Origin of the sequence: Methylobacterium aquaticum (assembly GCF_001043915.1) — a bacterium.
Taxonomy (GTDB): domain Bacteria; phylum Pseudomonadota; class Alphaproteobacteria; order Rhizobiales; family Beijerinckiaceae; genus Methylobacterium; species Methylobacterium aquaticum.
The window spans coordinates 1-42,039 of the sequence record NZ_LABX01000033.1 but is presented as its reverse complement, the minus strand read 5'-3'; the positions used below and the strand labels follow the sequence as shown (position 1 = coordinate 42,039).

Annotated in this window: 39 protein-coding genes; 18 read left to right on the top strand and 21 right to left on the bottom strand. The window is 71.4% G+C overall.

Annotated elements, in window-relative coordinates; genetic code table 11:
• Positions 1 to 1,173 precede the first annotated feature (1,173 nt).
• Complete coding sequence (locus VP06_RS04780) at positions 1,174 to 2,568, bottom strand: TAXI family TRAP transporter solute-binding subunit (protein ID WP_048462696.1); 1,395 nt, start codon at positions 2,566 to 2,568, stop codon at positions 1,174 to 1,176.
• 48 nt (positions 2,569 to 2,616) lie between these two features.
• On the opposite strand from VP06_RS04780, the gene VP06_RS04775 reads away from it, so the two are divergent.
• Both VP06_RS04775 and VP06_RS04770 read left to right on the top strand, forming a co-directional pair.
• Entirely contained in the window at positions 2,617 to 3,186 is a 570-nt protein-coding gene (locus tag VP06_RS04775) for a regulatory protein RecX (protein ID WP_048462701.1), read from the top strand.
• A gap of 65 nt (positions 3,187 to 3,251) precedes the next feature.
• Positions 3,252 to 3,677, top strand: a complete 426-nt coding sequence (locus VP06_RS04770) for an OsmC family protein (RefSeq protein WP_048462695.1) — start codon at positions 3,252 to 3,254, stop codon at positions 3,675 to 3,677.
• A 231-nt stretch (positions 3,678 to 3,908) separates the two neighbouring features.
• Here the strand turns inward: VP06_RS04770 and VP06_RS04765 are convergent, their stop codons facing one another.
• Positions 3,909 to 4,913, bottom strand: coding sequence for a 2-hydroxyacid dehydrogenase (locus tag VP06_RS04765; RefSeq protein ID WP_048462694.1), 1,005 nt, complete (start codon positions 4,911 to 4,913; stop codon positions 3,909 to 3,911).
• A 276-nt stretch (positions 4,914 to 5,189) separates the two neighbouring features.
• On the opposite strand from VP06_RS04765, the gene VP06_RS04760 reads away from it, so the two are divergent.
• From VP06_RS04760 to VP06_RS04745, 4 genes are all read left to right on the top strand, one after another.
• Positions 5,190 to 5,765, top strand: a complete 576-nt coding sequence (locus tag VP06_RS04760) for an SH3 domain-containing protein (RefSeq protein ID WP_048462693.1) — start codon at positions 5,190 to 5,192, stop codon at positions 5,763 to 5,765.
• A gap of 391 nt (positions 5,766 to 6,156) precedes the next feature.
• Positions 6,157 to 6,915: an SDR family NAD(P)-dependent oxidoreductase gene (locus VP06_RS04755; protein WP_048462692.1), complete on the top strand. Its 759-nt coding sequence runs from the start codon at positions 6,157 to 6,159 to the stop codon at positions 6,913 to 6,915.
• A 10-nt stretch (positions 6,916 to 6,925) separates the two neighbouring features.
• Positions 6,926 to 7,804: a beta-keto acid cleavage family enzyme gene (locus VP06_RS04750; protein WP_048462691.1), complete on the top strand. Its 879-nt coding sequence runs from the start codon at positions 6,926 to 6,928 to the stop codon at positions 7,802 to 7,804.
• A gap of 264 nt (positions 7,805 to 8,068) precedes the next feature.
• On the top strand, positions 8,069 to 8,857 hold the full coding sequence (locus tag VP06_RS04745; RefSeq protein WP_048462690.1) for a lytic murein transglycosylase: 789 nt from the start codon (positions 8,069 to 8,071) through the stop codon (positions 8,855 to 8,857).
• Between the two features lie 252 nt (positions 8,858 to 9,109).
• Here the strand turns inward: VP06_RS04745 and VP06_RS04740 are convergent, their stop codons facing one another.
• The 6 genes from VP06_RS04740 to glmU form a co-directional block, all read right to left on the bottom strand.
• Positions 9,110 to 10,246: a DUF2778 domain-containing protein gene (locus VP06_RS04740; RefSeq protein ID WP_048462689.1), complete on the bottom strand. Its 1,137-nt coding sequence runs from the start codon at positions 10,244 to 10,246 to the stop codon at positions 9,110 to 9,112.
• Positions 10,247 to 10,627: 381 nt separating this feature from the next.
• The gene (gene glmS / locus VP06_RS04735) at positions 10,628 to 12,454 is read right to left on the bottom strand and encodes a glutamine--fructose-6-phosphate transaminase (isomerizing) (protein ID WP_048462688.1); all 1,827 of its coding nucleotides are present in this window, start codon (positions 12,452 to 12,454) and stop codon (positions 10,628 to 10,630) included.
• Between the two features lie 263 nt (positions 12,455 to 12,717).
• The gene (locus VP06_RS04730; RefSeq protein WP_048462687.1) at positions 12,718 to 13,272 is read right to left on the bottom strand and encodes a fasciclin domain-containing protein; all 555 of its coding nucleotides are present in this window, start codon (positions 13,270 to 13,272) and stop codon (positions 12,718 to 12,720) included.
• Between the two features lie 103 nt (positions 13,273 to 13,375).
• Positions 13,376 to 14,092: an anti-sigma factor gene (locus tag VP06_RS04725; protein WP_048462686.1), complete on the bottom strand. Its 717-nt coding sequence runs from the start codon at positions 14,090 to 14,092 to the stop codon at positions 13,376 to 13,378.
• Positions 14,089 to 14,700 (bottom strand): sigma-70 family RNA polymerase sigma factor, encoded by a 612-nt coding sequence (locus VP06_RS04720; protein WP_082167170.1) that lies wholly within the window; start codon positions 14,698 to 14,700, stop codon positions 14,089 to 14,091. The genes VP06_RS04725 and VP06_RS04720 overlap by 4 nt, the downstream gene beginning before the upstream one ends.
• Before the next feature lie 212 nt (positions 14,701 to 14,912).
• Positions 14,913 to 16,244, bottom strand: coding sequence for a bifunctional UDP-N-acetylglucosamine diphosphorylase/glucosamine-1-phosphate N-acetyltransferase GlmU (glmU, locus tag VP06_RS04715; protein ID WP_048462685.1), 1,332 nt, complete (start codon positions 16,242 to 16,244; stop codon positions 14,913 to 14,915).
• A gap of 189 nt (positions 16,245 to 16,433) precedes the next feature.
• Between glmU and VP06_RS04710 the strand changes: the two genes are divergently transcribed.
• Positions 16,434 to 18,017 carry an OpgD/OpgG family glucan biosynthesis protein gene (locus tag VP06_RS04710; protein ID WP_048462684.1) on the top strand — a complete coding sequence of 528 codons (1,584 nt, stop codon included), beginning with the start codon at positions 16,434 to 16,436 and terminating at the stop codon, positions 18,015 to 18,017.
• A 101-nt stretch (positions 18,018 to 18,118) separates the two neighbouring features.
• Complete coding sequence (gene mdoH / locus VP06_RS04705; protein ID WP_245291056.1) at positions 18,119 to 20,179, top strand: glucans biosynthesis glucosyltransferase MdoH; 2,061 nt, start codon at positions 18,119 to 18,121, stop codon at positions 20,177 to 20,179.
• A gap of 249 nt (positions 20,180 to 20,428) precedes the next feature.
• Here the strand turns inward: mdoH and VP06_RS04700 are convergent, their stop codons facing one another.
• From VP06_RS04700 to VP06_RS04685, 4 genes are all read right to left on the bottom strand, one after another.
• Positions 20,429 to 21,718, bottom strand: coding sequence for an amidase (locus tag VP06_RS04700; protein ID WP_048462683.1), 1,290 nt, complete (start codon positions 21,716 to 21,718; stop codon positions 20,429 to 20,431).
• Positions 21,676 to 22,548 carry a hypothetical protein gene (locus VP06_RS04695; RefSeq protein ID WP_048462682.1) on the bottom strand — a complete coding sequence of 291 codons (873 nt, stop codon included), beginning with the start codon at positions 22,546 to 22,548 and terminating at the stop codon, positions 21,676 to 21,678. Before VP06_RS04695 ends, VP06_RS04700 begins: the two co-directional genes overlap by 43 nt.
• Positions 22,549 to 22,556: 8 nt before the next feature.
• Positions 22,557 to 23,237: a DUF2848 domain-containing protein gene (locus tag VP06_RS04690; protein WP_048462681.1), complete on the bottom strand. Its 681-nt coding sequence runs from the start codon at positions 23,235 to 23,237 to the stop codon at positions 22,557 to 22,559.
• 110 nt (positions 23,238 to 23,347) lie between these two features.
• Entirely contained in the window at positions 23,348 to 24,679 is a 1,332-nt protein-coding gene (locus VP06_RS04685) for an MFS transporter (RefSeq protein ID WP_048462680.1), read from the bottom strand.
• A 170-nt stretch (positions 24,680 to 24,849) separates the two neighbouring features.
• Between VP06_RS04685 and VP06_RS04680 the strand changes: the two genes are divergently transcribed.
• From VP06_RS04680 to VP06_RS04660, 5 genes are all read left to right on the top strand, one after another.
• On the top strand, positions 24,850 to 25,464 hold the full coding sequence (locus VP06_RS04680) for a GntR family transcriptional regulator (protein WP_245291054.1): 615 nt from the start codon (positions 24,850 to 24,852) through the stop codon (positions 25,462 to 25,464).
• A gap of 55 nt (positions 25,465 to 25,519) precedes the next feature.
• Positions 25,520 to 26,389, top strand: coding sequence for an HpcH/HpaI aldolase/citrate lyase family protein (locus tag VP06_RS04675; protein WP_048462679.1), 870 nt, complete (start codon positions 25,520 to 25,522; stop codon positions 26,387 to 26,389).
• Complete coding sequence (gene dut, locus VP06_RS04670) at positions 26,386 to 26,865, top strand: dUTP diphosphatase (protein ID WP_048462678.1); 480 nt, start codon at positions 26,386 to 26,388, stop codon at positions 26,863 to 26,865. The genes VP06_RS04675 and dut overlap by 4 nt, the downstream gene beginning before the upstream one ends.
• Before the next feature lie 88 nt (positions 26,866 to 26,953).
• A complete protein-coding gene (locus tag VP06_RS04665; protein ID WP_048462697.1) occupies positions 26,954 to 27,397 on the top strand; it encodes an RrF2 family transcriptional regulator in 444 nt (147 codons plus the stop codon).
• 173 nt (positions 27,398 to 27,570) lie between these two features.
• The gene (locus tag VP06_RS04660) at positions 27,571 to 28,620 is read left to right on the top strand and encodes an HD-GYP domain-containing protein (protein ID WP_048462677.1); all 1,050 of its coding nucleotides are present in this window, start codon (positions 27,571 to 27,573) and stop codon (positions 28,618 to 28,620) included.
• Between the two features lie 15 nt (positions 28,621 to 28,635).
• Here the strand turns inward: VP06_RS04660 and VP06_RS04655 are convergent, their stop codons facing one another.
• The 6 genes from VP06_RS04655 to fabA form a co-directional block, all read right to left on the bottom strand.
• Positions 28,636 to 29,139 carry a DUF427 domain-containing protein gene (locus tag VP06_RS04655; RefSeq protein ID WP_048462676.1) on the bottom strand — a complete coding sequence of 168 codons (504 nt, stop codon included), beginning with the start codon at positions 29,137 to 29,139 and terminating at the stop codon, positions 28,636 to 28,638.
• A 295-nt stretch (positions 29,140 to 29,434) separates the two neighbouring features.
• A complete protein-coding gene (locus VP06_RS04650; RefSeq protein WP_156295453.1) occupies positions 29,435 to 30,022 on the bottom strand; it encodes a hypothetical protein in 588 nt (195 codons plus the stop codon).
• A gap of 109 nt (positions 30,023 to 30,131) precedes the next feature.
• Positions 30,132 to 30,794: a hypothetical protein gene (locus VP06_RS04645; RefSeq protein WP_048462674.1), complete on the bottom strand. Its 663-nt coding sequence runs from the start codon at positions 30,792 to 30,794 to the stop codon at positions 30,132 to 30,134.
• Positions 30,795 to 31,387: 593 nt separating this feature from the next.
• On the bottom strand, positions 31,388 to 32,215 hold the full coding sequence (fabI, locus tag VP06_RS04640; protein WP_048462673.1) for an enoyl-ACP reductase FabI: 828 nt from the start codon (positions 32,213 to 32,215) through the stop codon (positions 31,388 to 31,390).
• Between the two features lie 75 nt (positions 32,216 to 32,290).
• The gene (fabB, locus tag VP06_RS04635; protein ID WP_048462672.1) at positions 32,291 to 33,517 is read right to left on the bottom strand and encodes a beta-ketoacyl-ACP synthase I; all 1,227 of its coding nucleotides are present in this window, start codon (positions 33,515 to 33,517) and stop codon (positions 32,291 to 32,293) included.
• Between the two features lie 185 nt (positions 33,518 to 33,702).
• Complete coding sequence (gene fabA, locus VP06_RS04630) at positions 33,703 to 34,260, bottom strand: 3-hydroxyacyl-[acyl-carrier-protein] dehydratase FabA (RefSeq protein ID WP_048462671.1); 558 nt, start codon at positions 34,258 to 34,260, stop codon at positions 33,703 to 33,705.
• 234 nt (positions 34,261 to 34,494) lie between these two features.
• Between fabA and irrA the strand changes: the two genes are divergently transcribed.
• A complete protein-coding gene (gene irrA / locus VP06_RS04625; RefSeq protein ID WP_048462670.1) occupies positions 34,495 to 34,995 on the top strand; it encodes an iron response transcriptional regulator IrrA in 501 nt (166 codons plus the stop codon).
• Positions 34,996 to 35,160: 165 nt separating this feature from the next.
• Here irrA and VP06_RS04620 read toward each other — a convergent pair whose 3' ends face one another.
• Complete coding sequence (locus VP06_RS04620; protein WP_156295452.1) at positions 35,161 to 36,264, bottom strand: asparaginase; 1,104 nt, start codon at positions 36,262 to 36,264, stop codon at positions 35,161 to 35,163.
• A 217-nt stretch (positions 36,265 to 36,481) separates the two neighbouring features.
• Here VP06_RS04620 and VP06_RS04615 point away from each other — a divergent pair, with 217 nt between their 5' ends.
• Positions 36,482 to 36,667 carry a DUF3606 domain-containing protein gene (locus VP06_RS04615; protein ID WP_048462668.1) on the top strand — a complete coding sequence of 62 codons (186 nt, stop codon included), beginning with the start codon at positions 36,482 to 36,484 and terminating at the stop codon, positions 36,665 to 36,667.
• A gap of 191 nt (positions 36,668 to 36,858) precedes the next feature.
• Here VP06_RS04615 and VP06_RS04610 read toward each other — a convergent pair whose 3' ends face one another.
• A complete protein-coding gene (locus tag VP06_RS04610) occupies positions 36,859 to 37,578 on the bottom strand; it encodes a class I SAM-dependent methyltransferase (RefSeq protein WP_048462667.1) in 720 nt (239 codons plus the stop codon).
• A gap of 130 nt (positions 37,579 to 37,708) precedes the next feature.
• Here VP06_RS04610 and VP06_RS04605 point away from each other — a divergent pair, with 130 nt between their 5' ends.
• The 3 genes from VP06_RS04605 to bioB all read left to right on the top strand — a co-directional run bounded on the left by VP06_RS04605 (position 37,709) and on the right by bioB (position 40,013).
• Complete coding sequence (locus VP06_RS04605; RefSeq protein ID WP_048462666.1) at positions 37,709 to 38,359, top strand: GntR family transcriptional regulator; 651 nt, start codon at positions 37,709 to 37,711, stop codon at positions 38,357 to 38,359.
• A 104-nt stretch (positions 38,360 to 38,463) separates the two neighbouring features.
• Positions 38,464 to 39,021, top strand: coding sequence for a biotin transporter BioY (locus VP06_RS04600; RefSeq protein WP_048462665.1), 558 nt, complete (start codon positions 38,464 to 38,466; stop codon positions 39,019 to 39,021).
• Positions 39,018 to 40,013 carry a biotin synthase BioB gene (bioB, locus tag VP06_RS04595; RefSeq protein WP_048462664.1) on the top strand — a complete coding sequence of 332 codons (996 nt, stop codon included), beginning with the start codon at positions 39,018 to 39,020 and terminating at the stop codon, positions 40,011 to 40,013. Before VP06_RS04600 ends, bioB begins: the two co-directional genes overlap by 4 nt.
• Positions 40,014 to 40,532: 519 nt before the next feature.
• On the opposite strand, the gene VP06_RS04590 is transcribed toward bioB, so the two are convergent.
• Positions 40,533 to 41,762, bottom strand: coding sequence for a DUF2336 domain-containing protein (locus VP06_RS04590; RefSeq protein WP_048462663.1), 1,230 nt, complete (start codon positions 41,760 to 41,762; stop codon positions 40,533 to 40,535).
• Positions 41,763 to 42,039 lie beyond the last annotated feature (277 nt).

Here is a 42,039-nt window from a genome sequence, read left to right as displayed (position 1 = left end):
TCGTCGGGGCGGTGCCGGCGGTGGTGGTGGGCGGCGTCGCGACGCTCGCGGTGGCGGCCCTGTGGGGACGGCTGTTCCCGGCCCTGCGGCGGCGGGACCATCTGATCACGTGAGAGGCGGCTCCAGGATCAGGGTCGCAATCCAGGCATCTCGACTAGGTCAACGGACTGTTTTCAACGCAGTGCTGACCCGAAGAACCTGAACTGCGTCACGCTCAGGCGCCAATATCGATCGCAGATTGCGGGCCTATCGATTGCTCCGGAGAACGGATGAACAGGCGTGATGTTCTCGCTGCGGCGGTCACGGGAGCCGCGACAGGCCCAAGCCATGCTGCCCCTGGCGCAGCTCCGACACCATATCTTGTCGAGACGCAGACCGGACCGCGCCATAGCCTGATATACGTGCCGTTCGGTCGCGGTCCCGCGCCCTGCGTGCTGCTGCTGCACGGGGCCGAGGGACCGAACCGGCGCTGGACCGAGACCATGGCGATGTTTCTCGCCAGCCAGGGTTTTGTCGCCGCCCCCTTCCCATACAGCCGGGGCGGCAACGAGCAGCATTCCGGCGACATCGTCGAGGTCGAACTCGCCGAGACTGTCGAGGCGTTCAGCCTGATGCGGGCTGACCCGAGAGTGTCGGGCCCGATGGGTCTGTGGGGCATTTCGCGTGGTGCTGAACACGCGCTCCTGCTGGTCAGCACGATGGCACGCGACGGTACTCCCAACCTGCCGCGCGCTGTCGCGGTACTTGCGGCTACGGATGTGATCTGGGCCGCGTTCCGGGCAGCCTACACAGACCCCCGTCATCCCGAGCCGATCGATTGGACGAAACGGGCGTGTTTATGGCACGGCTCATCCGATGGATTGGAGCCCCGCACACCGATCGCCATCGAGCACTACGACGGTCCCCTCCACATCAGCCATGGAGAGGCCGACAAGACAGGGTCGGTCGAGGGGACGCGGCGGATCGAGGCGCGGCTCCTCGCGCATGGGCGGACCCCGGAGATGCGCTACTATCCCGGGCCAGGGACACGGGCTCGGCCCGGAGGCGGCGAGCCTCGATCGGATGCGCGTGGCGGATTTCTTCCGGCGCACGCTCGTTGGTTAGGAGCATGTCCACGTCCCGTCCTCAGCAGCCCTTCGCGCGATCGACCTGACGGGCGTCGAACCCTCGGCATCAAGCCCCACTCGCCGGATGCAGCGACAACACCCGCCCCGCCCGCTCACGCACCGGCGCCCCGTCCCGCCGGCACTCGGCCACCGCCGCCCGGGCGGCGTCGACCGCCAGGATCAGCGCGCTCATCGTGCGGACATCGGTGTCGTGGGCGCGGGCATGGCGCACCACGTCGATGACGAGGCCGTCGATCTCGACCGCCAGGGCGTCGAGGGCGGCCGGGTCCTGGGTCGCCCGCGCCTCGATCAGGATGGCGAGCAGCCGGTCGAGCACCGCGTCGATCCGGGCGCGCTGCTCCCGGGCGAGGCGCTGACCGAGCCAGGCCACCGCCGAGCCGAGGCCGCCGCCGAAGAACGCCACCAGGTAGACCCAATCCTCGTAGCGTTGCAGGAAGGTCTGCTGCTCGCGCTCGTAATAGTCGACCGCGCCGGGATGGATCGGCAGGCGGGCGCTGGTCGCCTCGGCGGCGCTGTCGAAATCCGGCGCCTTCATCAGGTTGGCGGTCGGCACCATCGCGGCGAGGCGCGAGCGCAGCTCGAACAGGTGCTGGGTCACGCTCGCGGCGGTGTCGCGGCTCAGGGAGGCGCGGGCCATCAGCCGGTAGGAGGCGCCGACGGTCTTCACGTCGTCGTCGGGCCGCTTCGGTCGGCCGCCGAAGGTGCCGGCCGCGATGGTCACGGCCTGCAATTCCGGCAGGCGCTGCACGATCGCCTCGCCGTCGGGGATCGCCACGATGGTCGCGCCGTGGCCGGGGGAGGCCGCCTCCACCGCCTGCACCACCCGGGCGGCGGATTTGTCCGACGGGGCCGCGATCACCGCGGCGGCATCGATCCGGTGCTCGGCCAAAGCCGCCGCCACCTCGGAGGCCCGCATCGGCACCACCGCGACGCCGCCGGGGCCGGCCCCCGGCGCGGCGGCGGCGGGCACCGGCGTCAGGGCGTAATAGGCGAGCAGGCTCGTGACCAGCGGCTGGTCGGCGCCATGATGGGCGACGAGGCCGAGCCGCTTGCCGGCGAGGTCCGGGAAGGTCTGAAGGCCGGAGGACGGGGGCGCGGCCACCACCAGGGCCTCGTCATGCAGCACGGCGAGGGTCAGGCCGTTCTCGGGCAGGCGCACGTCGGGCCGCACCACCGCGAGGTCGGCCCGGCCGCTCTGGAGCGCCGCGGCGCTGTCGCGCACGTCGTCGTAAGGCACGACCTCGAGGCGTATATCCTCGCGGGCGCGGGCGAGCGCATCGGCATAGGCCTGGATCAGGTGCGACTCGACCCGGTCCCGCGGCCCGACCGCGACCCGCAAGGTGGTCGGCCGCGACAGGTAGAGCACCGCGCCGGCCACCGCCCCGAGGGCGAGGGCGAGCAGGAGGAAGAAGGATTCACGTCTGTGCAGAAACGCCGGCATCACCCCTCGCGCGGGCCCGGGGCGGACGCCCCCGCCGGGACGGAGGCGATCCGGGACGGGGCCGATGAACCCGGCCGCGATGGCGGATTGAGGGCGGCGCGGCCGATCACGCCGGCCTCTCTGGAGCGGGCCGCCCTCTCCTATCTGGAGCGCTACGGTGCCTCGGCCGAGATGCTGCGCCGGGTGCTCAAGCGGCGGGTCGAGACCCGCTGCCGCCTGCGCGGCGAGGCGCCGGAGGATTTTTCGGAGTTGGTCGAGGCGGTGGTGGCGCGGGCGCTGGGTGCCGGCCTCGTCGACGATGCCGCCTTCGCGGCCGCCAAGGTGCGCAGTTTGCGCCGCCGCGGCGGCTCGGCCCGGGCGATCGGCGCCAAGCTGGCCGCCAAGGGGGTCGACCGCGCGATCGTCGGCGCGGCGCTCTCCGAGGACGAGGATGGTAGCGAGGACGCCGCCGCCTACGCCTATGCCCGGCGCCGTCGCCTCGGGCCCTACCGCGCGCCTGCCGCCCGGGCCGCCGCCCGCGAGCGCGACCTCGCCGCCCTGGCGCGGGCAGGATTCGCGCTCTCCCTCGCCCTTCGGGTGATCGATACGGATCCGGAGGATGACCTGACGGAGCGGTGACCTACCTGTGGGCGTGAGCGGGCGCCGCGACGGCTCCGCCGCGTACCAATCCACAGGAGACGAGCATGAACCGCAAGGCGAGCGCCGTTTGGCAGGGCAGCGGCAAGGACGGCAAGGGCCAGCTGACCACCCAGTCGGGTGTGCTGTCGAGCAACCCCTACGGCTTCAACACCCGCTTCGAGAACGAGCCGGGCACCAACCCCGAGGAGCTGATCGCCGCCGCCCATGCGGGCTGCTTCACCATGGCGCTGGCCTTCCAGCTCCAGGGTGCCGGCTTCACCGCCGACGAGTTGCGCACCGAGTCGGTCGTGACCCTGGAGAAGGACGGCGACGGCTTCACCATCACGGCGTCCGCGCTGACCCTGACCGCGAAGATCCCGGGCATCGACCAGGCCAAGTTCGAGGAACTGGCCGGCATCGCCGAGAAGAACTGCCCGGTCTCGAAGGTGCTCAACGCCAAGATCAGCCTGACGGCAACGCTTCAGGGCTGAGGGGCGCCCTGCCCGGTTGCAGGGCGGGCCCGTCGAGAACGCATGACCTCCGCGTCATCCCGGGGCCGCGCAGCGGAGCCCGGGATACAGAACCGCTGAAGCTTCGGATCGAAGCGGACAACGCTCCGCTCCCGTCTCAACCGCCTACGATTTTAGACTCCGGGCGCCGCTGCGCGGCCCCGGAGCGACGGCGGGGGTTCGGCTTCGTCGGCGCCGTGAGACGGCTCCACCTCACAGCATGCTGGGCAGAATCCGGTCCGGCGGCCGGTGGCCGTCGAGGAAGGTCTTGATGTTGATGATGACCTTCTCGCCCATGTCGATCCGGCTCTCGTGGGTCGCCGAGCCCATGTGAGGCAGCAGCACCACCTTGCCGGCCTTCGCGAGCTTGACGAGGCGCGGACTCACCGCCGGCTCCTGCTCGAATACGTCGAGGCCGGCCCCCGCGATGTCGCCGACCTCGATCAGGCGGGCGAGCGCGGTCTCGTCGATCACCTCGCCGCGGGCGGTGTTGACCACCACCGCCTCGGGCTTGAGCAGCTTGAGGCGCCGGGCCGACAGCAGGTGATAGGTCGCCGGGGTGTGCGGGCAGTTGACCGACACGATGTCGACCCGGGCCAGCATCTGGTCGAGGGATTCCCAGTACGTCGCCTCGAGGTCGCTCTCGATCCGGGCGCCGACCCGGCGGCGGTTGTGGTAGTGGATCGAGAGGCCGAACGCCTTGGCGCGGCGGGCCAGCGCCTGGCCGATCCGGCCCATGCCGACGATGCCGAGGCGCTTGCCGGTGATGCGGCGGCCGAGCATCCAGGTCGGCGACCAGCCGCCCGACCAGGCATCCTCCGGGATGATCCGGGCGCCCTCGGTGACCCGACGCGCCACCGAGAGGATCAGCGCCATGGTCATGTCGGCGGTGTCCTCGGTCAGCACGCCCGGCGTGTTGGTGACCGTGATGCCACGCTGGAGCGCCACGCCGACGTCGATATGGTCGACGCCGTTGCCGAAATTGGCGATCAGCCGCAGGTTCGGCCCGGCCTGGGCGAGGAGCGAGGCGTCGATCTCGTCCGTGACCGTCGGCACCAGCACGTCGGCCTCCTGGATGGCCTGCGCCAGGGCGGCGCCGCTGAGCGGCGTATCCTCGTGGTTGAGACGCGCGTCGAACAACTCGCGCATCCGCGTCTCCACGACGTCCGGCAGGCGCCGGGTGACCACCACGAGCGGCTTGCGCTTCAACGACATGATCCCTCCCCTGCCCCCGGGCGGGCCTCACGGCCTGCCCGTGCGGCCCCGACACGCGATGACGGGCGTCCGCGCCTGAAGATTAAGCGACACGGCAGCCCGGCGGAAAGCCCCGCCTTGGTGCGGGCCACAAGCGTCGTTACGGCCCGTTAACCCTGATCCGGCGATAGGGGCGTTTGCCCCCTCGATCCGGCCGGGGCTCGACGCCCGGCGGCCTCTCTAGCAGAGGCCACCCGGAAGACAATCCGCGCCGCTTCCCTGTTGGGAGTTCGATCGCCGATGCTCCACCTGCGCCTTCTCGCCGCCCTGCTGTTCGCCGCCTCAGCCGTGCCCGCGGCCGCGGCACCGCCGACGCCGGCCGCCAATCCCGCCCCCGGCGAGATCGGCGTCACCATCGGCCCGGCGACGAAGCTGCCGCTGCCGCGCTATGTCAGCCTGAAGACCGACCGGGTGAACCTGCGCGAGGGTCCTTCCAAGGATCACCGCACGCTGTGGGTGTTCCAGCGCGCCGGCCTCCCGGTGGAGATCATCGCCGAATTCGAGACCTGGCGCCGCATCCGCGATTCCGAGGGCACCGAAGGCTGGGTGCTGCACTCGCTGTTGTCCGGCCGGCGCACCGCCGTGGTGCTGAGCCGCGACGCCGACAAGGGCGCGCCGGTGCCGCTCTACGACCGGGCCGATGCGACGAGCGGCGTGGTGGCGCAGCTCCAGGCCGGCGTAATCGGCAGCGTGAAGACCTGCGACAAGACGTGGTGCCGCCTCGTCGTGTCCCTGCCGCAGAAGCGCGGCGACGTCGACGGCTACATGCGCCAGGACCGGCTCTGGGGCGTCTATCCCGACGAGAAGGTGGAGTAATCGCAACGGTCGTTGAAAGCGGCCCCTGGTTCCGTTCCCGAATTTTCGCCAAATCTCTGGCTCGATATCGACGATTCGGGATCGCTCATCGGCCCGATCGGTCAGCATCTTTGAGCCGGTGGTATAACGGAGACCGGCTCCGACTTCGGGTCGATCGACCTTCAGCCGCTTCCGCCTGCGGCCCCGCCCCGCCTTCCGGGACGAGCGGCCGGCGCCGATCGCGCCGGAGGCGCGAGCGGATCGTGGCCGGCCCGGCCGGCGATCATGGCACGGCGCCCGTCCCCGTCGAGGCGCCTTACGGCAGCCCGGCGATGCGCCGGGCGATCTGGACAAGCCCCGCCCGGACCTGCCACTCTCCCGCGAAACAACATTTCGCAGGGTGGAAACTCCAATGATCAGTGCGGATCTGCGCGGGCGCTGCGTGCTCGTGACCGGCGGCGCCTCGGGAATCGGCTTGTCGGCCGTGACCCTGTTCGCCCGCTGCGGCGCCAGCGTGGTGCTCAACCATCTCGCCGAGGACGAACGCGGGCCGCAGGCCGCCGCGCGTCTGAAGGCCGAGGGGCTGGCGGTCCAGGCGCTCGCCGGCAATGTCGCGGTGCCGGGCGAGGCGGAAGGCATGGTGGTGCGCGGGATCGATGCGCTCGGCGGCCTCGACGTGCTCATCAACAATGCCGGCACCCCGGCCACGACCACGCCGATCGACTTCGCCGACCTCGACGCGATGACCGAAGAGTTCTGGCAGACCATCCTGGCGACGAACCTGATCGGCCCCTATCGCTGCGCCCATGCGGCGGCGCCGGCTCTGCGCCGTGCAAAGGGCGCCATCGTCAACACCGCCTCGGTGGCGGGACTCGGGCAGCGCGGCTCCAGCATCGCCTATTCGGCGAGCAAGGCCGGGCTCATCAACCTCACCCGCAGCCTCGCCCGGGCGCTCGCCCCGGATGTCCGCGTCAACGCCGTGGCGCCCGGCCTCGTCGAGACCCCGTGGACCGAAGGATGGCCGGCGGAGCGCAAGGCCGAGTCCGTGGCGCGCACGCTCCTCGCCCGCATGGCCAAGCCAGAGGACATCGCCCAGGCCATGCTGTTCCTGGCCGCCGGCGCTCCTTACGTCACCGGCCAGACCCTGGCGGTCGACGGCGGCATGCTCTGAGGAGGGACAGATGTCGCGCAAGACCGTCATCACCTGCGCCCTCACCGGCTCGTTCGAGACGCCATCGAAGAACCCCGCCGTGCCGGTGAGCCCACAGGCCATCGCGCAATCGGCCATTGACGCAGCGGCAGCTGGCGCCGCCGTGGTCCATATCCATGTCCGCGATCCGCAGACCGCCAAGCCCAGCATGGATCTGGCGCTCTACCGCGAGGTGGTGGAGCGGATCCGCGAGACGAACGCCGACGTCGTCCTCAACCTCACCACCGGGGCCGGCGGGCGCTATGTCGTTGGCGATCCCGATCCGGCGGTGGCGGGCCCCGGCACGACGCTCGCGTCGCCGGAGGCACGCACCCGCCACGTCACGGCCTTGCGGCCCGAGATCTGCACCCTCGACGTCGCGACGATGAATTTCGGCGAGCACGCCTTCATGAACACGCCGGCCCATCTGCGGGCGATGGCGGCGTTGATCCGCGAGGCGGGGGCGAAGCCGGAGATCGAGGTGTTCGATCTCGGCCAGATCGAGCTGGCCCGCCACCTCCTGGCGGAGGGGCACCTCGATTCCCCGCCGCTGTTCCAGATCTGCCTCGGCATCCCCTGGGGCGCCCCGGCAACGCCCGAGACCCTGCTCCAGATGCGGGACCGCCTGCCCCGGGACGCGGTGTGGTCGGCCTTCGGCATCTCGCGGGCCGAGTTCCCGATGGTGGCGCTCGCTGCCACGGCTGGCGGCCATGTCCGGGTCGGGCTCGAGGACAACCTTTACCTGGCCCGCGGCCAGCTCGCCCCGAGCAACGCGGCTCTGGTCGAGAAGGCCGTGAGCCTGCTCGCCCATCTCGACTGTGCTCCCGCCAGCCCGGCCGAGGCGCGGGCGATCTTCGGGCTCGCCGGCTGAGCGGCACGGGCGTGGCCGAAAGGCCACGTCCGCGGATTGACGTCCCACATCCTCCGTCCCCGCCCTACCTGTCACGCGACGCGATCGGTCATGCTCGCAAGCAGAGCGCCGAATGCGGTGTGCGTTGCAGTTCCGCCGCAAAGTGTCCGCAGAGGGCGGGACTGTCACGTCCGCCCATCGGGCAGGCATGGAAGGCGGAGAATGGGAGCCGTGGCGGCCGGACGACCCAAGTCCGGCGGCGCGGCCCCCGAGGGAGCGTGTGGGATGATCGGAAGCGGTTATGGGAGGGCCTTGATCGCCGCGAGCCTCGCGGCGTTGGCCGGTGGTGCGCAGGCGGCGCAATGCGGCAACACGTCGGCCGGGTTCGAAGCCTGGAAGCGGGAATTCGCCGACGAGGCCCGCGGGCGCGCCAGCCCCGCCGCCATCTCGGCCCTGATGGGGACCTCGTACTCGTCTGCGACCATCGCGGCGGACCGGGGCCAGAAGAGCTTCAAGCTCTCCCTCGAGCAATTCATGGCCAAGCGCGGCGCCGCGTCGATCATCTCCCGCGGCCGGGCAATGAAGCGCTCGCAAGCGGCCCTGTTCGATTCGATCGAGCAGCGCTACGGCGTGCCGCCGGGCCCGCTGCTGGCGATCTGGGGCATGGAGACGGCGTTCGGCGCCGTGAAGGGCAACGTCAACACCCTCTCGGCAGTGGCGACGCTGGCCTATGATTGCCGCCGCTCGGCCTACTTCACCGACCAGCTCTACGCCGCTCTGACCCTGGTGGATCGCGGCATCCTGAGCCCGAACACCCGCGGCGCCGCCCATGGCGAGGTCGGCCACACCCAGTTCCTGCCGAAGAACGTCCTGAACTACGGCACCGGCGGCAGTCTCGACAACGCCACGGTCGCGCTCAACTCGACCGCGAACTTCCTCAAAGCCCATGGCTGGCGCGCCGGTGCCGGCTACCAGCCCGGAGAGCCCAACTTCGCGGCGATCCAGGGCTGGAACGCCGCCTCGGTCTATCAGCGCGCCATCGCGATCATCGGCGCCAAGATCGACGGGGAGTGAGCGGGGTTTCAAGTGAAGCGGCCTCCGGGACACGAAATCCCGGAGGCCGTTTCCTCCATGCACGGTTCGTTGTGGTGGAAAGTGTTGACACTCTCGACGTCTTCGGGGGTCTCTCGAACAGATCTCTCTTCCCATCGGCCCAAGATGCTGACGCATCGGGCCGATAGACCATCTCAAATTTTCGATACTAAATCAAAAGCTTAGCGACAATTGGAGAGCGGAACCAAAGGTCGTTTTCAACGACCGTTGGTATCAACCCCGCGTCGCCCGGTCCCACGGACCGCCCCGGCCGATCCGCGGCAGGTCGCTCGCGCCGCTGCCCGGCACCACGACGAGGCGGCGCACCTCGCCGCGCAGGAAGGCTTGCAGGAACCGGTCGTAGTTGCGGAACGAGACGCAGCCGTTCGAGGCGCCGCTCGGGCCCAGCATGTAGGTATGGGCCAGGAGCCCGACCCGGCCGTGGATCGCGCCGCTGCCGCCGACCGGGTTCAGCCGGATCGCCCGCACGCCGTGGAACAGGGCCTCGCGCTCGGTGAGGTCGTAGGTGCCCGGCGGCGTTGCGCCGCGCATCTTCAGATGGACGTTGCGCGGATCGTCCATATGCGGCCCGAGACCGGAATGCGCCTCCAGCGACTCGCCGCTCGGGAGGGTCACAGTGCGGGCGCTGATGTCGTAGATGGCGACGCCCGGGCCGACGCTCAGGCGCGGGCGGGGGCTCGGATCGAGACCGCCGGGCGCGGCATAGGCGAGGGTCTGCGACGGCGCGCTTTGCCCCCCTCCCCCGAAGATCCGCTCGAACAGCGATGGCTCTTCCGGCAAGGCGGCCTTGAACACGCTCTGGGTCGAGGCCATCGCCTGGTTCTGGCGCCGCGGCACCCGGGTCGCCAGCACGATCGGTGAAGGCCGCATCTCGGAGGGGCGCAGCTCCGGCGGACGCGGCACCGGCAGGGGAACCGCGACAAGGGGGGTGGTGGCTGGCTGCACCGCCTCGGAGGGCGCGGTCGACGGCGAAACCAGGGCCGCCGGTGCCGCCTCGGCGAGGCGCAGCGGTTCGGGAGCCGGCGACGGGGCCGAGTCCGCGGCGGTGAGCTGTTGCGGCGGCTCGGCCGGCATGTCGCGGGTGAACCCCGCCGTATCGCCCCGGAGCACCGGCTGCGGCGCCAGCATCCAGCCCAGCTCGGCCGGGGCGGCGCGGGCCTCGCGGATCGGCGCCTTTGGCTCCGCCGCGACGGCGACCGCCGGCGGGCGGGTCTCCTCGCGCGGCATCAGGCCGGCAGCGGCCCCGATGCTCCCCAGGACGGCGGCGATGCCGAGGAGCCGCCGGTTGCGGCGGCGGCGGCGGACGGAGGCCGGGGCGAGGCGACCGGACGAATACGCGACGAGGTCCATGCGGCCTATACTCGATGGCTTGTCCTGCACGGACCCGCCCGGCCGGCCGCCGGCGCACACCGCGCCGCGGGCCGGTGAGATCGGCCGTTGAGGAAGGATCAACCTTAAGCCCTCGTATTGAGCGGCCTTTTGGTTAATCCCGGCTAAATGACATCGAGAGAATCCGAAGAATTCGTGGCACCCTGATGGCCGCAGGACCGGACGCGGTCTGGCGCTGTCCCGACACGCGACGGCGCGCCACCGGTTGGGGTGACGCGCCGTTAAATCCCTCGTCCCGCCGTGGCGGGCGGGAGTCATATACCGCTATGCGGAAGAAATCCTGGTTTGGGGCCGATCGGCGGGGAGGCGGGCCAAGCCGGATTTCCTCCGTGCCGCGGTCTATCACTCCACCGTGACGGATTTCGCCAGGTTGCGCGGCTGGTCGACGTCTTTCCCGAGCACCACGGCGGTGTGGTAGGCGAGAAGCTGCACCGGCACCGCGTAGACGATCGGCGCCACCACCGGGTCGAGGTCCGGCATCATCAGGGTGGCCATGGTGTCGAGGCCGGCCGCGGCGGCGCCGCGGGCGTCGCCGATCAGCACGATCTTGCCGCCGCGGGCCGCCACCTCCTGCATGTTCGAGACGGTCTTCTCGAAGGTGCCGTCGTGGGGGGCGATCACGATCACCGGCACGGCATCGTCGATCAGCGCGATCGGTCCGTGCTTCAGCTCGCCGGCGGCATAGCCCTCGGCGTGGATGTAGGAGATCTCCTTGAGCTTCAGCGCGCCTTCGAGCGCCATCGGGTAGGCGGTGCCGCGGCCGAGATAGAGCACGTCCCGCGCCTTGGCGATCTCGCGGGCCAGAACCTCGATCTCGTCCTCGCGCTTCAATGCCTCGGCCATCAGGCCCGGCACCTTGATGAGCGCATCGACGAGGCGCTTCTCTTGCGTCGCGTCGAGGGTGCCGCGGGCCCGGCCGGCGGCGAGCGCCAGGCAGAGCAGCACCGTGAGCTGGCACGAGAACGCCTTGGTGGAGGCGACGCCGATCTCGGGGCCGGCCAGCGTCGGCACCACGGCCGACGCCTCGCGGGCGATGGTCGAGGTCGGCACGTTGACCACCGCCAGAGTGTGCTGGCCTTGCGACTTGGCGTAGCGGAGCGAGGCCAGGGTGTCGGCGGTCTCGCCCGATTGCGAGATCACGATCGTCAGACCGCCTTTCTCCAGCGGCGGCTCGCGGTAGCGGGTCTCGGAGGCGACGTCGATCTCGACCGGCAGCCGCGCCAGTTTCTCGAACCAGTACTTGGCGACGAGGCCGGCATAATAGGCGGTGCCGCAGGCGGTGATCGAGATGCGGTTGAGGCTCGCGAAGTCGAAGGGCAGGGCCTCCGGCAGGGCGACCCGGCCGGCGGCGAGGTCGACGTAATGGGCGAAGGTGCGGCCCACCACCTCCGGCTGCTCGTAGATCTCCTTCGCCATGAAGTGGCGATAATTGCCCTTGTCGACCAGGAAGGCTTGCGTGGCGATCTTCTGGCGCGGGCGGGCGACGACGTTGCCGTCGGCGTCCCGGATCTCGGCGCCGTCGCGGGTCAGAATGGTCCAGTCGCCCTCGTCGAGATAGGTGATCTCGTCGGTGAAGGGCGCGAGCGCAAGCGCATCGGAGCCGAGATAGGTCTCGCCGTCGCCGAAGCCGACGGCGAGCGGCGCGCCGTGGCGGGCGCCGATCAAAAAGTCCTCCTCGCCGGCGAACAGGAAGGCGAGCGCGAAGGCGCCGCGCAGACGCGGCAGGGCCGCCTCGACCGCCGAGACGGGGCCGAGGCCGCCGCGCATCAGGTGGCTGACGAGCTGGGCCACCACCTCGGTGTCGGTCTCGGTCTCGAAGACGCAGCCCTCGGCGGACAGCTCGGCCTTCAGCTCGCGAAAATTCTCGATGATGCCGTTATGGACGACCGCCAGCCGCTCGGTGGCATGGGGATGGGCGTTGGTCTCGTTCGGCCGGCCATGGGTGGCCCAGCGGGTGTGGCCGATGCCGATCGCGCCGGAAAGCGGGCTCTGGAGCAGCTTCAGCTGGAGGTTCGACAGCTTGCCCTCGGCGCGCCGCCGCTCCAGCCGGCCGGATTCCAGGGTGGCGATGCCGGCCGAGTCGTAGCCGCGATATTCGAGCCGGCGCAGGGCATCGACCACCTGTCCCGCCACGGCATTCCGGCCGACGATTCCCACGATTCCGCACATGCTCACCGCCTCACGTCTCGCCCGCAGAGTGTCCCGCCGCGGGACGCTGCGGCCCTTATGCAGGGCATTGCGGCAGGATTCCTGCCAGAGGAATCGTGCTGCACCGCACCCGCCACGCTCGCCGTCCTTCTAGCGGACCGGCCGGCGATCCGGCGAGTCAACTTGCGTAACGGATTATAACGGCCAAGGTTCACGGGAAGGTTTCACGGACCGGCTGCATCGGGCGGCCACCGGGCGGTGCTCCCGCCCGGTGGCCGGATCGGTCAGGGCATCAGCACGGTGTCGATGACGTGGATGACGCCGTTCGACTGCATCACGTTGCCGATCGTCACCCGGGCGGTGTTGCCCTTGTCGTCGGCCACGAACAGCCGCTTGCCCTTCTGCATCACCGTCAGGGTCCCGCCCGCGGCGGTCTTCAGCTCGGCCTGGCCGCCGCCCTGCTTCACCAGCCCCATCAGGTCCTTGGCGGTGTAGGTGCCGGGCACGACGTGATAGGTCAGGATCTTGGTCAGCGTCGGCTTGTTCTGCGGCTGGACCAGCGACTCGACCGTTCCGGCCGGCAGCTTGGCGAAGGCGGCGTTGGTGGGGGCGAACACCGTGAACGGGCCGGGGCCGGCGAGCGTGTCGACGAGGCCGGCGGCCTTCACGGCGGCAACCAGCGTGGTGTGGTCCTTGGAGTTGACCGCGTTCTCGACGATCGTCTTCGAGGCGTACATCGGCGCGCCGCCGACCATCGGGTTCTTGGCGTAGGCGCTGCCGCCGGCCGCCGCCAGGGCGAGGGCGAGAACCAGGGTGCGGGCGTGGGTCCGGATCGTCATGGGGGTCGTTCCGTCTCTCGTATCGGCCCCGCTCTCGTCGGGGTCGAGGGCCGGTACGGAGGGCCGGACGGGAAAGTTTCGAACGGCCGCGATTTTTTCGCGCCTACTCGCGGACCAGGCGGCCGCTATAGACCACCGGCCCGGTCGGGGCGCCTGAGGGCGAGCCGCCCGGCGGCTCCACGGTGACGGCGAGGCTCGCCCCGTCGAGGACGGCCCGGTCACCGGCCGGCAAGGGGAACCGGGTGCCGGCCTCGTTCCGGACGAGGCCGAGGGAGCGGGGCACCCCCGCCGCCGGCACCACCCAGAGTTCCAGGCTGCGGTCGCGGGGCGCCTCGGCGGCGAGCGCCCTGACCTGCACGGTGCCGGCGCGCGTATCGACCCGCACCACCAGGGCCGGCAATTCGCCACCCCGGTTCACCACCGCGAGGTACTGTGCCGCCTCGGGGCGCGGCGCCAGGCGCTCGACGGCGATGAACAGGGCGAGGCCGGCGGCGAGCGCGCCAGCAGCCAATGCGGCGCGGCGCCAGCGCCGGAGCGCCGGGCGCAGGTCGACCACCGGGGCGGCGGGACGCGGCCCCTCGCGGGCGAGGCGCGCGGCGATGCCCTCCCAGGCGCCGGACGGCGGAGCGACCTCCGGCACGGCTCCGGCCAGGGGTGCGAGGCGCGCCTCCCAGGCCCGCTCGGCCGCCTGGAGCGCCGGGGAGGTCGCCCGGTCGCGCCGATAGGCGTCGCGCTCGGCGGCGCTCAGGGTTCCGAGCACGAACTCGGCGGCGCGCAGATCGGGTTCGTCGGGGGCGCTCATCGCGTCGGGGGCGGTCATGCGGCGTCGTCCAGGCAGCCCCGCAGCGCGGCGAGACCACGATGCAGCCAGGTCTTCACGGTGTTGACCGGTCGGTCGTAGCGCAAGGCCAGTTCCTCCCGCGACAGGCCCTCGCAATAGGCCCGCACCACGCAGTCACGCTGCACCGGCTCGAGCCGTTCGAGGCAGGTGAGGAGCGCGTCGCGGCTCAGGAACTCCGCCTCCCGATCCCGCGGGTCGGCGATGCGCTCGAGCCAGTCCTCCTCCTCGTCGTCGCGCGCCGGCATCGGCACCTCGCCCTTCCGCCGGACCCAGTCGATGGCGCGGTGGCGGGCGATCGTGGCGAGCCAGGCCATCGGCCGTCCCGCCTCCGGGGCGTAGCCTCCGGCATGCTGCCAGACCCGCAGGTAGGTGTCCTGCAACACGTCCTCGGCCGCGCCCCGATCCCGGATGATACGCAGGATCAGGCCGAAAAGTTTCGGGGCCGTGCGCTCGTAGAGCGCCCGCAGGGCGTCCTGGCGCCCCGCCGCCACCCGGGCGATAAGCTCGGCCAGGAAGGCCGCATCCCGGTCGGCGACATCGGGGTCGGCGGGCGGGTCTCTCGGGGGCCGGTCCTCGCCGCGCAGCATCGCTCGTGCCTCCGGGGCCGCCGCCCCTCATTTCCTCCGCCATAGATCAATCGCGCGCCGAGGACCACGTGTGAAGGACCACGGGGCCGCAGGACCGCCTCCCGTGAGATGGCCGGCGCGATCCGTGCCTGACACCCGGCGCGTCGCGGCCGGCCTGCGCGCCGGCCGCCGCGACCCCGACGACGGATCGGCGCGTGTTCGGGCACGCAGCCTCACCCCTTCGTCGGCTTCGCCCACCCGGTCTTGATCACCTGCCGCCCCCGGCCGATCGCCAAGGTGCCGGGCGGCACGTCCTCGGTGATGACCGAGCCCGAGCCCACGAAGGCGCCGGCCCCGACGGTGACGGGCGCGACCAGAGCCGAGTTCGAGCCGATGAAGGCGCCGGCCCCGATCACCGTGCGGTGCTTGTTCACCCCGTCGTAGTTGCAGGTGATGGTGCCGGCGCCGAGATTGGCGCCCTCCCCCACCTCGGCATCGCCGACGTATGTCAGGTGATTGACCTTGGCGCCGGCCCGGATCGCCGCGTTCTTGACCTCGACGAAGTTGCCGATGCGGGCGCCCTCCTCCAGCACCGCACCGGGGCGCAGGCGGGCATAGGGGCCGATCTGGACGCCGGCCGCGAGCCGGGCCCTGTCGAGGTGCGAGAAGGCGTGGATCGTGCAGCCGTCGCCGACGACGACGCCGGGGCCGAACACCACGTGGGGCTCCACCACCACGTCGCGGCCGAGCACGGTGTCGTGGCTGAAGAACACCGTCTCGGGGGCGATCAGGGTGGCGCCGGCCAGCATCGCGCGGCGGCGCAAGGTCGCCTGCACCGCCGCCTCGGCCTGCGAGAGCTGCACCCGGTCGTTGACACCCTGCGCCTCGGCCTCCGCCACCGGCACCACCGCGACCCGGTGCCCATCGGCGACGGCGAGCGCCACGGCGTCGGGCAGGTAGTACTCCCCCGCCGCGTTGGCGTTGCCGATCCGCTCCAGCAATCCGAGGGCATGGGCGCCCGACAACGCCATCAGGCCGGCATTGCACAGGGTGACTCGGCGCTCCGCCTCGCTCGCGTCCTTCTCCTCGCGGATCGCCACCACCCGGCCATCCTCGACCAGCACGCGGCCGTAGCCGGTGGGGTTCGCCGCCTCGAAGGCCAGCACGGCCACCGCTGCGCCCTCCGCCAGCGGCGCGCGCAGGCGGGCATAGGTCTCCGGCGTGACCAGCGGCGTATCGCCGAAGGCCACCACCACGTCGTCGGCGCCCTCCGCCAAGGCGTGGCGGGCCGCCAGAACCGCATGGGCGGTGCCGAGGCGCTCGCCCTGCGCGAAGGTCTCGGCGCCGGCAAACCCCGCCACCACGCGGGCGACGTCGTCGCGGCCGGGCTCGACCACCACGGCGAGGCGCTCCGCCCCGGCCTCGGCCACCGCCGCCAGGACATGGGCGAGCATCGGCTGGCCGGCGATCGGGTGGAGCACCTTGGGCAGATCGGAGCGCATCCGCGTGCCCTTGCCGGCGGCGAGCACGACGGCGAGGAGGGAGCGGTTGGGTGTCGAGGTCATCGGCGGCCTGTCGCGTCCGGGGGAGGAGCTGTCTGGTCCCGACCGTCTAGCCGATCGTCCCGCCAGAACAAGCGCCGCCATCCCCGCCCCGAATGGCGCAACCGTCCCGATTCTTAACCCCCGGTTCAGCCCGGATCGTGGTAAACGGCCCGCGCCCCTGTCGAAACCGGTACGGTCCCGCTCCCCACGATGACGCACAGTCCCACCGCACCGCCCTCCCGCACAGCCCTCGACCGACGCGCGGTGCTGGCGCTTGCCGGCGGCCTGGCCGTGACCAGCGCGGCGGGTGCGCAGCCGGCGGAGCCCGCCCCCCTGTCGGACGGCCAGCGTTTCGATCCAGGCCAGGTGGTCGAGCTGGCCCGCGCACTGGCGAAGAAGCCCTATGCGGCGCCGGCGGCCGACCTGCCGGATCCGTTCAAGGACCTCACCTACGACCAGTATATCGGCGTGCGGGCGCAACCGGCCGGCCTGCTCTGGGCCGGCGAGGGCCGCGGCTTCGTGGTCGAGCCGCTGCATCGCGGCTTCGTCTTCACCACGCCGGTGGCGCTGCATACGGTCGAGGACGGGGTGGTGCGCCGCATTCCTTACGACCGCAACCGCTTCACCTTCGGCAAGCTGAAGCCCCCGGAGGAGGGCCGCGACCTCGGCTTCTCGGGCTTCCGGCTCTATGCCAGCTTCAACGGCGCGGCCCCGTCCGATTGCGCGATCTTCCAGGGCGCCTCGTTCTTCCGGGCGCTGGCCGCCGGGCAGAGCTACGGCGTCACCGCCCGCGCCCTCACGCTGCGGCCCGCGGAGGCGAAGGGCGAGGAATTCCCGCTGTTCCGGGCGTTCTGGCTCGAGCGGCCGGGCGCCGGCACCGGGCAGATCGTGATCCACGCCCTGGTCGATTCCGACTCCGCCACCGCGGCGCTGCGCATGACCCTGCGGCCGGGCGACGCCACCATCGTCGACATCGAGGCGACCCTCTGCCCGCGCACGACCCTGGAGCATGTCGGCATTGCCGGCATGACCGGCGCCTTCCTGTTCGGTCCGACTGACCGGCGCGGCGTCGACGATGCCCGCCTCGCCGCCCATGAATGCGACGGGTTGCAGATCCGCAACGGCTGGGGCGAGGCGATCTGGCGCCCGGTGCAGAATCCCGAGATGCTCCAGATCTCCGCCTTCCTCGACCAGGACCCGAAGGGTTTCGGGCTGGTCCAGCGCGCCCGCGCCTATGGCGATTACCAGGACGACGTGCAGCGCTGGGAGAAGCGGCCGAGCCTGTGGATCGAGCCGCTCGGCAGCTGGGGCCCGGGCGTGCCGCAGCACGGCTGGGGCGCCGGCGCGGTCCAGCTCATCGAGATCCCGAGCGAATCCGAGGTCAACGAGAACATCCTGGCCTATTGGCGCCCGAAGGAGCCGGTCGCCAAGGAGACCGCCTTCAGCTACCGCCAGTTCTGGTGCTGGACGGTGCCGGGTGCCCCCCCGCTCGCCGCCTGCTCCGGCACCCGGGTCGGCAAGGGCGCGGGCGGCAAGCGCCGGCTCTTCCTCGTCGACTTCGTGGGCGAGGCGCCGTTCGCGGAGGGCATCGACCCGAACGCGCTCCACCTCGCCTTGAGCACCGCGCCGGGCAGTATCGCCCGCCAGCGGGTCTACCCGTATCCGGAGCGCAAGACCGTGCGGGCGTTGTTCGAACTCGATCCGGGCAACGACACCGCCTGCGAGCTGCGCCTGGTCGTCAAGGCCGGCGACAAACCCGTCAGTGAGACATGGCTGTACCGGTGGACCCCGTGACCCTCGCCCCAAACCTCGATCTCCACCTTGCCGACCCCCTCCGCCGCGACGCGCAGCCCGTCGCAGTCGCGCCGGCGGTGCCGGAGGAATCGCCTCTCGCCATGCCGGTGCAGGACCTGCGCCAGTGGTCGGAGGCGCAGGCGCACACGGTGCCCGGCCGCCGGGCGCCCTGGGCCGCCCGCGCCTTCGTGTTCGGCGGCGGACTTGCACTGACCGCCTATGGCGCCATGCAGATGTACGAGGTCGTGTCGGTCGCCGGCTCGGCGACCTGGCTGCAATGGCTGCTGCTGGCGCTGTTCACCCTCAACTTCTCGTGGATCGCACTCGCCTTCACCTCGGGCCTGCTCGGCTTCCTGGCGCTGCTGCGCCGGCGCCGGCCGGAGGTGCCGCAAGGCCCCCTCACCACCCGGACCGCCGTGGTGATGCCGGTCTACAACGAGGCCACCGCCCGCACCTTCGCGGCGGTGGAGGCGATCCGCGACGCGATCGAGGCAACGGGCGAGGGCGCGGCCTTCGATTACTGGATCCTGTCCGATTCGACCCAGGCCGATGCCTGGATCGCCGAGGAGCGGGCCTATCTGGCGCTGCGCACCCGCCTCGGCGACGGGGCCCGCCTGTACTACCGCCACCGGCCGAAGAACCATCACCGCAAGGCCGGCAACATCGCCGACTTCGTCACGCGGTGGGGCGGCCATTACGACCACATGCTGGTCCTCGACGCCGACAGCCTGATGAGCGGCGACTGCGTGGTGACGCTGGCCCGCGCCATGGAGGCGGATCCGGATTCCGGCATCATCCAGTCGCTGCCGCTCATCATCAACCGCAACACCCTGTTCGCCCGGGTGCAGCAATTCGCGGCCCGCATCTACGGGCCGGTCATCGCCACCGGCCTGTCGCTGTGGTCGGGCCGGGACGGCAATTACTGGGGCCACAACGCGATCATCCGCACCAAGGCGTTTGCCGACCATTGCGGCTTGCCGGATCTCTCCGGCAAGCCGCCCTTCGGCGGGCACGTGCTCAGCCACGACTTCGTCGAGGCGGCGCTGATCCGGCGCGCCGGCTGGAGCGTCTACATGCTCCCCGAGCTTGCCGGCTCCTACGAGGAGAGCCCGCCCTCGCTGATCGACGTGGCGATCCGCGACCGGCGCTGGGCGCAAGGCAACCTCCAGCACAGCCGCATCATCGGAACGGCGGGCCTCACCCTCGCCTCGCGCCAGCATTTCGCCACCGGCATCGCCGGCTACGTCGCCTCGCCGCTCTGGGCGGCGCAGCTCGTGGTCGGCATCGCGCTGGCCCTCCAGACCGCCTATATCCGCCCCGAATACTTTTCGACCGAGTTCCGCCTCTACCCGGTCTGGCCGCGCTTCGACCCCGTGCGCGCGCTCCAGCTCTTCGGGATCACGATGGCGATCCTGCTCGCCCCGAAGCTGTTCGGCCTGATCCTCGGCCTCCTCGACGGCAAGGTCCGGCGGGCGAGCGGCGGGGGGATGCGCCTCGTGCTCTCGGCGCTGATCGAGACCCTGCTCTCGGCCTTGATCGCCCCGATCGCGATGCTGGTCCAGTCGGGCTCGGTGTTCCAGATCCTGCTCGGACGGGACACCGGCTGGAACCCGCAACGGCGCGACGACGGCTCGATCCCGTTCTCGGACATCGTGCGCCGGCACCGCTTCCACACCATCCTGGGCCTCGTCGCCGGCGTCTCGGCCTTCGCCATCGCCACCTCGCTGTTCCTGTGGATGTCGCCGACCATCCTCGGCCTCGTCCTGGCGATTCCGATCTCCTGGGCGAGCGGGCAACTGACCCTCGGTCTGGCGCTGAAGCGCGCCGGCCTGTTGATGACGCCCGAGGAGCGCGAGCCCCCGGCAATCGCCATCGCCGCCAAGGCGATCGAGGCGCGCAACGCGGCGTTCGGCTACGACGACGCCGATGGCTTGCGGGCGCTCCACGCCGACCCGGATCTCCAGGCCGGCCACCTCGCCTTCCTGCCCCCGGCCGAGCGCCGACCCCGCGGCGCGCCGCAGCCCGACCACGTCATGGCCCAGGCCAAGGTGGTCGAGGCCGCGACCATCGACGAGGCGGCCGCCTGGCTGAGCCCGAAGGAGAAGATGGTCCTGCTGCATGACCGGGCCTTGCTCGACCGGCTCGCGCGGCTGGCGGGCTAGAGCGCTTCACGATCGCGTCGCAATCGCGAAGCTTCTCTATCTCTTTAATTTTGCCGCATTTTCTATGACGAACCGGTATCCACTTCGTCGGAAAATGCTCTAAGCAGATTTCGCCGAAGTGGTCACCGGTTCGGCAGCAGAAATCTGCGATCAAACCAGAATCTAAGCCGACGAAGCGTTGGCCTGCCAACGCAAGTCTGCTGAGACCAGGGCGCCCGACCGCGCCTGCGGCCGGGCGATGCGGGGCGATTATCCCCGCAATGCCGCCTCGACACCGGCGGCGATCTCCAGGAGCCGCCGGTCCTGGCCGTGGCGGGCGAGCAGCATCAGGCCGACGGGCTTGGCCTGACCCGCGATCGGCAGCGAGATGCCGGTGAGGTCGAACAGGTTCCCCACCATCGTGTTGCGCAGCATCAGGAGGTTGAGCCGCGAGAAGGCGGCGTCGTCCTCCGCCACCGCGGCGATGGCGGGCGCGGGAATTGCCGTGGCCGGCAGGGCGAGCACGTCGAGGGGCTTCAGCCGCTCGTCGCCGGCCTCGATCAGCGCGGCGCGCGCGCGCATCATCCGGATATAGGCCACCGCCGTCACGGTGCGCCCGCGGCTGATGCGGGCATGGACCCGCGGATCGAAGGCGGCAGCTTCGGCGTCGAGCCAGTCGGCGTGGATCTCCGCCGCCTCGACCCCGGCGATCGGACCCGCCGCCGTCGCCTCGGCCATGCGGGCGAGGAGATCGTCGAAGGCGGTGTCGTTGACCCGGGCGCCGGCCCCGCTCAAGGTCGAGAGGGCGGCCTCGAATGCCTGTGCCACCAGCGGGTCGGTCTCGGTGAACAGCAGGCCGCGGGGCACCCCGATCCGCAGGTCGCGCAGGGGCGCCGCCTGGAGCGGATGGTACTCCTCGCCGGCCAGCGCCGCGTCGGCGGCGGCGCAGGCCTCGACCGAGCGGGCGAGCGGGCCAATCGAGTCGAGCGAGGGCGAGAGCGGGAAGGCGCCGGCGAGCGGTACTCTGCGGGCCGTCGGCTTGAACCCGACCACGCCGTTGAGCGCCGCCGGAATGCGGATCGAGCCGCCGGTATCGGTGCCGATGGCGATGTCGGAGGTGCCGAGCGCCGCCGAGACGCCGGCGCCGGAGGAGGAGCCGCCCGGCACCAGGCTCGGGTCAGTTGCGTTGCCGGGCGTGCCCCAATGCGGGTTGAGGCCCAGGCCCGAGAAGGCGAACTCGGACATGTTGGTCTTGCCCACGATCACCGCGCCGGCCCGGCGCAGGCGAGCGACGACGGGAGCGTCCTGGAGCGCGGCCTCGGCCTTGCGCCGAATCGACGAGCCGGCGGTGGTCGCCTCGCCCTGCACGTCGAACAGGTCCTTGATCGACACGATGGCGCCGTCGAGGGCGCCGAGGGTGAGGCCGGCCTTGCGCCGCGCATCGGCGGCATCGGCGGCGGCGCGGGCCGCGTCGGGATACAGCCTGGTGAAGACGTACCGACTCTCGGGCGCCTCGATCAGGGCGAGGCGGTGTTCGAGGTCGTCGCGGGTGGTGCGCATCGGTCGGTCTCTCGGACAGGGGCGGGACGATGGCGGGCGGCGAGCAGGACCCCGCCATTCCAGAGGATCGTGATCAGGAGGGCGAGCGGCAGGGCGAGGGCGGGCCCGAGCCGTTCGACCGTGAGGGCGAGAACGGCGAGCGCCGCCACGAAGCCGAGCATGCCCGGCAGGCTCAGCACCAGCATCCGGGCGGTCGCTGCCCCGCCGAGGCGCGGATGCAGGATCACCGCCAGGCTCACCATCACCACCGGGGCGAGGGCGAGGAGGCCGGCGGCGCCCGGCCCCGCGAGCCGGCCGGCCAGCACCACGGCGGCGGCCAGCACCATGACGATGGCGGCCCGGACCAGAACGTCGCGCCGCCGCCCGGGCCGTTTCGGCACCGGGGGCCCGGCACGGACGCGGCGGCACAGCGCCATGCAGGCGACGATCACCAGGACGGTGGCGAGCCCGGCCCCGAAGGGGCCGCCGCCCAGGGCCCGCAGGGCCAGGGCGGCGGCGATCCAGGTGACGAGTGCCGCGACGAGGGCGGGCGCGACGCCGTGCCGGCGGGCCGCCGCCGCATAGGCGGCGATGAACAGGGCGGTGGCGGCGATGGCCGGCAGGCTCGCTACGGCGCTGTCGCGCAGGAAGGCGGCATCGTGGTCGAGGGCCAGGAACAGATAGGCCGGCCCGGCCGACAGCGGCAGGGTCGCGATCATCGCGCCGACCAGGGCCCCGGCCCGCTCGACCGCGAGCGAGGCGAGGACCACGATGACGGCGCTCGTCAGCATCTTGACGACAAGCGCCGCCCAGAAGGCGCCGTCCCCGATCCCGGCGAGCGCGGTCGTCATCGCGGTCGTCAGGCCACGACCGGCAGCACGGCGATGTCGTAGGTGTGGGCGAGCCTGCGCTTCAGCACTGGGTCCTCCAGCTCCATCTCGAACCGGGTCGCGGGGCGGATGCCGCCGATCGCCCCGAGCGTCCCGCCGAACATCACCATGCCGGGGGGAAGATCCGGTCCGCCGGGACGGCGCGCCATCAGGTCGCCCGGGGTGCGGAGCGCCGTCAAGCGGCCCTCTTGGTAGAGCAGCCTTGCGCCGTCGATGGTTGCGTAGGATCGCAGGATCAGGTCGTCCCAGTGCGGCGCGACCTCGTCGAGGCGCCACAGGCCGGTGCCGACCGGCTTGCCGCAGAGCTGCTTGGAGAGCGCAATGCCGATCGTCTCCGCCTTGCGGTCGGTATGGTCGGAGCCGAGCCCGAGCCAGAGCCCGTCGGCGAGCGACACGATCACCGGCTCGGCCTCGCCGGAGGAATCCGGGCCCAGCACCTCGAGGCGGGGACTCTGGGTCAGGGTCGCGGCGGCGGCCCGGTAATAGACCGGGACCGAGGAGGGCGGCGGCACGCCGATCGCCGCCAGTTCCTCGATGTGGTGGCGGATCGCCGCCTCGTCCCGCCCGGCCCAGCCGGCGATCACCAGGGAATTGGGCGTGAGTGCGATCACGTCCCGGCGGCCAGCGGCCTCGCGATGGAAAGTCAGCAACGGTCCTTGTCTCCGATTCGTGTGCCTTCGCGTGACCGCGAAGGGTTCGGCGCACGAGCGCCGGCGCCCGGTCGGGCTTGCCTTGCGCTCGCGAAGCGAGCGCTGCGGGATCACTCGACCAGCGCCAGATCGGCGGCGGCCTCGCGCCAGCGGGCGAAGCCCAGCACCAGGAGGCCGGCGAGCAGCTCGAACCCGGCGACGACGTAGAGCCCGTTGCTCGACGTGCCGGTGAGCGTGGTCGACAGGCCGACCACATACGGGGCGACGAAGCCCGCGAGGTTGCCGATCGAATTGATCGCCGCGATGGCACCGGCCGCCGCAGTGCCGGCCAGGAAGGTCTGCGGCAGCGACCAGAAGACCGGGAAAGCCGCGAGGATGCCGATCGCCGCGACCGTCAGCGCCAGGAAGGCGAGCGCCGCGTGGCCGATCAGGGCGCCCGTGGCGGCCAGCCCCGCCGCGGCGATCAGGCTCGCCACGGCGCAAGGCAGCCGGCGATCCCCAGTGCGGTCGGCATGCGCGCCGGTCCACACCATCGCGACGGTGCCGGCGATGAACGGCACCGCGGCGAGGAAGCCGATCGCGATCGCGCCCTGCACGCCGATCTCCTTGATGATCGACGGCGTCCAGAAGGCGATCGTTGCGTTGCCGCTGACGATGCAGAAGTAGATCAGCGCGCAGAGCCAGACCCGGCCGTCGCGCAAAGCCACCGTGAAGCTCGCCTCCTTGCCGGCGGCCCGGCCCTCTTCCTCGACGATCGCCGTCATGGCGGCGGCGACCTCCGGCGCGAGCCAGCGCGCCTCCTTCGGCCGGTCGGGCAGGAAGGCCAGCACGGCCGCGCCCGCGACGAGCGACGGGATGCCTTCGAGGATGAACAGCCACTGCCAGTTGGCGAGCCCCGAGACGCCCCCCATCGTGCCCATGATGAGCCCGGCGAGCGGGCCGCCGATCACGCCCGCGATGGCGAACGAGGTCATGAACAGGCCGTTGATGCGCGAGCGCTTCGCGCTCGGGAACCAGTAGGTCAGGTACAGGACCACGCCCGGAAAGAACCCGGCCTCGAACACCCCGAGCAGGAAGCGGATGGCGTAGAAGGTCCATTCCGACTGCACGAAGGCGAGGCTCATCGAGGCCAGCCCCCACAGGATTGTGATCCGCGCCAGCGTCTTGCGGGCGCCGATGCGCTCCAGCAGCAGGTTGCTCGGCACCTCGAACAGGAAATAGCCGATGAAGAAGATGCCGGCGCCGAAGCCGTAGACCGCCTCGCTGAACTTCAGATCCGACAGCATCTGCAACTTGGCGAAGCCGACATTCACCCGGTCGATCCAGGCCAGGATGAACAGGAAGACCAGGAACGGGATCAGCCTGAGCGTCGCCCGGCGATAGCCGTCCTCCAGTTCCCCGTTTTTCAATGCGGTCGCGGTCACGTCGTCCACCCTCGTCATCGCTCTTCTCCCGCGGTCCGCGAACCGGCCGCCCGGCGTGTGGTTCTGCAAGTACCATGCCTGTGATATTTCACAAGCGGGTCCAAGCCGGGCGTACCTCGTGGTAAAGGGGCGGTCAGTCGAGCGGAGCGGTGTCGGTGGCCAAAGCGCGTGCAGGTTCGTGCCCAACCTTGTCGCAGAACGAGCGCGCCTACCGGCGGCTGAAGGACGACATCGTGTCCTTAAGGCTGAAGCCCGGCGACGCGCTGAACGAGGCCGGCCTCTGCGCCGAATTGGGCCTCGGCCGCACGCCGGTGAACCAGGCTCTGCATCGGCTGATGCACGAGGGGCTGGTGCGGATCCTGCCCCGCAAGGGCGTGCTGGTGCAGCCCCTCTCGATGGACGACTTCGCCCACCTGATCGAGGTGCGCCGCCTCACCGAGCCGCCTTGCTCGGCGCTTGCTGCCGGGCGGATCGGCGAGACGGCGCTGGCACGGCTCGACGCCATCCTGGCGGCGGCGCCGGCGGATCTCGATGGGGTCCTCGAAGCGGATCGGCTGTTCCATGCGGTGATCGCCGAGGCATCCGGCAACCGGGTGCTCGCCGAGGTGCTGGCCGGGCTGCACGGGCGTTCGGTGCGGTTCTGGGCCCTGTCGCTCGCCACCGGCGACCACCTCGCCGAGGTGGCGCAGGAGCATGCGGCGATCCGCGACGCCTTGCGCCGGCGCGACCCCGATGGCGCGGCGGCGGCGATGACCGCCCATATCGAGTCCTTCGCCCGGACCATGGCATCTCGGCTGGGGTGACGGACGGCCCGCGCCGGGGCATAGATGCGCCGCCTTTCGGGGAGTCACGCGACCGATGACCGACATCCGCCCCCGCCGCAGCGCCCTTCTGGTGCCGGCCACCGCGACCGCCCTGGCGGCGGCACGGTCGGAGCCCGCCGACGCGCTGATCCTCGACCTCGCCGATTCTCTCCCTCCGGCGGACAAGGAGGCGGGACGGGTCCGCCTCGCCGCCTGCCTGCGCGAGGGCGGCTTCGCCGCCGGCGAGCGGGTGGTGCGGATCAACGGGCTCGACACCCCCTGGGGCGAGGCCGACCTCGCCGCGGTGGCGCAGGCCGGGCCCGACGCCGTGCTGGTGCCGCGGGTCGAGGAGCCGGAAGATCTCGCCGGGATCGGCAGCCGCCTGCGCCGGCTCCACGCCCCGGAGCGGGTCCGCCTCTGGGCCGGCCTCGACACGCCGCTCGGCATCCTGGCGGCGGAGGCCGTGGCGAGCGCGGTGCGGGACGTTGATGCACGGCTCGCCTGCCTGGTCGTCGATGCCGGGGCGCTCGCCCGCGAAGGCCGGCTGCCGCCCGGCGCGCCGGAGGCCGGCCCGTTGCTCGCCTGGCTCGCCACGGCGCTCGCCGCCGCCCGCGCCCACGACCTCGACGTGCTGCTCGACCCCGCCGACCGGCTCGATACCGGCCGCGCCCGCGGCCTCGGCTTCGACGGCGCGGTGGTGACCGCGCCCGCCGGCGCCCGCCGGGCCGAGGCGGCCTTCGCACCCGATCCGGAGGCGGTCTCCGCCGCCCGGGCGCTCGTCGCCGCCTTCGACGCGCCGGAGGCAAGGGGACAGGCCGGCATCGCCCATCACGGCCGCACGGTCCTGCGCCGCGAGGCGGACGAGGCGCGCCGGCTCGTCGCCCTGGCGGAGGCCCTGGCGGGCCAGGCGGGGCGCCGCGGATGAGCGGCCTCGACGTCGCGGTCCGGATCCTCGACCCGCGCCTGCCCGGATGGGGCTTTCCGCGCTGGGGCTCGGCGCTCGCCGCCGGGCTCGACCTCCATGCCTGCCTCGACGCCCCCCTCGTCCTGGAACCGCTGGGGCCGCCGACCCTGATCCCGGCCGGCTTCGCCCTGGCGATCCGCGATCCCGACTGGTGCGCCATGGTGTATCCGCGCTCGGGGCTGGGCCATCGCGAGGGGCTGGTCCTCGGCAACGCCGTCGGGGTGATCGACGCGGATTACGAGGGCCCGCTGATGATCTCGGCCTGGAACCGCAACCCGCCGGGGCGCGCGCCCCTGACGGTGGAGCCGGGCGAGCGCATCGCCCAGCTCGTCTTCACCCGGATCGTGCGGCCCGCCCTGCGGGTGGTCGAGGCGTTTCCGGTGCCGGAGGCCGGCGCCCGCGGTGCCGGCGGCTTCGGCTCCACCGGCCGCGGCTGAGACGCGCTTGGACGCGGTCATCCATCCCCCGCGCCCCGGAGCGGGCCCGGCTCTGGCCCCGCCGCGCCTGGCCCTCGCGCTTGCCGCGATGGTGGACATCGCGCTCCATGCCCGGCCCCAGCCGGTGAGCGCCAAGGCGCTCGCGGCGCGCCACGCCCTGCCGCCCCGCCACCTGGAGGCGGTGTTGCAAGCCCTGGTGCATCACGGCCTGCTCAAGGGCCTGCGCGGGCCGCATGGCGGCTACGAGCTCGCCCGCGAGCGCCGCCGCATCAGCGCCGGGGACATCGCCCGGGCGGTGCTGGGCCAGGACCGGAGCCAAGATCGGAGCCAAGACCGGAGCCAGGACCGGAACCTGGAGGGCGAAGGCGTCCCCGGCCACGACATCGCCGGTCTGGTCGTCGCCCCCCTGGTGGCGGAGGCGGCCGGCGCGTACCTTGCGGTGCTCGATTCGGTGACCGTGGAGGATCTCTGCGGCCGGGCCGACGCCGCCAAGGTCGCCGGCCCGCGGGCCGGCGCGGATTTCACCATCTGAGCCGCCTTGCCGGGGGCCCCGATTCCGGTCAGAAAATGGAGCCAGATCAAAGTTTTGCGTCAGTCCGGCGCCGGGCCTTCCGTGCGCCGCGGCGGCGTGGAAGCTTAAAGGATGCTTTATCAAGTCGCGGTAATGTGCGCCCTCATCGGGCACGGAAAGGACATCCGGGGACCATGACCAATGCAGCCGATCCCGCCGTCGTGGTCGTCACGGCCCGGCCCGATCCCGGCGGGCTGACACGGCTGTTCGCGGCAGGCGTCCCGACTCTCCTGGCTTGCGACGCCGGCACGGTGCTGGCGGCCCTCGCGACCCACTCCGCCGAACTGGTGCTGATCGAGGCTTGGCCGGGCCTCGACGCGCCGGGGCTGATCCGGGCGTTGCGCCTGAAGCCGCATCTCGCCCACACCTCGATCCTGCTCATCGCCGAGGGCGACCCGGCCGAGGCCCGCCGCCGCGGCCTGGAGGCCGGCGCCACCGACGTGGTGCTGCCGCCCCTCGACGCCTCGGACCTGGCCCTGCGCGGCCGCAACCTGATGGCGCTCGCCCGCGCCCAGGGCGCCGTCGAGAGCCAGGCCCTCGCCCTGTCCCGCGAGGTCGAGCGGGCGGCGGCCGAGAAGCAGGAGCGCGAGCGCGAGATCATCCGCCGCCTGATGCTCGCCGCCGAGTTCCGCGACGACCAGGCCGGGGACCACCTGACCCGCGTCGCCGGCTGCGTGCTCGCCATCGCCGACGGGCTCGGCCTGTCGGAGGAGGAGGGCAACGACATCGCGCTCGCCTCCACCATGCACGACATCGGCAAGATCGGCGTCGCCGACAGCATCCTGCACAAGCCCGGCCCCCTCACCGAGCCGGAGCGCTGCGAGATGATGCAGCATGCCCTGCGCGGCTACCGGATGCTGCACGACAGCCCGTCCCGCCTGCTGCGGCTCGCCGCCGAGATCGCGCTGACCCATCACGAGCGCTGGGACGGCGCCGGCTACCCGCAGGGGCTCAAGGGCACCGAGATCCCCCTCCCCGGCCGGATCACCGCGGTGGCGGACGTGTTCGACGCCCTGATCTCGGCCCGGGTCTACAAGCCCGGCTGGCCGCTGGAGCGGGCGCGGCGCTTCCTGGAGGAGCAATCGGGGGCGCATTTCGATCCCGATTGCGTCGCGGCGTTCCTGTCGCGCTGGGACGACGTGGTGGCCCTGGTGCAGGAGCGGTCGGCGGAACGGGCGGCGTGACGGCGGGGGTGGCGCTCACCACCCCATCGTGCCGGGCTCGCCCTTGAACGGGCCGACGATGTGTGGGGTGATCCAGCCGCCATAGAAGCCGCCGGGCTGCGGCGTGACACGCTCGTCGCCGACGAAGCAGGCATCCATCGGCCCGGCATAGACCGCGACATGGCCAGCCAGCGCCGCGAAAGCCGCGGTCGGCCGCGGATAGGCCCAGGCGACGCGCTCCGCCCGCCTGTGCGGGCCGACCACGTCGAAATACTGCGCCCGCCCCTTCCACTCGCAGACCGAGCCCCCGCCGGCCGGGACCAGTGCCCCGGGCCGGATGTCGTCGGGATGCAGGTAGTAGGTCGGCGGGTGGGAGGTTTCGAGCACCCGCCAGCCTCGGATTGTGTCGGCGATGGTGATGCCGTCGAAGACGACGCGCAGGCGCTCGGGCACGGGCTCCAGCCGGGGCGGCCGGGGATAATCCCAGACGCTTTCCTGGCCGGGGCCAGCTGGATCGGGCCTGGGGTGGGTGTGCCGCATCGTCTTGCTCTCCTCATGCGCCTCATTGTTTTGACAACACGTTGCCCCGTAAAGGGTCGTGCTGCCTCGGAATGACAAGGGACGACGCGACTGGAGCACTTTGCGATCGCGCTGCAACCGCGAATCTCTCCAGGTATTTGATTTCACAGCGTTTTCAAAGCAAAGGACGACGTCGCCCTCGCGAGACCGGAGGGGCAGGCTATCCCATCACGGGACAGGCCGAGGCCCTGCCTGATATCGTCGTCACCGCCGGCGACCTCCGTGATCGCCTCCCGCGCCAGCAGAGCCTCCTCCCCTACTCGGCGGGCGGGCGCGTCCCGTCCCGGATCACGCGGAACACCGGGTATGCGTCGGGCAGGGCCTGTTTCGTCGTCACGCAGATGACGTTCGTTCGTCCAACCACCCGATCCATGATGGCCGTGTAGATGCTGACGTTCTCATGGTCCGGTCCGAGCGTCGGCTTCGAGACGATCTCGAAGCCGGCATATGCCTCGCTCGGGATGGCCTGCATCACCTGCGGCGCCATCCCCTGGCCAGGAAGCGTCCTCCTTATGTCCAGCGCCATCTTCTGGCGCGCCGGCATCGCGTTGAGGTCTGCCTGCGAAGCGACGGAGCCCTTCGCGAACCGGATGAAGCCGACGGCGCAAACCGCCTCCTCGTTTCCGGCGGTGGGTGGCTGACCGGTCAGGCTGACCACGTCGATGAGGAAGTCGTGCTTGGCGTCGCTACGGGGCGACTTGAGGACGAACCCTGCCGGCACCGTGAGCGAGAAACCCGTCTTGGGATCCTGGAACTCGGCTGCGCTCGCTGGCGAGATCGACCACGCCGCAACAAGAGCTCCAGCCGCGAGGATCGTCGATCGTTCCATCATGCCTTCGGTCATCTCCTCCGCGGCAACCTACTGCCATCGCTCGCCCCAGGCCAAGTCGGCGCCCCCAAGCCGTCCCTCGCAATCCAGGGGCGGCCGATGCATCGGATCCTCGACGGGTCGTTCAGGCCCCGCCTCCTGCGTCGCGCGCCTCCTGTGCCGCCCGCAGCCAGATGACGAAGGGATCACCGCCATCATCGTCGTCATCCATCGATCGGGGGCGTGGCACGATCTCGGACGCGGTGCGGGGGATTGCGACGCCGAACTCCTGCTCGACCCAGCGCCGCAGGCGGGCTGGTGCCCTAACGGCATCCTCGTCGACGTCCTCCGGCGCGAAGGGGAACTGCTCAGGCCAGCACAGCTCGACGTAGCCGATCGCCAGGAGCCGCAGGAAGTCGACCGGATCGGTGGTCAGGGTGCAGAGCATCGTCGAGCCCGATCCGGAGCCGAGATGCACGAAGCGGGTCCCGCCGGCATCATCGCGCCACAGGCAGGCATAGGAGCCATCGCCGCCGGTGCGCACGAGGTTGGCGAGCCGGTCGCGGGCCGCCGGGTCGGAGCCGACCCAACCTTCGACATAGTCGGGCTCGGATGGGGCGATGGACACGATAGATGAGGCCGGCTCCGGGTCGTCGGGGGCGGAGAGCTGCGCGTAGAGGGTGCCGCTGCGCCGCATACGCCGTGCGAAGCCGTTGACATCCATCCAGGCGAGCAGCCGGTCGATCGGCTCGGGCAGGGCCATCCCCGGCGGCAACGAGGCGATGACGGCTTCGCGCAGATTCGACATTGCGGTTCTCCAGCTAGAGACCCACTGACCAAAGCCAAGCCGCATCGCGATACAAGGCCGGTTGCCGACGCCGCCATCATGCGAAGCGTTGCAGCCCGCATTCTGCCGGGAGCATTCTCCCGCCAAGCGGATACTGGCTCGTCGAGGAACATGCGTCAAAATCAAAGACCTGGAGAGCTTCGCGATGGCAGCGCCGCGGTACACGACAGCAGCCTGAAGCTTGCCGGCCTTTGGGTCCTCTCACGCTCCACCTCATCCTGAGGTGTTAGTTGATCGAAGATCGACGGAACTCGAAGGAGGGCTGCAGAGTTCTCAGGGCTATCTGGATCTCTCCTTTGAGGCTCACTCCGTTCGCACCTCAGGATGAGATTGCCGGTAGGAAATCTTGACCAATAAGCTTGGCCTTTCCACGCTCGAGACGCTATCGTGTGCCGTGTTGCAGCGCGATCGTGACGTGCTCTCGCGTTGCGCCGGCCAGCCGATCACGTATCCGGTGCGTGAACTGTCCGGACCAAGGTCATCAGCGGTGCCCGTCCACGCCCTCCCTGCAACAACGAAAAGGCTGGAACTCTCCGTCCCAGCCTTTCCCTCGATCACGCATCCGTCACCCCCGCCGCATCCTGCGCCTTCAGCACCTCCGGCCGCGGCATCGAGATGATGTTGTAGCCCGAATCGACGTAGTGGACCTCGCCGGTGACGCTGCCCGAGAGCGGCGACAGCAGGTACAGCCCCGAGCCGCCGATATCCTCCAGCGTCGCGGTGCGCCGCAGGGGCGCGTGGGCGGCCTGGTGGTTGAACATCAGGCGGGCATCGGCGATGCCGGCGCCGGCCAGCGTCCGCACCGGGCCGGCCGAGAGCGCGTTGACCCGCAGCCCCTGGGGCCCGAGATCGGCCGCGAGGTAGCGCACCGAGGCTTCCAACGCCGCCTTGGCGAGGCCCATCACGTTGTAGTTCGGCATCACCCGGGTCGAGCCACCGTAGGTGAGCGTCAGCAGCGCGCCGCCGGGGCGCATCCGCGTCGCCGCTCGCTGGGCCACTTCCGTGAAGGAGAAGCACGAGATCACCATCGTGCGGGAAAAGTTCTCCCGGGTGGTGACGTCGACGTAGCGGCCCTTGAGCTGCGACTTGTCGGAGAAGCCGATGGCGTGGACGACGAAGTCGAAGCCCTCGGGCCAGGCCGCGTCGAGGGAGGCGAAGGTCGCGTCGACGCTGTCCAGATCCTCGACGTCGCAGGGAAAGACCAGGGAGGAGCCCAGCGTCCCGGCCAGCGGCCCGACCCGGCGGCCCAGCGCCTCGCCCTGATAGGTGAAGGCGAGATCGGCGCCCTGGGCCGCCAGGGCCCGGGCGATGCCCCAGGCGATGGAGTGGTCGTTCGCGACGCCCATCACGAGGCCGCGCTTGCCTGCCATCAAACCCGTCACGCCCGATCCTCCGCTCTTGCCGGTGGACCGGGCCTTTACGCGGCGGGCGGGCTCCTGTCCACGCCGCGCGGGAGGTCAGGCGTCGACGTGCTTGAGCACCAGCGTGGCGTTGGTGCCGCCGAAGCCGAAGGAGTTGCTGAGCACGTGGCCGAGCTTCGCATCGTCCTGGCGGGCGCGCAGGATCGGCATGTCGGCGAAGGCCGGGTCGAGCTCGTCGATATGGGCGCTCTCGCAGATGAAGCCGTTATTCATCATCAGGAGCGAGTAGATCGCCTCCTGCACGCCGGTGGCGCCCAGCGAATGGCCGGTGAGCGACTTCGTCGCGGCGATCGGCGGGCAGTGGTCGCCGGCGCCGAACACCTCGCGGATCGCCTCGATCTCCTTGTCGTCACCGACCGGGGTCGAGGTGGCGTGCGGGTTGATGTAGTCGATCTTGACCCCCTTCAGGCCGGCGATCGCCTGGCGCATGCAGCGCACCGCGCCCTCGCCGGACGGGGCCACCATGTCGTGGCCGTCCGAGGTGGCGCCGTAGCCGGCGACCTCGCCGTAGATGCGCGCACCGCGGGCGCGGGCATGCTCCAGCTCCTCCAGCACCAGCACGCCGGCACCGCCCGCGATGACGAAGCCGTCCCGCGCCTTGTCGTAGGCGCGCGAGGCCCGCGACGGGGTCTCGTTGTACTTCGAGGACATCGCCCCCATGGCGTCGAACAGGACCGACAGGGTCCAGTCCAGCTCCTCGCAGCCGCCGGCGAAGATGATGTCCTGGCGGCCGCCCTGGATGATCTCGGCGGCGTTGCCGATGCAGTGGTTCGAGGTCGCGCAGGCCGAGGAGATCGAGTAGTTCACGCCCCGGATCTTGAACCAGGTGGCGAGGGTCGCCGACGCCGTCGAGGACATGGCTTTCGGCACCGCGAACGGCCCGACGCGCTTCGGCCCCTTGGCGCGGGCGATGTCGGCCGCCTCCACCAGGGCGCGGGTCGAGGGACCGCCCGAGCCCATGATGATGCCGGTGCGCTCGTGCGAGATCTCGGCCTGCTCGAGGCCGGCGTCGCGGATCGCCTGCTCCATCGCGACGTGGTTCCAGGCGGTGCCGCCGCCGTGGAAGCGCATCGCGCGACGGTCGACCACCGCCTCGGCGTCGAGGGTCGGTGCGCCCGCGACCTGGCTGCGGAAGCCGTGGGCGGAAAAATCCTCGGCGCGGGAGATGCCCGAGCGCGCCTCGCGGAGGGACGCCAGAACCTCCTGGGTGGAATTGCCGATGGACGAGACGATGCCCATCCCGGTGATCGCCACGCGCCTCATGATCGTCGGAACCCTCTGAGCGGCGCCGTTCGCGCCCGCGGGCGGTGTCGCCACGCGGATGTCACCTAGGCGCCCGATGCCGTAATCTCAACTGCCCGTCGGGGGAAAGGGTCCCGGCGGGCCCGTGTCGAGCCTGCCTTCCGGCGGGCCCGGTCGCCCGCGGGGTGCGGGCGTCTCGCGACGGATCAGCCGCCAGCGGCCGGGGTCGCGGCCTGGAACAGGCCGACGCGCAGATCCTGCACCTCGTAGACGCGCTCGCCATCGGCCTCGAGCCAGCCATCGGCGATGCCGAGGACCAGGCGGCCCTGGCGCACCCGCTTGATGTCGACGCCGTACACGACCTTCGTCATGGTCGGAAGCACCTGGCCGGAAAGCTTCACCTCGCCGACGCCGAGCGCCCGGCCGCGGCCCGGCGCGCCGAGCCAGCCGAGGTGGAAGCCCACCATCTGCCACAGGGCGTCGAGGCCGAGACAGCCCGGCATCACCGGGTCGCCCTGGAAGTGGCAGGGGAAGAACCAGAGGTCGGGCCGCACGTCGAGTTCGGCCAGGACGTGCCCCTTGCCGTGGGCGCCGCCGTCGCGGCCGATCGAGGTGATACGGTCGAACATCAGCATCGGCGGCAGCGGCAGTTGCGCGTTGCCGGCGCCGAACATCTCGCCGCGGCCACAGGCCAGCAGGTCCTCGTAGGAGAAGTGCGAGGGCCGGCTCGGGGCATCGGGGGCGGAGGTCTGGTCGGCGGACATGAGTGGAGCGAATTCCTCGTGCGGGGGCCGCGGATGGTCCGGCAGGATGCCCGGCCGCGGCGGGTGGCGCTTCGTTAACACAGCGACCGGGTCTGTTCAAAGCCGCCCGAAGGCCATACTCTGTAACGCTTCTGATCTGCGCCGCCACGGCTGCGGTCGGGTTGCGGCGGGGGGGCGGGCGGCCTATAACGTTTGGTATTCTTGTCGCCGTCCAACGAGTCGATCCTTCCGCTGATGAACGACCTGTCGCCCCTGCGCGCCGTCCTCGGCGCCCGCGTCCCGGCCCTCGAGACCGGCGCCGCCGGCCAGCGGCGCGGTTGCCCGCTCTCGGATCTTCGTGACCGCCTGCGCCGCGCCGGCCTGCGCCCGACCCGTCAGCGCCTCTCCCTCGGCTGGCTGCTGTTCGGCAAGGGCGACCGGCACCTGACCGCCGAGATGCTCTACGACGAGGCGATGCGGGCCAAAGTCCCGGTCTCCCTCGCTACGGTCTACAACACCCTGCACCAGTTCACCGAGGCCGGCCTGCTGCGACAGCTCGCGCTGGACGGGTCGAAAGCGTATTTCGACACCAACCCGAGCGAGCACCACCACTTCTTCCTGGAGGAGGAGGGCCAGGTGCTCGACATGCCGGATTGCGGCATCACCGTCGATTCGCTGCCGCAGGCTCCCGAGGGCATGGAGATCGCCGGCGTCGAGGTGATCGTGCGCCTGCGCCGCCGGCCCAGCCGAGCCTGATCCCGGCCGTATCGTCGCCTGTTGCGAGGGCCGCGCTCCTGAGGAGGAGCGCGGCCCTCGCGCGTTGGAGGCGGATCCTGGCTCCGGTCGCCACGGCCCACGGGTCACCCTCTCGGTGCGGCGGATACGACCCCGGGAGGCCGCGCCCCGCCGCCCGCCCGCGGCTCAGTATTCCCAGAAGATCCGCTGCAACTCCTTGGTGTCGGTCGTCTTGGTCAGGGCGACCGCGGCCAGGATCTTGGCCTTCTGCGGGTTCAGGTCGTGGGCCACCACCCAGTCGTACTGATCGTCGGGCTGCTCGGCATTGCGCAGGACGAAGCCGTCGCCGACGCGCGAGGAGCGGATGATGACGGTGCCCTTGGCGCGCAGGTCCTTGAGGGTGTCGACGAGGTAGCCCGCCACCGAGCCGTTGCCGGTGCCGGCATGGACGATCGCCTTGGCGCCGCCCTGCACGGCAGCCGTGTAGGCGGCCGGATTCATGGTGCCCGAGCCGTACACGATGGCGACGTCCGGCAGGGTGTCGATCGTGTCGATGTCGAACTCGGACGAGGTGCCGTGCCGCTTCACGGGGGCGCGGAACCAGTAGGTCTTGCCCTCGACCACCATGCCGAGCGGGCCCCACTGGCTGACGAACGCGCTCGGCTTGATGTTGACGCGCTTCGTCACGTCGCGGCCAGCCTGGATCTCGTCGTTCATCGTCACCAGCACGCCCTTAGCCCGGGAGGCCGGGCTCGCCGCGGTGGCGACCGCATCGGCGAGGTTGAGGGCACCGTCGGCCGACAGCGCCGTCGAGGGCCGCATCGAGCCGACGACGACGATGGGCTTGTCGCTCTTCACCACCAGATCGAGGAAGAAAGCGGTCTCCTCCAGGGTGTCGGTGCCGTGGGTGACGACGACCCCGTCGACGTCGTCCTGCTTCAGAAGGGCCGAGACGCGCTTGGCGAGTTGCACCAGCTGTGCGTTGGTGAAGCTCTCGGACGCAATCTGGAACACCTGCTCGCCCCGGACATTGGCCAGCGCGCCCAGGGAGGGCACCGCGGCGATCAGCTTGTCCACCGGCACCTTGGCGGCCTGGTAGGTGGCGCTGTTGCTGGCATCGGCGCCGGCGCCCGCGATGGTGCCGCCGGTCGCGAGGATCACCACGTTGGCCTTGGCGTTGGCGGCCGGGGCGGTCGTCGCCGTGCTCGGCATCTCGCGGGCGAGCGCAGATCCGGCGAGCGGAACAGTCGCGAGCATCAGGGCTGCGAAAGCGGGGCGGAGACGGCGCATGGTCGGGTCCTTGGCCATGAGGAATCGAGTGCCCCGAGGAGTCGAGGCCCCGAGCGGGTAACAGCCCCGCTCGCCTCCCGCCAGCGACCTGCGCGATGCCGGTGCTGCGCCGATTCTGACCCGGCAACTTTTCCCAGAATCGGGCGTTTTCTGGACACACGACGCCAAGCGTCCCGCGCCAGCGGTGACTGGCCAGCCCTGAATTTAGGAAAGCATCATGTCCCTCTCCCAGGACAGTTTCAAGCCGCGCTTCGCGCAGCACATCGACATTCACTGCCCGGACGACCGTGCCTATTGGGCGGGACAGTTCGGCGTGACCGGTGAAGAACTCCGCATGGCCGTCAAGATGGTCGGTTCTCGGGTCTCGACCGTGGCAGCGCATCTCGGCCGCCAAGCGGCGTAACAGTCCCTCGACGGGATTGGCGCTGTGAGCCGGGCGCGGCGGCCCGCAGCGTTTCGCCATGTCTCTCCGTTATCCTGTCTCTCCGTCATCATGTCCCTAGGTCATGGAGATGACCCGATCGGCTCTCCGGCGGGGGCCTGTCTCGCACGGTCATCCCCGCCATCCGGCCGGCCACCCTCGCCTCCACCGCTTCACCGCGCAGCCGGGCCTGTGCCCGGCTTCTCCCATTCCATCATCACGAACCACGGCACCCGCCGATGGCGCGCGATCCGCTCCGGGTCGCCGCGATGCGGGGCCGGCTCGTCAAAGTGGCGCAACGCCAGCCCCTGCTCGAGCAGCAGCCTCATGTAGAGGGAGAGCGGCCGGTGCCAGTTGCGCACCCGGATCCCGTGCCATTCGGCCCACTCGGCCCGCTCTTCGAGGTATCCGTCGATCCGGAAGCGCCGGATGCCGTCGGCATCCATGGTCCAGGCGCCGGCCGTGCTGAGGCTCGTCAGGTTGGCGATCAGCAGCGTCCCGCCCGGCGCCAGCACCCGGGCTATCTCGCGGATCGCCGCCCGAACGTCCGGGATGTCGATCAGCGTGAGGTAGCTCACGACGAGATCGAAGGCGCCATCCGCGAAGGGCAGCGCCTCGGCCCGGCCGGGCCTGTAGGTGCCCGCCGGATCCCGGGCCCGGGCTTGGCGCAGCAGGGCGTCGGTGGGGTCGATCCCCACCGGGGCGATGCCGAGATCCCGCAGCATCCGGCAGAAGCGCCCCTCGCCACAGCCGACATCGAGGGCGCGGCGAAAGCCGCGGTCGCGCAGCCGCGCCAGCATCGGCGCGTCGAGCACGTGGCTGCGGCCGAAATCGCCCTCCTCGCCCATATCGGCGATCCAGGCCGCCGCGGATTCGTCCCAGCCATTGCTCATCGTCGCCTCGCTGATTCGGCTTTGGGCCAAGCGTCGCGCCCCGGCACGGCGAAAGCCACGCCCACAGGCCGTCCGGCAAATTGGCGTCGGGCCGGGTGACCTCCCGGCAGCCTTGAATTATCGATAATCCATGACGACAGCCAAAGACGAACCGATCGCCCTGCGGATCAGCCGGGCCCTGGCGGAGCGCATCGTCTCCGGCGCCCTCGCGGCGGGGTCCCGGCTGCGGCAGGACGCCGTCGCCGCGGAGTTCGATGCCAGCCATGTCCCGGTCCGGGAGGCGTTCCGGCGCCTCGAAGCGCAGGGGCTGGTGGTGAGCGAGCCGCGGCGGGGCGTGCGCGTCGCCGGGTTCGGCCCGGAGGAGGTGCGGGAAGTGGCCGAGATGCGCGCCGCCCTCGAAGTGCTGGCCCTGCGCCATGCCGCGCCGCACCTCACTCCGGCGACCCTCGATCGGGCCGAGGACGCGACCCGGGCCGGCGACCGGGCCGGCGGCGACGTGCAGGCATGGGAAGAGGCCAACCGCAGCTTCCACCGTCTCATCCTGGCTCCCTGCGGCATGCCGCGCCTCATGAAGGCGATCGACGACCTTCAGGCCGCCAGCGCCCGCTTCCTGTTCGCCGGCTGGCGTGCCGAGTGGGAGGCGCCGACCGACCGTGACCACCGCGCCATCCTGGTCGCGCTGCGGGCCGGGGATGTCGATGCCGCCGCCGCCATCCTGGCCCGCCATGTCCTGTGGGTCGGGCATCGGCCCGGGGCCACGCCTCCGCGCCGCACCACCTGACATCCATATTATCTATTATTGAGCAGGCATATTGCCCTTGGCGCCGCAATCGTGGATCTCTCTCGTGCCGCCTTGGCAAAATTATCTATAAAATGGAGAGACCGATGACTGCCCTCGTCGTCGGCGCCGCGCCCCTCCGCGCGGCCCGGATTCTCGCCGTCATCCTGTCGGGTACGCTGCTCCTCACGCTCGCGGCCAAGATCCAGATCCCGTTCTGGCCGGTCCCGATGACGCTGCACACCCTCGCCGTGATGGCCCTGGCCCTCGCGGCCGGTCCCCGCCTCGCGGTCGCGACGCTGCTCGGCTACCTCGCGGCGGGCGCCGCCGGTTTTCCCGTCTTCTCCGGCACGCCGGAACGGGGCCTCGGTCTGGCCTACATGGCGGGGCCGACCGGCGGCTACCTGGCGGGCTACCTGATCGCCGCTGGGCTCGTCGGCGCCCTCGCCGCCGGGCGCGGGCTCCTCGGCCGGGTCGCCGCGATGCTCGCCGGCCTCACGGTGATCTATGCCCTCGGCCTCGCCTGGCTGGCCCTGTTCGTGCCGGCGGACCGCCTCCTCGCCGTCGGCCTCGCCCCGTTCCTCCTCGGCGACCTCGTCAAGGTCGGCCTCGCCGCCGCCGGGGCGTCCGCCCTGCCGGCCTTGCGCCGGGCGGTAGCCCGATGAACCCGCGTCACGAGGACGGGAGCGTCCGGCACGACTGGACGGTGCCGGAGATCGAGGCCCTCCACGACCTGGCCCTGCTCGAACTGGTCGGACGGGCCAATGCCGTCCATCGGCGTCGGCACGACCCGACCCGGATCCGCAAGGCGAGCCTTCTGTCGGTGAAGACCGGCGGCTGCCCCGAGGATTGCGCCTATTGCCCGCAATCGGCGCATCACCGCGGGGTCGACCTCACCCGCGACCGGCTGATGGACCCGGCGACCGTGCTGGCACAGGCCGCCAGGGCCAAGGCGGCGGGGGCGGAGCGATTCTGCATGGGGGCGGCGTGGCGCGAGGTGCGCGATGGTGCCGAGTTCGACGCGGTGGTGGCGATGGTCGAAGGCGTGCGGGCGCTGGGACTGGAAGCCTGCGTCACCCTCGGCATGCTGAAGGCCCACCAGGCCACGCGCCTCGCCGCGGCCGGGCTGACCGCCTACAACCACAACCTGGATACCGGCCCGGACTTCTACGACCGGATCGTAACCACCCGTCGCTACGAGGACAGGCTCGCGACCCTGGCGACGGTGCGGGAGGCCGGGATCGGCCTGTGCTGCGGCGGCATCATCGGCATGGGCGAGGCGATGGCGGACCGCGCCGGCCTGCTGGCCGTGCTGGCGGGACTGACGCCGCATCCCGAGAGCGTGCCGATCAACGCCCTGGTGCCGGTGGCGGGCACGCCGCTCGCCGATCGCCCCCGCCTCGATCCCCTCGACGTGGTGCGTATGGTGGCGACGGCGCGGCTCGTCCTGCCGGATGCGGTCTTGCGTCTCTCGGCGGGCCGCGCGCAACTCGGGCGGGAGGCCCAGATCCTGTGCTTCCTCGCCGGGGCGAACTCGGTCTTCTCCGGCGACACCCTGCTGACGACGTCGAACGCCGAACCTGACGACGACGCGGCCCTCTTCGCCGCCCTCGCGCCACGGACGTCCTCCGCCGGCACAGGGCATGCTCCTGCCTGACGGCCGCCGCCCTCGCGGCCCGCGAGGGCGGTTCGGAAGAGCACGGCCAGATGAAGCGCCATTCCGACCGATGAAATCATATCCCGCGCAATGGGGCCGCCCGCCATACCGCGGACACGAAAGATCACCCCCAAATTAATCCTGCGATCCGACGTTAAAATTCCCGATGCCAGGCGCTTGTCCACGTGCCGTCCGGCATCGTATGCCAGGGTGGCGACCCGAATCGGGAGGAATCGATGAGCGTCTCCGCCCATTTCATCCGGCCGATCTACCCCCAGACCGTGACCGTCTCGCTCGCCGGCTACCTCGCCGCGGCGGTCATGTGCGCCGACCGGCGGTCCGCCGGACGCTGACGCATCCGACTGCGGGTCGGTCCGGCCTCCGCCGATCCTGCGCTCAGGAGATGTCGCCGGTTCCGCGACCAGACCTCCGCGACACCGCAGGTTTGCCTGGCGCACCTGCGCGGCACGATCATCCAGGCGGGCCTGCACCGGTGAGCCGGTGCAGGCCCGCGTCCTGTCAGGCCGCGAGGCGCGGCCGGTCCGGGCGGTAGCTGTTCCTCAGGCCGGCGGGGGTCGTCTCCGGCACCGTCTCGATCACCGTACCGGTCGCGGCGTCGCTGACCAGGGCGCGGGTGAGCACCCGCGCCTCGTCGCGGGCGGCCTCGGCATCGAAGCGGTTGAGCAGGGCGACGATGGCGTGGGTATCGGCGAAAGGCAGCCGCTCGCAGGCGGTGACCGCCCGCTCGATCATCCGCCGCGACAGCCCGGCGGCGCTGCTCTCGGACAGGCCGCTCTCCTCCTCGCGCCAGGCGGACATCGCCGCCGCGAAGGCGGGTTCGAGGGCCGGCGGCAGGCCGGCGCGGCGGTAGAGCGCCGCCATGCCGCTGCCGCGCGGATCGTGCAGCAGCCCCGCCACCCGTTCCGCGGTCAACCCCGACAGCTCACTCAGGGCCGCCTCGGTGAAGGCCATCCGGCCCGACAGCATCGCCCGCAGGATCAGCCCGGCCGTCAACTGGCCGGCCGCCCGCAGATGCGCGACGAGGCGGCGCAGGTCGGTGCGGTCCGAGCCTTCGGCGAGCCCGAGCGTCGCGCGCTCGCGCGCCTCCCGGGTCACCCGCTCGCTGCGCTCGCGCGAGAGCCAGCCGCAACCGCTCACGAAGGCCGACAGGGTGCTGGCAAGGCGGGCGGTCACCGCCTGGCGCACGTCGATCGGCAGGTCGGCCCGGGCCAGCAGGGCCTCGCGCAGGGAGGCGTCGTCGCCGTGGCGCTCGACCATCCGCAGGAGGCTGCCGCGGGTGATCTCGGCGCCCGGATTGGCGGCGAGCGCCCGCAGGGCCGCCGCCCCGGCGATCTCGGCCAGCGCCCCGCACAACATCGCCGAGAGGGTGGGACGCGCCGCGATGGCGATGCGCCCCGCCTCGTCGCCGACGGCGGCGCAATCGACGAGGTCGGCATCCGACAGGACCGGCGAGCGCGCCAGCACCAGCCCGGCGATCTCCTGCTGGTCCTGGGCGAGGGCCACCACCAGCGTCCGGGGCGCATCCGCCGCATTGGCGAAAGCCTCGGCCAGCGCCCGGCGCACCAGGGGCGAGGGATCGTCGAGAAGCGCCGTGATGGCAGTCTTGGCCTCCCAGCGCGCGGCCGGATCGAGCTTGGCGTAGAGATAGGCGCGGGCGAGCGACGAGGCCGCCTCGGCCCTCCGGCCGGCGGATTCGTGCTGCGTCCAGAGCAGGAACTGACGGATCATCGGCGCGGCTCCGTGGCGGGGTTTCAGGATTGGATCGGGGAGGGCGTGACGGCGGCGCGGGCGCCGCCGCGGCCAGGACCGGCCCGTCGCTGGAGCGCGGGAAATAGCTCGGTGCGCTCGCGCCGGTGCTCCGGCTGCCCCACAGGCGGGCGACGCTGTCGGAGACCGGGCCGCGGCGGGCATCGGTCTGGAACAGCGAGCGCAGGCCGTTGCCGGCCTCCGGCGCATAGGCCGAGGGCGCGGCGGCCTGTGCGGGGAGCGGGGCGGCGGCGGGGGG

Bases quoted from the DNA above. Each gene is read 5' to 3' on its own strand.
- VP06_RS04700 (WP_048462683.1), bottom strand. From the start codon at position 21,718: ATGCGCACCACCCGCGACGACCTCGAACACCGCCTCGCCCTGATCGAG.
- VP06_RS04745 (WP_048462690.1), top strand. From the start codon at position 8,069: ATGATCGGAAGCGGTTATGGGAGGGCCTTGATCGCCGCGAGCCTCGCG.
- VP06_RS04685 (WP_048462680.1), bottom strand. From the start codon at position 24,679: ATGACGAGGGTGGACGACGTGACCGCGACCGCATTGAAAAACGGGGAA.
- VP06_RS04730 (WP_048462687.1), bottom strand. From the start codon at position 13,272: ATGACGATCCGGACCCACGCCCGCACCCTGGTTCTCGCCCTCGCCCTG.
- glmU (WP_048462685.1), bottom strand. From the start codon at position 16,244: ATGACCTCGACACCCAACCGCTCCCTCCTCGCCGTCGTGCTCGCCGCC.
- VP06_RS04780 (WP_048462696.1), bottom strand. From the start codon at position 2,568: ATGCCGGCGTTTCTGCACAGACGTGAATCCTTCTTCCTCCTGCTCGCC.
- VP06_RS04645 (WP_048462674.1), bottom strand. From the start codon at position 30,794: ATGTCGAATCTGCGCGAAGCCGTCATCGCCTCGTTGCCGCCGGGGATG.
- dut (WP_048462678.1), top strand. From the start codon at position 26,386: ATGAGCGGCCTCGACGTCGCGGTCCGGATCCTCGACCCGCGCCTGCCC.
- VP06_RS04675 (WP_048462679.1), top strand. From the start codon at position 25,520: ATGACCGACATCCGCCCCCGCCGCAGCGCCCTTCTGGTGCCGGCCACC.
- VP06_RS04660 (WP_048462677.1), top strand. From the start codon at position 27,571: ATGACCAATGCAGCCGATCCCGCCGTCGTGGTCGTCACGGCCCGGCCC.
- VP06_RS04720 (WP_082167170.1), bottom strand. From the start codon at position 14,700: ATGCTGCGCGGCGAGGACCGGCCCCCGAGAGACCCGCCCGCCGACCCC.
- VP06_RS04725 (WP_048462686.1), bottom strand. From the start codon at position 14,092: ATGACCGCCCCCGACGCGATGAGCGCCCCCGACGAACCCGATCTGCGC.
- VP06_RS04610 (WP_048462667.1), bottom strand. From the start codon at position 37,578: ATGAGCAATGGCTGGGACGAATCCGCGGCGGCCTGGATCGCCGATATG.
- irrA (WP_048462670.1), top strand. From the start codon at position 34,495: ATGAACGACCTGTCGCCCCTGCGCGCCGTCCTCGGCGCCCGCGTCCCG.
- VP06_RS04655 (WP_048462676.1), bottom strand. From the start codon at position 29,139: ATGCGGCACACCCACCCCAGGCCCGATCCAGCTGGCCCCGGCCAGGAA.
- VP06_RS04600 (WP_048462665.1), top strand. From the start codon at position 38,464: ATGACTGCCCTCGTCGTCGGCGCCGCGCCCCTCCGCGCGGCCCGGATT.
- bioB (WP_048462664.1), top strand. From the start codon at position 39,018: ATGAACCCGCGTCACGAGGACGGGAGCGTCCGGCACGACTGGACGGTG.
- VP06_RS04750 (WP_048462691.1), top strand. From the start codon at position 6,926: ATGTCGCGCAAGACCGTCATCACCTGCGCCCTCACCGGCTCGTTCGAG.
- VP06_RS04695 (WP_048462682.1), bottom strand. From the start codon at position 22,548: ATGACGACCGCGCTCGCCGGGATCGGGGACGGCGCCTTCTGGGCGGCG.
- VP06_RS04605 (WP_048462666.1), top strand. From the start codon at position 37,709: ATGACGACAGCCAAAGACGAACCGATCGCCCTGCGGATCAGCCGGGCC.
- VP06_RS04665 (WP_048462697.1), top strand. From the start codon at position 26,954: ATGGTGGACATCGCGCTCCATGCCCGGCCCCAGCCGGTGAGCGCCAAG.
- VP06_RS04755 (WP_048462692.1), top strand. From the start codon at position 6,157: ATGATCAGTGCGGATCTGCGCGGGCGCTGCGTGCTCGTGACCGGCGGC.
- fabA (WP_048462671.1), bottom strand. From the start codon at position 34,260: ATGTCCGCCGACCAGACCTCCGCCCCCGATGCCCCGAGCCGGCCCTCG.
- VP06_RS04740 (WP_048462689.1), bottom strand. From the start codon at position 10,246: ATGGACCTCGTCGCGTATTCGTCCGGTCGCCTCGCCCCGGCCTCCGTC.
- VP06_RS04615 (WP_048462668.1), top strand. From the start codon at position 36,482: ATGTCCCTCTCCCAGGACAGTTTCAAGCCGCGCTTCGCGCAGCACATC.
- glmS (WP_048462688.1), bottom strand. From the start codon at position 12,454: ATGTGCGGAATCGTGGGAATCGTCGGCCGGAATGCCGTGGCGGGACAG.
- VP06_RS04620 (WP_156295452.1), bottom strand. From the start codon at position 36,264: ATGCGCCGTCTCCGCCCCGCTTTCGCAGCCCTGATGCTCGCGACTGTT.
- mdoH (WP_245291056.1), top strand. From the start codon at position 18,119: ATGCCGGTGCAGGACCTGCGCCAGTGGTCGGAGGCGCAGGCGCACACG.
- VP06_RS04760 (WP_048462693.1), top strand. From the start codon at position 5,190: ATGCTCCACCTGCGCCTTCTCGCCGCCCTGCTGTTCGCCGCCTCAGCC.
- fabB (WP_048462672.1), bottom strand. From the start codon at position 33,517: ATGAGGCGCGTGGCGATCACCGGGATGGGCATCGTCTCGTCCATCGGC.
- VP06_RS04590 (WP_048462663.1), bottom strand. From the start codon at position 41,762: ATGATCCGTCAGTTCCTGCTCTGGACGCAGCACGAATCCGCCGGCCGG.
- VP06_RS04710 (WP_048462684.1), top strand. From the start codon at position 16,434: ATGACGCACAGTCCCACCGCACCGCCCTCCCGCACAGCCCTCGACCGA.
- VP06_RS04770 (WP_048462695.1), top strand. From the start codon at position 3,252: ATGAACCGCAAGGCGAGCGCCGTTTGGCAGGGCAGCGGCAAGGACGGC.
- VP06_RS04650 (WP_156295453.1), bottom strand. From the start codon at position 30,022: ATGACCGAAGGCATGATGGAACGATCGACGATCCTCGCGGCTGGAGCT.